General features: G+C 63.1%; 61 protein-coding genes, 2 pseudogenes and 1 riboswitch (2 of these 64 running past the window's edge). Of the genes and pseudogenes, 42 read left to right on the forward strand and 21 right to left on the reverse strand.

Annotated elements, in window-relative coordinates; all coding sequences use genetic code 11:
* Both glyS and FJ543_RS25840 read left to right on the forward strand, forming a co-directional pair.
* A protein-coding gene (gene glyS / locus FJ543_RS25835) for a glycine--tRNA ligase subunit beta (RefSeq protein ID WP_140878104.1) crosses the window boundary here: on the forward strand, window positions 1–708 show its final stretch. Its footprint begins 1608 nt before the window's first position; 708 of the gene's 2316 nt are visible here — the last part of the coding sequence; its start codon lies beyond the left edge, outside the window; the stop codon is at window positions 706–708.
* Window positions 709–906: 198 nt separating this feature from the next.
* Entirely contained in the window at window positions 907–1194 is a 288-nt protein-coding gene (locus FJ543_RS25840; protein WP_140878105.1) for an ATPase, read from the forward strand.
* A 71-nt stretch (window positions 1195–1265) separates the two neighbouring features.
* Here the strand turns inward: FJ543_RS25840 and FJ543_RS25845 are convergent, their stop codons facing one another.
* Entirely contained in the window at window positions 1266–1652 is a 387-nt protein-coding gene (locus FJ543_RS25845; protein ID WP_140617317.1) for a hypothetical protein, read from the reverse strand.
* A gap of 175 nt (window positions 1653–1827) precedes the next feature.
* Window positions 1828–2298 (reverse strand): hypothetical protein, encoded by a 471-nt coding sequence (locus FJ543_RS25850; RefSeq protein WP_140661433.1) that lies wholly within the window; start codon window positions 2296–2298, stop codon window positions 1828–1830.
* Window positions 2299–2457: 159 nt separating this feature from the next.
* Between FJ543_RS25850 and FJ543_RS25855 the strand changes: the two genes are divergently transcribed.
* The 3 genes from FJ543_RS25855 to FJ543_RS25865 all read left to right on the forward strand — a co-directional run bounded on the left by FJ543_RS25855 (window position 2458) and on the right by FJ543_RS25865 (window position 5629).
* Window positions 2458–3432 carry an L-threonylcarbamoyladenylate synthase gene (locus FJ543_RS25855; RefSeq protein ID WP_181171250.1) on the forward strand — a complete coding sequence of 325 codons (975 nt, stop codon included), beginning with the start codon at window positions 2458–2460 and terminating at the stop codon, window positions 3430–3432.
* 9 nt (window positions 3433–3441) lie between these two features.
* Entirely contained in the window at window positions 3442–4872 is a 1431-nt protein-coding gene (locus FJ543_RS25860) for an FAD-binding oxidoreductase (protein WP_015318831.1), read from the forward strand.
* Window positions 4873–5062: 190 nt separating this feature from the next.
* Entirely contained in the window at window positions 5063–5629 is a 567-nt protein-coding gene (locus FJ543_RS25865) for a DUF6101 family protein (protein WP_041163896.1), read from the forward strand.
* A gap of 41 nt (window positions 5630–5670) precedes the next feature.
* Here the strand turns inward: FJ543_RS25865 and ubiA are convergent, their stop codons facing one another.
* On the reverse strand, window positions 5671–6654 hold the full coding sequence (ubiA, locus tag FJ543_RS25870; RefSeq protein ID WP_181171521.1) for a 4-hydroxybenzoate octaprenyltransferase: 984 nt from the start codon (window positions 6652–6654) through the stop codon (window positions 5671–5673).
* Between the two features lie 75 nt (window positions 6655–6729).
* Window positions 6730–7641, reverse strand: a complete 912-nt coding sequence (locus FJ543_RS25875) for a LysR family transcriptional regulator (protein ID WP_140878106.1) — start codon at window positions 7639–7641, stop codon at window positions 6730–6732.
* A gap of 90 nt (window positions 7642–7731) precedes the next feature.
* Here FJ543_RS25875 and FJ543_RS25880 point away from each other — a divergent pair, with 90 nt between their 5' ends.
* Entirely contained in the window at window positions 7732–8553 is an 822-nt protein-coding gene (locus FJ543_RS25880; protein ID WP_140878107.1) for a phytanoyl-CoA dioxygenase family protein, read from the forward strand.
* 151 nt (window positions 8554–8704) lie between these two features.
* Window positions 8705–9982 carry a phosphoribosylamine--glycine ligase gene (gene purD, locus FJ543_RS25885; RefSeq protein WP_140878109.1) on the forward strand — a complete coding sequence of 426 codons (1278 nt, stop codon included), beginning with the start codon at window positions 8705–8707 and terminating at the stop codon, window positions 9980–9982.
* Window positions 9983–10001: 19 nt separating this feature from the next.
* On the opposite strand, the gene FJ543_RS25890 is transcribed toward purD, so the two are convergent.
* Both FJ543_RS25890 and FJ543_RS25895 read right to left on the reverse strand, forming a co-directional pair.
* The gene (locus tag FJ543_RS25890; protein WP_140878193.1) at window positions 10002–11111 is read right to left on the reverse strand and encodes a glycoside hydrolase family 25 protein; all 1110 of its coding nucleotides are present in this window, start codon (window positions 11109–11111) and stop codon (window positions 10002–10004) included.
* A gap of 140 nt (window positions 11112–11251) precedes the next feature.
* Window positions 11252–11488, reverse strand: a complete 237-nt coding sequence (locus FJ543_RS25895; protein WP_140878111.1) for a hypothetical protein — start codon at window positions 11486–11488, stop codon at window positions 11252–11254.
* A gap of 211 nt (window positions 11489–11699) precedes the next feature.
* Here FJ543_RS25895 and FJ543_RS25900 point away from each other — a divergent pair, with 211 nt between their 5' ends.
* Complete coding sequence (locus FJ543_RS25900) at window positions 11700–13469, forward strand: acyl-CoA dehydrogenase (RefSeq protein WP_140878113.1); 1770 nt, start codon at window positions 11700–11702, stop codon at window positions 13467–13469.
* 19 nt (window positions 13470–13488) lie between these two features.
* The gene (locus FJ543_RS25905; protein ID WP_140878115.1) at window positions 13489–14241 is read left to right on the forward strand and encodes a crotonase/enoyl-CoA hydratase family protein; all 753 of its coding nucleotides are present in this window, start codon (window positions 13489–13491) and stop codon (window positions 14239–14241) included.
* Between the two features lie 7 nt (window positions 14242–14248).
* Here FJ543_RS25905 and pdxH read toward each other — a convergent pair whose 3' ends face one another.
* On the reverse strand, window positions 14249–14878 hold the full coding sequence (gene pdxH, locus FJ543_RS25910; RefSeq protein WP_083883094.1) for a pyridoxamine 5'-phosphate oxidase: 630 nt from the start codon (window positions 14876–14878) through the stop codon (window positions 14249–14251).
* 28 nt (window positions 14879–14906) lie between these two features.
* Between pdxH and FJ543_RS25915 the strand changes: the two genes are divergently transcribed.
* The 4 genes from FJ543_RS25915 to FJ543_RS25930 all read left to right on the forward strand — a co-directional run bounded on the left by FJ543_RS25915 (window position 14907) and on the right by FJ543_RS25930 (window position 17965).
* A complete protein-coding gene (locus FJ543_RS25915; protein WP_015318820.1) occupies window positions 14907–15368 on the forward strand; it encodes an RT0821/Lpp0805 family surface protein in 462 nt (153 codons plus the stop codon).
* 100 nt (window positions 15369–15468) lie between these two features.
* Window positions 15469–16401, forward strand: a complete 933-nt coding sequence (locus FJ543_RS25920; protein ID WP_015318819.1) for a J domain-containing protein — start codon at window positions 15469–15471, stop codon at window positions 16399–16401.
* A 105-nt stretch (window positions 16402–16506) separates the two neighbouring features.
* Window positions 16507–17325 carry an enoyl-ACP reductase FabI gene (gene fabI, locus FJ543_RS25925; protein WP_015318818.1) on the forward strand — a complete coding sequence of 273 codons (819 nt, stop codon included), beginning with the start codon at window positions 16507–16509 and terminating at the stop codon, window positions 17323–17325.
* A gap of 52 nt (window positions 17326–17377) precedes the next feature.
* The gene (locus tag FJ543_RS25930) at window positions 17378–17965 is read left to right on the forward strand and encodes a histidine phosphatase family protein (protein ID WP_015318817.1); all 588 of its coding nucleotides are present in this window, start codon (window positions 17378–17380) and stop codon (window positions 17963–17965) included.
* A 20-nt stretch (window positions 17966–17985) separates the two neighbouring features.
* Here the strand turns inward: FJ543_RS25930 and FJ543_RS25935 are convergent, their stop codons facing one another.
* Complete coding sequence (locus tag FJ543_RS25935) at window positions 17986–18249, reverse strand: DUF1344 domain-containing protein (protein ID WP_015318816.1); 264 nt, start codon at window positions 18247–18249, stop codon at window positions 17986–17988.
* 183 nt (window positions 18250–18432) lie between these two features.
* Here FJ543_RS25935 and aroC point away from each other — a divergent pair, with 183 nt between their 5' ends.
* Complete coding sequence (gene aroC, locus FJ543_RS25940) at window positions 18433–19548, forward strand: chorismate synthase (protein WP_140878117.1); 1116 nt, start codon at window positions 18433–18435, stop codon at window positions 19546–19548.
* An 89-nt stretch (window positions 19549–19637) separates the two neighbouring features.
* On the forward strand, window positions 19638–20738 hold the full coding sequence (ribB, locus tag FJ543_RS25945; protein WP_140878119.1) for a 3,4-dihydroxy-2-butanone-4-phosphate synthase: 1101 nt from the start codon (window positions 19638–19640) through the stop codon (window positions 20736–20738).
* A gap of 19 nt (window positions 20739–20757) precedes the next feature.
* Here the strand turns inward: ribB and FJ543_RS25950 are convergent, their stop codons facing one another.
* Window positions 20758–21978 (reverse strand): MFS transporter, encoded by a 1221-nt coding sequence (locus FJ543_RS25950; protein WP_140878121.1) that lies wholly within the window; start codon window positions 21976–21978, stop codon window positions 20758–20760.
* 120 nt (window positions 21979–22098) lie between these two features.
* On the opposite strand from FJ543_RS25950, the gene FJ543_RS25955 reads away from it, so the two are divergent.
* Both FJ543_RS25955 and FJ543_RS25960 read left to right on the forward strand, forming a co-directional pair.
* Window positions 22099–22707, forward strand: a complete 609-nt coding sequence (locus FJ543_RS25955) for a TetR/AcrR family transcriptional regulator (RefSeq protein ID WP_140823329.1) — start codon at window positions 22099–22101, stop codon at window positions 22705–22707.
* A 90-nt stretch (window positions 22708–22797) separates the two neighbouring features.
* Window positions 22798–23781, forward strand: a complete 984-nt coding sequence (locus tag FJ543_RS25960) for a hypothetical protein (protein ID WP_246678883.1) — start codon at window positions 22798–22800, stop codon at window positions 23779–23781.
* 116 nt (window positions 23782–23897) lie between these two features.
* Here the strand turns inward: FJ543_RS25960 and bluB are convergent.
* Window positions 23898–24572 (reverse strand): annotated as a pseudogene (gene bluB / locus FJ543_RS32005) (5,6-dimethylbenzimidazole synthase); the annotation flags it as partial.
* A 2-nt stretch (window positions 24573–24574) separates the two neighbouring features.
* A riboswitch (cobalamin riboswitch) is annotated at window positions 24575–24757 on the reverse strand.
* Between the two features lie 178 nt (window positions 24758–24935).
* Between bluB and FJ543_RS25970 the strand changes: the two are divergent.
* From FJ543_RS25970 to FJ543_RS25995, 6 genes are all read left to right on the forward strand, one after another.
* A complete protein-coding gene (locus FJ543_RS25970; protein ID WP_140878125.1) occupies window positions 24936–25862 on the forward strand; it encodes a histone deacetylase family protein in 927 nt (308 codons plus the stop codon).
* 3 nt (window positions 25863–25865) lie between these two features.
* Window positions 25866–26117, forward strand: a complete 252-nt coding sequence (locus FJ543_RS25975) for an exodeoxyribonuclease VII small subunit (RefSeq protein WP_015318808.1) — start codon at window positions 25866–25868, stop codon at window positions 26115–26117.
* 92 nt (window positions 26118–26209) lie between these two features.
* Window positions 26210–26476, forward strand: coding sequence for a DUF2277 domain-containing protein (locus FJ543_RS25980; RefSeq protein WP_015318807.1), 267 nt, complete (start codon window positions 26210–26212; stop codon window positions 26474–26476).
* Between the two features lie 38 nt (window positions 26477–26514).
* A complete protein-coding gene (locus FJ543_RS25985) occupies window positions 26515–27435 on the forward strand; it encodes a pirin family protein (protein WP_140878127.1) in 921 nt (306 codons plus the stop codon).
* A 75-nt stretch (window positions 27436–27510) separates the two neighbouring features.
* On the forward strand, window positions 27511–29448 hold the full coding sequence (gene dxs / locus FJ543_RS25990; RefSeq protein WP_181174087.1) for a 1-deoxy-D-xylulose-5-phosphate synthase: 1938 nt from the start codon (window positions 27511–27513) through the stop codon (window positions 29446–29448).
* Window positions 29449–29596: 148 nt separating this feature from the next.
* Entirely contained in the window at window positions 29597–29890 is a 294-nt protein-coding gene (locus FJ543_RS25995; protein ID WP_140878129.1) for a hypothetical protein, read from the forward strand.
* On the opposite strand, the gene FJ543_RS26000 is transcribed toward FJ543_RS25995, so the two are convergent.
* Window positions 29887–30288, reverse strand: a complete 402-nt coding sequence (locus FJ543_RS26000; RefSeq protein ID WP_140878131.1) for a GFA family protein — start codon at window positions 30286–30288, stop codon at window positions 29887–29889. The two genes, FJ543_RS25995 and FJ543_RS26000, sit on opposite strands and share 4 nt — an antisense overlap.
* A gap of 174 nt (window positions 30289–30462) precedes the next feature.
* Between FJ543_RS26000 and FJ543_RS26005 the strand changes: the two genes are divergently transcribed.
* Together FJ543_RS26005 and FJ543_RS26010 are read left to right on the forward strand one after the other, a co-directional pair.
* Complete coding sequence (locus tag FJ543_RS26005) at window positions 30463–31227, forward strand: TlyA family RNA methyltransferase (RefSeq protein WP_140617294.1); 765 nt, start codon at window positions 30463–30465, stop codon at window positions 31225–31227.
* On the forward strand, window positions 31224–32468 hold the full coding sequence (locus FJ543_RS26010) for a class I SAM-dependent RNA methyltransferase (protein ID WP_140878133.1): 1245 nt from the start codon (window positions 31224–31226) through the stop codon (window positions 32466–32468). Before FJ543_RS26005 ends, FJ543_RS26010 begins: the two co-directional genes overlap by 4 nt.
* A gap of 222 nt (window positions 32469–32690) precedes the next feature.
* On the opposite strand, the gene FJ543_RS26015 is transcribed toward FJ543_RS26010, so the two are convergent.
* From FJ543_RS26015 to FJ543_RS26025, 3 genes are all read right to left on the reverse strand, one after another.
* Window positions 32691–33374 carry a transglutaminase-like cysteine peptidase gene (locus tag FJ543_RS26015; RefSeq protein WP_181171246.1) on the reverse strand — a complete coding sequence of 228 codons (684 nt, stop codon included), beginning with the start codon at window positions 33372–33374 and terminating at the stop codon, window positions 32691–32693.
* Window positions 33375–33609: 235 nt separating this feature from the next.
* Window positions 33610–35022, reverse strand: a complete 1413-nt coding sequence (gene tldD, locus FJ543_RS26020; RefSeq protein WP_140791883.1) for a metalloprotease TldD — start codon at window positions 35020–35022, stop codon at window positions 33610–33612.
* A 172-nt stretch (window positions 35023–35194) separates the two neighbouring features.
* Window positions 35195–35755 (reverse strand): invasion associated locus B family protein, encoded by a 561-nt coding sequence (locus FJ543_RS26025; RefSeq protein WP_015318798.1) that lies wholly within the window; start codon window positions 35753–35755, stop codon window positions 35195–35197.
* 378 nt (window positions 35756–36133) lie between these two features.
* Here FJ543_RS26025 and coxB point away from each other — a divergent pair, with 378 nt between their 5' ends.
* The 15 genes and pseudogenes from coxB (at window position 36134) to FJ543_RS26095 (ending at window position 46800) form a co-directional block, all read left to right on the forward strand.
* Window positions 36134–37000: a cytochrome c oxidase subunit II gene (gene coxB / locus FJ543_RS26030; RefSeq protein WP_015318797.1), complete on the forward strand. Its 867-nt coding sequence runs from the start codon at window positions 36134–36136 to the stop codon at window positions 36998–37000.
* 38 nt (window positions 37001–37038) lie between these two features.
* Window positions 37039–38691, forward strand: coding sequence for a cytochrome c oxidase subunit I (ctaD, locus tag FJ543_RS26035; protein WP_015318796.1), 1653 nt, complete (start codon window positions 37039–37041; stop codon window positions 38689–38691).
* 75 nt (window positions 38692–38766) lie between these two features.
* Window positions 38767–39711 carry a heme o synthase gene (locus FJ543_RS26040; protein ID WP_140714998.1) on the forward strand — a complete coding sequence of 315 codons (945 nt, stop codon included), beginning with the start codon at window positions 38767–38769 and terminating at the stop codon, window positions 39709–39711.
* Between the two features lie 2 nt (window positions 39712–39713).
* Complete coding sequence (locus FJ543_RS26045; RefSeq protein WP_015318794.1) at window positions 39714–39875, forward strand: hypothetical protein; 162 nt, start codon at window positions 39714–39716, stop codon at window positions 39873–39875.
* Window positions 39875–40507 carry a cytochrome c oxidase assembly protein gene (locus FJ543_RS26050; RefSeq protein WP_023772916.1) on the forward strand — a complete coding sequence of 211 codons (633 nt, stop codon included), beginning with the start codon at window positions 39875–39877 and terminating at the stop codon, window positions 40505–40507. The genes FJ543_RS26045 and FJ543_RS26050 overlap by 1 nt, the downstream gene beginning before the upstream one ends.
* 1 nt (window position 40508) lies before the next feature.
* Window positions 40509–41390, forward strand: coding sequence for a cytochrome c oxidase subunit 3 (locus tag FJ543_RS26055; protein WP_015318792.1), 882 nt, complete (start codon window positions 40509–40511; stop codon window positions 41388–41390).
* Between the two features lie 183 nt (window positions 41391–41573).
* Window positions 41574–41702 (forward strand): annotated as a pseudogene (locus FJ543_RS32315) (L,D-transpeptidase family protein); the annotation flags it as partial.
* A 21-nt stretch (window positions 41703–41723) separates the two neighbouring features.
* Complete coding sequence (locus tag FJ543_RS26060) at window positions 41724–42110, forward strand: DUF983 domain-containing protein (RefSeq protein ID WP_015318791.1); 387 nt, start codon at window positions 41724–41726, stop codon at window positions 42108–42110.
* Entirely contained in the window at window positions 42107–42862 is a 756-nt protein-coding gene (locus FJ543_RS26065; RefSeq protein ID WP_181174088.1) for an SURF1 family protein, read from the forward strand. The genes FJ543_RS26060 and FJ543_RS26065 overlap by 4 nt, the downstream gene beginning before the upstream one ends.
* Before the next feature lie 88 nt (window positions 42863–42950).
* Window positions 42951–43961 carry a 4-hydroxy-3-methylbut-2-enyl diphosphate reductase gene (gene ispH / locus FJ543_RS26070; RefSeq protein WP_015318789.1) on the forward strand — a complete coding sequence of 337 codons (1011 nt, stop codon included), beginning with the start codon at window positions 42951–42953 and terminating at the stop codon, window positions 43959–43961.
* A 6-nt stretch (window positions 43962–43967) separates the two neighbouring features.
* Window positions 43968–44945 carry a homoserine kinase gene (locus tag FJ543_RS26075; RefSeq protein ID WP_140878135.1) on the forward strand — a complete coding sequence of 326 codons (978 nt, stop codon included), beginning with the start codon at window positions 43968–43970 and terminating at the stop codon, window positions 44943–44945.
* The gene (gene rnhA / locus FJ543_RS26080) at window positions 44942–45475 is read left to right on the forward strand and encodes a ribonuclease HI (protein WP_015318787.1); all 534 of its coding nucleotides are present in this window, start codon (window positions 44942–44944) and stop codon (window positions 45473–45475) included. Before FJ543_RS26075 ends, rnhA begins: the two co-directional genes overlap by 4 nt.
* A 44-nt stretch (window positions 45476–45519) precedes the next feature.
* Window positions 45520–46095: a histidine phosphatase family protein gene (locus FJ543_RS26085; protein ID WP_015318786.1), complete on the forward strand. Its 576-nt coding sequence runs from the start codon at window positions 45520–45522 to the stop codon at window positions 46093–46095.
* A 122-nt stretch (window positions 46096–46217) separates the two neighbouring features.
* Window positions 46218–46499, forward strand: a complete 282-nt coding sequence (locus tag FJ543_RS26090) for a type II toxin-antitoxin system ParD family antitoxin (RefSeq protein WP_140878137.1) — start codon at window positions 46218–46220, stop codon at window positions 46497–46499.
* Window positions 46489–46800: a type II toxin-antitoxin system RelE/ParE family toxin gene (locus FJ543_RS26095; protein WP_015318784.1), complete on the forward strand. Its 312-nt coding sequence runs from the start codon at window positions 46489–46491 to the stop codon at window positions 46798–46800. Before FJ543_RS26090 ends, FJ543_RS26095 begins: the two co-directional genes overlap by 11 nt.
* A gap of 4 nt (window positions 46801–46804) precedes the next feature.
* On the opposite strand, the gene FJ543_RS26100 is transcribed toward FJ543_RS26095, so the two are convergent.
* From FJ543_RS26100 to FJ543_RS26110, 3 genes are all read right to left on the reverse strand, one after another.
* Window positions 46805–47281: a DUF2938 domain-containing protein gene (locus FJ543_RS26100; RefSeq protein WP_140878139.1), complete on the reverse strand. Its 477-nt coding sequence runs from the start codon at window positions 47279–47281 to the stop codon at window positions 46805–46807.
* A 93-nt stretch (window positions 47282–47374) separates the two neighbouring features.
* Window positions 47375–47857, reverse strand: coding sequence for a peroxiredoxin (locus tag FJ543_RS26105; RefSeq protein ID WP_015318782.1), 483 nt, complete (start codon window positions 47855–47857; stop codon window positions 47375–47377).
* 77 nt (window positions 47858–47934) lie between these two features.
* Window positions 47935–48741 (reverse strand): protein-disulfide reductase DsbD domain-containing protein, encoded by an 807-nt coding sequence (locus tag FJ543_RS26110; protein WP_140878141.1) that lies wholly within the window; start codon window positions 48739–48741, stop codon window positions 47935–47937.
* A gap of 172 nt (window positions 48742–48913) precedes the next feature.
* Between FJ543_RS26110 and FJ543_RS26115 the strand changes: the two genes are divergently transcribed.
* On the forward strand, window positions 48914–49522 hold the full coding sequence (locus tag FJ543_RS26115) for a YqgE/AlgH family protein (protein WP_015318780.1): 609 nt from the start codon (window positions 48914–48916) through the stop codon (window positions 49520–49522).
* A 153-nt stretch (window positions 49523–49675) separates the two neighbouring features.
* Here the strand turns inward: FJ543_RS26115 and FJ543_RS26120 are convergent, their stop codons facing one another.
* Window positions 49676–50467, reverse strand: coding sequence for an MBL fold metallo-hydrolase (locus tag FJ543_RS26120; RefSeq protein ID WP_181174089.1), 792 nt, complete (start codon window positions 50465–50467; stop codon window positions 49676–49678).
* Window positions 50468–50565: 98 nt separating this feature from the next.
* Between FJ543_RS26120 and FJ543_RS26125 the strand changes: the two genes are divergently transcribed.
* Entirely contained in the window at window positions 50566–51456 is an 891-nt protein-coding gene (locus FJ543_RS26125; RefSeq protein WP_140724839.1) for a LysR family transcriptional regulator, read from the forward strand.
* A gap of 49 nt (window positions 51457–51505) precedes the next feature.
* Here FJ543_RS26125 and FJ543_RS26130 read toward each other — a convergent pair whose 3' ends face one another.
* The 3 genes in view from FJ543_RS26130 to FJ543_RS26140 are tightly spaced (at most 12 nt apart) and all read right to left on the reverse strand, a layout consistent with a single transcriptional unit that may run on beyond the window.
* Window positions 51506–54394 (reverse strand): EAL domain-containing protein, encoded by a 2889-nt coding sequence (locus FJ543_RS26130; protein ID WP_140617282.1) that lies wholly within the window; start codon window positions 54392–54394, stop codon window positions 51506–51508.
* A 3-nt stretch (window positions 54395–54397) separates the two neighbouring features.
* The gene (locus FJ543_RS26135; protein ID WP_140878145.1) at window positions 54398–54994 is read right to left on the reverse strand and encodes a GNAT family protein; all 597 of its coding nucleotides are present in this window, start codon (window positions 54992–54994) and stop codon (window positions 54398–54400) included.
* 12 nt (window positions 54995–55006) lie between these two features.
* Window positions 55007–55072: the 3' portion of a pitrilysin family protein gene (locus FJ543_RS26140; protein ID WP_140617280.1), read on the reverse strand. Its footprint extends 1227 nt past the window's final position; only the last 66 of its 1293 coding nucleotides appear in the window; its start codon lies beyond the right edge, outside the window; it ends in the stop codon at window positions 55007–55009.

A 55072-nucleotide genomic window follows, 5' to 3' on the forward strand; every position in this document is an offset into this window, starting at 1 on the left:
CACTTAATGGCGCAATTGCTTCACAAGGAGGCTGGCAAGGCCGAGGCTCAGCTTGCACCTATGCGAGCAATGGAGGAACTGTCCGGAAACGGCTTGTTGAGCCAGCTGACTGGCCTATCCGAACGCGCTTCTCAACTGATGTTTAACGACGCCGACATACCACCCCAGACCTGGGAGATTGATCGCGCCCGCGACCTTCTCGCCTTCTTCCACGACCGCCTGAAAGTCTACCTCCGCGACCAGGGCGCGCGCCATGACCTGATCGACGCGGTGATCACGCCTCAGTCCGATGACCTCCTGCAGATCGTCCGCCGTGTCGAGGCGCTCGGCTCTTTCCTTGACACCGAGGACGGCAAGAATTTGCTCGCCGGCACCAAGCGTGCCGCCAACATTCTGGCCGCCGAGGAGAAGAAGAAAACGGCCGTCGCCGAAACCGTTGAGCCGGCGTTGTTCCGGCAAGATGCGGAGAAGTCGCTGTTCGCCGCGGTGAATCAGGCCGAGAAGCAAGTCGGCGAAGCGATTCAAAACCAAGACTTTTCGGCTGCCATGCTGGCGCTTAGCGTGTTGCGTGAACCCGTTGATTCATTCTTTGAGCATGTTCTCGTAAATGATGAGGACCTGTCCGTGCGTGCCAACCGACTGGCGCTGCTCGCGCGCATTCGCACGGCTACAGGTCAGGTCGCGGATTTCTCGAAAATCGCGGGTTGAGAAGCACTTTTCCGAAAAGTCGGCACCGATTTTCTCGGAAAAACGGTTTCCGTTTGTCCTTAGATCACGCAGGGATAGAGGGGCCGCAGGCCCCGGGAAAAATATGTTCCGGCCGGCCCTTCGAGCCGGCTTACAGTCATATGACGATGATCTCTCCGTGGCAAAAGGGGTGTGTTCCCCACCCCAACGGAGGCTTCCATGAATTCCGATCACGAAATCGAAGTGACAGAAGAAACCTCGGCTCCTGCCGAGCCGCTTGAATCCGCTTCCGAAACCGCCCTCGATCACGCGGCTGCGACCACGGTCGAAGCCACTGATCTGTCTGACGAAGACGGAGATGGTGATGACGAGGAAGGCGACGATGAAGACGGCGAAGAGTCTGACGAAGACGACGCCGATGACACCGTGAAGGCCGAAGGCGATGACGCCGAAGAATCCGAAGACGGCGAGTCCGAAGACGACGACGACAAGGAAGAAGCAGCCTGATTTTCAGTTAACAGGTTCTCGAGGGCGGCGCTTTCGCGCCGCCCTTCCGCCGTCTTCCCAAATTGATTTGATCAGTTCTCCAGGATGCTGACGCGCACGCTGTTTTCAAAGACGTCGACCTGGATCAGCGGCTCGCCATTGACGATGGCGCGCTTGGTCGAGGAACTCATCGCGCCGGGGCGCTCCAGCATGCGCTGCAGGTCGGCGCGCTGGTCGTTGGTCCTGAACCAGGCGTCGCCCTCGTCGTCGCCGTCGCGGCGATGGAATTTGTGCCAGTTGGCGCGGTCTTGCCGCACCATCTGCGCGGCGCCATCCAGCGCATAGCCGTCGCTCGCCTGGTGGTCGCGATCGGAAATGCGCGCGACATAGGATCCCAGCATGTCGTCCGCTTGGGCCACGCCACCAAGCAATGACGCCAACAGAAGCCCTGCCACGGTAACGGTCTTCGAATTTTTCATGAGCAACCCCCTCTGCCTTGAACGATGCAATTGCGTCCGCTGGAGCCACTTGGCGAAAATCAGCCGCAGGGCCGCCGGCAAGATACTCTAGACGAAATTCGCCGGACAGTGGTGCGCAGGACGCCAGACCGCCGTCAAGCGGCTGCGCATTTTGCCCGTCCGGTTTGCGTGGTCGCTACTTGACCTTGCCGGCTCCTGAAGCAGGCTGGTGGGCTGGCGGTGGCGGCGCGGCTGCCGCCGGTGCCGCTGCTTTCCCGTGCGCTGCCGGCGCGGGGGCTGCCGAGGCTGTCGCCGTGGCGGGGGCGGTTGGGGTGGCTGGGGCCGTTGCCGCGGCCGGCGCCTTGGCCTGCATGGGTGTCGAGAAAGCGCCGCCGACGACGCCGCCCCTAATGATCATCGGGCTCTGCGCGAAGGAGTGCCTCGCCTCGGCCTTGCCGGGGATTGCCGCGACCTTTTCGTAGGTGACGTCAGGCTCGCCAAGCACAACGACGGACACAACATCGCTCGCCTTGCCGTCGGCCGCCTTCAGCGCAAGGATGGAGGGTGTCGAGGCCGGCGCACCGGGAAAGACCAGCGACGAGGCCTGAGCCCCGCCACCCATTGAGGCCAAAGTGATGGCAAGCGCTCCCCAGATACGAACAGACACCGACATAGCTCCCATTGCCCAGAAGCCGCACGATAGTACTCGGCGATTGATGCCGGCTTTCGTGGAAAGATAGCATTTTAGGAATTGATGAATTGCCAATGCCCGCTTGCCCCGGCGGCCCCGTCGTATTACGCAGCCGGCATCCGCGAGGTGACGAGAGTGGCTGAAATACTTGCCGTCGGCGAAGCGATGGAACCGGCGTTGGCGCTGCTCCTGGGCGGCGATGTCGTCGCCATCCCGACGGAAACCGTCTACGGGCTTGCCGGCGATGCCACCAACGGCATTGGCGTGGCGCGCATTTTCGAAGCCAAGGGGCGGCCGCGTTTCAATCCGCTGATCGCCCATGTCGCCGACATGGCGATGGCCGAGCGCATCGCCTCGTTCGATCCGCTGTCCAGGAAGCTCGCGCTTGCCTTCTGGCCGGGTCCGCTGACGCTGATACTGCCACAGCGCCCCGGCAACGGCATTCATCCGCTGGTCACGGCCGGGCTCGACACGATCGCCGTGCGCATGCCGAGGGGTTTTGGCGGCGACCTGATCGCCAGGCTTGGCCGACCGCTTGCCGCGCCCAGCGCCAACTCATCTGGCAAGATCAGCGCGACGACGGCGCAGGCGGTGGCTGCGGATTTAGGCGGGCGCATCAAACTGGTGGTCGATGGTGGCGCTACGCCGGTCGGGCTGGAATCGACCATCGTCAAGGCCGAAGGCGAAAGGTTGCGCCTGCTTCGGCCCGGCGGCATTGCCGCCGACGAGATCGAGGCGGCCATCCGCATGGAGCTGCTGCGCGGCGGCATTGCCGGCGTCGAGGCGCCGGGCATGCTTGCCTCGCACTACGCACCGGGCGCGGCTGTTCGGCTCAATGCCGGCACGGTTGGTGAAGGAGAAGCGTTGCTTGCCTTCGGCGACCAGCGCGCGGAAGGCTGGCGCGGCGCGACCGCTTTCCTCAACCTCTCGCTGTCAGGTGACCTGCGTGAAGCGGCAAGCAATCTCTTTGCCTACATGCAGGATTTGGACCGTAGCGGCGCGCGGATTATCGCCGTCGAGCCAATTCCCTTTGACGGGCTCGGCGAGGCCATCAACGACCGGCTCTCCCGTGCCGCCGCTCCTCGTGACAACGCACAGCCCACAACGTAGTTTTCCCAGATGACCGCAACCGCAAAGACACTCGATCCCGCCCTCATCGATCGTTTCGCGGCGATCGTCGGCGACAAATATGCGCTGCGCGACCAGCAGGACATCGCGCCTTATCTGATCGAGCGACGCGGCCTCTGGCACGGCGCGACGTCCCTGGTGCTGCGGCCGGGCAGCGTCGACGAGGTCAGCCGGATCATGCGGCTGGCGACAGAGACCGGAACGCCGATCGTGCCGCAAAGCGGCAACACCGGGCTGGTCGGCGCGCAGGTGCCGGACAGATCCGGTCGCGAGATCGTCCTGTCGCTATCGCGGCTGAACCGCGTCCGCGAGATCGATGTGCTGTCCAATACGGTCACGGTCGAGGCCGGTGTCATCCTGCAGACCTTGCAGGAAGCGGCCGATGCCGCCGACCGGCTGTTTCCGCTGTCGCTCGCCGCGCAAGGCTCCTGCCAGATCGGCGGCAACCTGTCGTCCAATGCCGGCGGCACCGGCGTGCTGGCCTATGGCAATGCGCGCGAACTGTGCCTCGGCGTCGAGGTGGTGCTGCCGACCGGCGAGGTGTTCGACGATTTGCGCAAACTGAAGAAGGACAACACCGGCTACGACCTGAAGAACCTGTTCGTCGGCGCCGAAGGCACGCTCGGTGTCATCACCGCCGCCGTGCTCAAACTGTTCCCGAAGCCGAAGGGGACGGACGTCGCCTTCGTCGGCCTGTCGTCGCCCGAAGCCGCCCTTTCCCTGTTCAGCCTGGCCATGGACCGCGCCGGGGCCGCACTCACGGCCTTCGAACTGATCGGCAAGCGCCCGTATGACTTTACCCTTGCGCACGCCCAGGGCGTCGTGCGGCCGCTGGCCGAAGACTGGCCCTGGTACGTGCTGATGCAGATATCGTCCGGCCGCTCAGCGGAGGATTCTCGGGCGCTGATCGAGGATGTGCTTTCGGCGGGTCTAGAGCAGGAATTCGTCGGCGATGCCGTCATCGCCGCCAGCCTCGGGCAGGGCGATGCCTTCTGGGATTTTCGCGAGCTGTTGCCCGAGGCACAAAAGCCGGAAGGCGCTTCGATCAAGCACGACATTTCGGTGCCGATCGCATCGATACCGCGCTTCATAAGGGAGGCCGCCGGCGCCGTGGCGTCAGTGAGCGCCGGCGCCCGCGTGGTCTGTTTCGGCCATATGGGAGACGGCAATCTCCATTATAACATTTCACGGCCCGTCGATGGCGACGACGAGGCGTTCCTGGCGCTCTATCATGCGATGAACAAGGCCGTGCATGACGTGGTGCGCAGCCTGCACGGTTCGATCTCGGCCGAGCACGGCATCGGTCAGTTGAAGCGCGACGAACTGATCGCCACCGCGCCGCCGATGGCCATCGATCTGATGCGCCGGGTAAAGGCTGCCTTCGATCCGGCCGGCATCATGAATCCCGGTAAGGTTATCTGATCCTTTCAACATCCTGTGGCTGGTGGCATTCCGATAACCATCCCTGAGATCAGCAAAATTTAACCGACTTTCTTAAGCGCGGCGGTAAGGAGCCGGCGCTACTGTTTCCCCATAACGAGGCCGGGAAAACTGGCCCGGAGAGAACCGGACACCGGCTCTCAGGAGACAGACAGGAAGGCGCTCTATGAACGTGAACACTGGACTGAAGCCAGTCTGGGCGGGACGCAACATGCGTCTCGACCCATTCCGCCTGCCGCAGGTGGTGAGCTATGCCACGCGCGACGATTATGGCGACGTAACCTTCACCATCGACCAGCGCGGCGCAGTGATCCGCCGCCTGCTCGAGATGAGCGGCCTGCCGGCGATCATCGTGCTGCCCGCCAATGCATTTCGCGGCGTCGCCGCCCGTGCGATGGAGGATCCGGAAGGCAATGTCACGGTGACCCTGGAACTCCTGCACAACGATCCGATGCTGTCGGTGCCGCTGCTGGTGGCCGACGATCTCGAAGACGTCGCCGCCGACTGGCGCGCCTGGGCCGACGCCTACCGTCTGCCGATGCTGCTGATCGAATCCGATGGCGTCGCCCGCACCCTGGAAGAATCGCTCGGCGCCGCCATCAAGACATTGCCGCCGCGGGAGCGCCGCAAGGGCCGCGTTTCCAATATGCGCCGCCCCCGCTTCCTTGCCCGCCGCAGAGCCGGTGACCTCGGCCTCAGGCTGGTGATCGGCGGCGAGGAGATCATTTCAAGAGACTAGCGTTCTTCTCCCCGTATAGAGACGGGGAGAAGGAAAAGCCGCTACACCAGCGGCTTCAGCGCCACCCACAATGCGCCGCCGATCAGGCCGAGGAAGATCAGCCAGCCGACCTGGTTGTTCGACCGAAACAGCCGCAGGCACTGGTCTGGATCGTCGATATCCAGAACCGCGATCTGCCGGGCCATGTGGGCGCCGGCGGCGATCAATCCCGCCAGTGCCACCACCGGGGCCTGCGCCGAGGCGAAGGCGATGGCGAAGCAGATCAGCGTACCACCATAGAGCCCCGCGAGCCATGCCTTGGTGTTGTCGCCGAACAGCCGCGCGGTCGAACGCACGCCGACAATGGCGTCGTCTTCCTTGTCCTGGTGGGCATAGATCGTGTCATAGCCGATCACCCACAGGATCGAACCGATATAGAGCATGACGGCGGGGCCATCGAGATCACCGAACTCGACCGCCCACCCCATCAGCGCGCCCCAGGAAAAGGCGAGGCCGAGAAACATTTGCGGCCAGTTGGTTATCCGCTTCATGAATGGGTAGACGGCGACGATCACCAGCGAGCAGACGCCGAGCAGAATGGCAAAGCTGTTGAACTGCAGGAGAACCGCCAGGCCGACCAGGGCCTGCAGGAAAAGAAACAGCCAGGCCCGCCGGCGCGTGGTCTGGCCGGACGGTAGCGGGCGTGAGCGGGTGCGTTCGACCTGGTTATCGATGTCATGGTCGACAATGTCGTTATAGGTGCACCCGGCGCCACGCATGGCGATGGCGCCAATCAGGAAGAGCACAAGGTACAAGGGCGCCGGCAGCAGCGAGAGCAGCGGGTCGCCTGGGCGCGGATAGGCGCTCGCCGCAAGTGCGGCCGACCACCAGCATGGCCACAAAAGCAACTGCCAGCCGATCGGCCTGTCCCACCGCGCCAGTTGCGCATAGGGCCAGATGGCGCGCGGCAGCACGCGATAGACCCAATGGCGGCTCGGCGCATCGGCGACGCGACCCTGGGCCGCTTTTGACTGGACAGGTTCCATTGGCATGGAGTGGCAGCAGCGGCGGAAACCGTCAAGCGGCAAGCGGCAAGCGGAGGAGCGGCGGCCGCCAACCCCTCACGACGCGAAGATGTCGCGTGTGGAAAACCAGACTTGCGCCACCGCGATGAAAGCCAGCGCCGCATTCGACACGCGCTGATGCGTATCGTGGGTGAGAATGATGCGCTGCATGGGCAGCGGATCCGACAGCGGTTTGCAGACGAGGCGCAAGCCGTCATAGCTGCGGTCGCCATGCGGGCGGGTATAGCTGACCGCGACGCCGAAGCCGTTGGCCACCATGCTGCGCTGGAGTTCGAACGAACTTGTTCGCATGTCGGCCACCGGCGACAGGCCACGGCCGCGGAACAGGTCGAGCATATGCTGCCAGCTATGCGGCTGGTCGGTCGTGATCAGCGGGTAGGCGGCCAGATCCGCCAGGCTGACCTCGGGGCGGCCCGCCAGTGCATGGCCCGCCGGCAGCAGCGCATGCGGCCGAAGCTCGTGCAACAGGATGCGGGCGAAATGCGACGGCAGGCCGAGATCGTAGCTGAGGCCGAGGTCGACGGTGGCGTCCGCGAGGCGTCGCCCGAGCGTCTCGAACGTCTCGTCACGGACGACAACCGCGACCCCTCGATGGCGTTCGGAGAAGGCACGGATAAGGCCCGGCGCGAAATAGGGCGCCAGATCCTCGAAGCAGCCGAGCACCAGCTCGCCACCGATGGCTGAATTGCCCGACCCCAGGCTCATGAGTTCGTCGGTCTCGGCAAGAACCTGCTTTGCCTTGGCTACCACGACACGGCCGAAGGAGGTCAGCGAAACGCCGCTTCCCCGCTGGCGTACGAATAGTTTTTGGCCGAAATCCCTTTCGATGGCGTCGATGGCCACTGAAATCGACGGCTGCGAAATGTTGATCGCCCGCGCCGCGCCGGTGACGCTGCCATGGCGGGCGACGGCGATGAGATAGCGGAGTTGCGTGAGCGTAAGGCTCATAGCCAGAACCTATGTGTCAGATGAGAAGTGATTATTTTACGGAATGAGAGGACATTGCGATAGTGGCCTCGATCCTGAGAGGAGGACACCATGGCTTCCCAAACCGCAGCGCAGCCAATCGACACCGAAATCATCGATGCGCGGACAATTGCCGACTACCAGCGTGACGGCGCGGTCTGCATCCGCGGCGCCTTCAAGGGCTGGGTCGACACGATTGCCAGCGGCATCGAGCGCAACATGCGGAGCCGCAGCGCCACCGCGTCCGACATCGCTGGCGGCAAGGGCAGCTTCTTCGACGATTACTGCAACTGGGAGCGTATCCCTGAATTCGTCGATGTTGTGCGCAATTCGCCGGCGGCGCGACTGGCGGCCGCGGTGATGCAGTCGCGCACCGCGCAGTTCTTCCACGACCATGTGCTGGTCAAGGAGCCCGGTACGCAGAAGCCGACGCCGTGGCACCAGGACATCCCCTATTATTTCGTCGACGGCCAGCAGACGGTGAGCTTCTGGATCCCCATCGATCCTGTGAAGGAGGCGACGCTGCGCCTGATCGCCGGCTCGCACAAATGGGACAAGATGATCCTGCCGGTACGCTGGCTGGACGATGGCAATTTTTACGCCGCCGAGGGCGATTACCGTCCGGTGCCCGATCCCGACACCGATCCATCGATGAAAGTTATCGAATGGGAGATGGAGCCGGGCGACGCCATCCTGTTCGACTTCAGGACGGCACACGGCGCGCGCGGCAATATGACCGCGGCCCGGCGCCGGGCGTTGTCGCTGCGCTGGGTCGGCGACGATGCCCATTATGTCGAGCGACCGGGCCGCACCTCGCCGCCCTATCACGGCCATGGCATGCAGCCGGGACAGAAGCTGCGCGAGGATTGGTTTCCGGTGGTCTTTCAGGGCTGAACGAGAGCCGGAATAGGGGCGGCGGTGGCCGGCGCCCTATTCGACAGGGATAACGTTCCCGTGCGCAATCCACCCTGATGCCTTGACCCGTCACCCAGAGAGCAATAGCGGGTTGTTCTCTCTATGGGATCGGCGGCATCAAGAGGTGGCCATGAACGTTCTTCTTCTCGGCTCCGGCGGCCGCGAACATGCGCTGGCCTGGAAGATTGCCGCTTCGCCGCTGCTGACCAAGCTCTACGCGGCCCCCGGCAATCCGGGCATCGGCAGCGAGGCCGAACTGATTAAGCTTGATATCACCGATCATGCCGCGGTCGCCGCCTTCTGCCGGGAGAAAAAAATCGATCTCGTCGTGGTCGGCCCGGAAGGGCCGCTCGTCGCCGGCATCGCCGATGATCTGCGCGCCGAAAACATCCGCGTCTTCGGGCCTTCGAAGGCCGCCGCGCGGCTGGAAGGCTCGAAGGGTTTCACCAAGGACCTCTGCGCCCGGTACAACATTCCGACCGCCGCCTATGGCCGGTTCGGCGACCTGGCCTCGGCCAAGGCCTATGTCGAGAAGACAGGCGCGCCGATCGTCATCAAGGCCGACGGGCTCGCAGCCGGCAAGGGTGTCACCGTTGCCATGACGATGGACGAGGCACAGGCGGCACTCGCTTCCTGCTTCGACGGGTCCTTCGGCGCTGCCGGCGCGGAGGTGGTGATCGAGGAATTCATGACCGGCGAGGAGGCGAGTTTCTTCTGCCTCTGCGACGGCACCACGGCGCTTCCCTTCGGCACCGCGCAGGACCACAAGCGCGTCGGTGATGGCGACGTCGGTCCCAACACCGGCGGCATGGGCGCCTATTCGCCGGCCCCGGTGATGACGCCTGACATGATCGAGCGCACCATGCGTGAGATCATCGAGCCGACCATGCGCGGCATGGCCGAGCTTGGCGCGCCTTTCGCCGGGATTCTGTTCGCCGGATTGATGATCACGGAAAGCGGGCCGAAGCTGATCGAATACAACACCCGCTTCGGCGATCCCGAGTGCCAGGTGCTGATGATGCGGCTCAGGGATGACCTGCTGGTGCTGCTCAATGCCGCGACCGATGGCCAGCTCGCGCATATGTCGGTGCGCTGGCGTGACGAGGCGGCGCTGACCGTCGTGATGGCGGCCAGGGGCTATCCCGGCACACCGGAGAAAGGCTCCGTCATCCGCGGCGTCGAGGACGCCGCCGGTGAAGGCGTCCAGATTTTCCATGCCGGCACCGCAATCAATGGCGGTGCGCTGGTCGCCAACGGCGGCCGTGTGCTCAATGTCACGGCGAGCGGCGCCACGGTCGGAGAGGCGCAGGCGCGGGCCTATGCCGCCCTCGACCGCATCGACTGGCCGGACGGGTTTTGCCGCCGCGACATAGGCTGGCAGGCCGTGGCGCGCGAGCAGGCCGGCTGAAGCTCCGACCGGGTGGCGGCTATTGCTGACCTCGGTCGAGGGTTGTCGAAGCGGTGCTGACCGGGTCGGCCGCGGCAAAGGCGGCGTCAAGCTGTTCGGGGGAACGCTGCCCGCCCCGCTTCCAGGCCACATATTGGACAATGCCGAACCCCGGCCGTCGCGGCACCGTCTTCACGACTGGCATGCGGAACCCGTCGCGAAATTTTGACCAGCGCGAACCAAGCACGGCGACTATTTCCTCGAAGGTCGGCGGCGTCGCCACATCGGCATAAATGATGGTGGCCTTGCCGGCGAGCGCGGCTTCCCGCGAGAGCGGCACTGGTACGCTGGCAAGATAATCGGCAGGCACGTCGATCAGGCCACCGAAAGGCCATTGCTGGCGCAGAGTGACGGCATCCGTGGGCGCCACGTTGACGTCGATGTTGTCGGGTGTGCCGGCAACCCTGTAGGGGCAACGGAAGCGGCCGCAATTGGCCTGCGCCGAGAACTGCCAGAGCGCGTAGCCCTGCCAGTTGCCCATCGGAAAATGCACGTCGATGTCAGGCTTATAGCGCGCGTACCAAAGCGGCAGCCGCGACAAGAGCCGGTATTTGTAGCGGTTGTCGGCGATATATTGGGCGGTCTTGCCGTTGGTGTAGAGCACCGGGAAGCGGCCGATGCGCCGATGCACCTGGCGGGCGAACTCCTCGGCATCGTCGAGCGACATCCATTGCGAGGGATCGATGCCCTCGATGTCGAGAGCCATGAGGTCGTCCGGTGCGGGGTCGGCGAAATCGAGGAAATTGTTGGCCTGTTCGACCGGATTGCCGGGACGGGCGAGATGATAGGCGCCCCATTTCATGCCGAGCGCCTTGGCCACGACCCTGCGTGTCTGGAACAATTCGCGCGTCACCGCGTGGCGTTTCCACAGTGCCTTGCACAGTTTCACGTCAGTCTCGCCGCCGAAACAGAAATAGGGCGGCGGCATGCCATCGGAAGCCTTGTTGATGAAGGCGACGATGCGCTTGTCGGTGGCAAGCTGGGCCCAGTCGATGGAATTGTATTCGTAGGCGTCGATGACGAGCGCGCGGTCAGCGCTCTTCCACGGCTCGGAGAAGTCCGAAGCCTTTGCCGCCGTGCCCAGCACAATCGCTGCCGCGAAAGCGAGAAGCGCCGTGCGACGAAGGAGGCGCGCCGTCCTTTTCAAAACAGGGAATCCCCGTTGATCAAAGGCAAATCCTGGACCGCTATGGTTAAGAAAATGCTTCTCGGACGCTGTTGCGGGATAAGCTAGCGCCGGTTGAACGGTTGAACTTCGAACGGGTCGGGCGCGGGCTCCTGTTGCAGCGTACCTTCGGCGGCGCGTTTGCGGTGGTGGGCAAGCGAGCATCGCGGCGAGCACAATATGCCGCGATCCGACCAGTAGGCGGCACCATTTCCCAGGTGGCCGTGATAATAGGAAAACCCGGTTGCCCGATAGGGCAAACCGCATTCGATGCAGCGATAGGCGTCAGGTCTGGCAAGCATGAGAATCTTCCGGTCGCTGGTTTTCCGTCGCCGGTCGATTTGGTCCGGCATCTGTCGAATTTAATACAGCCCCGCCTGATTGCAAAATCAGCGTGACAAAATTTGACGTTTACGTAAAAAGGCGATCGGAGACCGCCCAAAGGCGGATGGTTTTGCGGCGGCACTGGCCCTAGGATCGGCGAGGCCGATGCATAAGGGAGGATCGAGCGGCATGTATCGGGCACCGGTCGAGGATATCGCGTTCACCCTGAAGCATGTGGCCGGCATGAAATCCGCCATCGACACGGGAGCGTTCGGAGACCTCAGCGAGGATCTGGTCGACGCCGTCCTTGGCGAGGCGGGCCGTTTCGCCTCCGAGGAGGTGGCCCCCCTTTATAAAATCGGCGACGAGCATGGCGCCGTGCTCAGCGATGGCGCCGTCACCACCCCGCCGGGCTGGAAGGAACTCTATCGCCGCTGGATCGAAGGCGGCTGGAATGCGCTCTCCGGGCCGGAAGAGTATGGCGGCCAGGCCTTGCCGACCATGCTCGGCGTCGCCGCACTCGAAATGTGGAACTCCGCCGCCATGGCCTTCGGCATCGGCCCGACGCTGACCATGGGCGCGGTCGAGGCGCTCGACAAGCACGCTTCCGAGGAACTCAAGGCGACATATCTGGCAAAGCTCGTCTCCGGCGAATGGATGGGCACCATGAACCTGACCGAGCCGCAGGCCGGATCGGACCTCGCCGCCTTGCGCGCCCGCGCCGAGCCCGCCGGCGACGGCACCTACCGCCTCTTCGGCCAGAAGATATTCATCACTTACGGCGAGCACGATTTCACCGACAACATCATCCATCTGGTGCTGGCGCGGCTTCCCGATGCGCCGGCCGGAACGCGTGGCATCTCGCTGTTCCTGGTGCCGAAATTCCTGGTCGGCGACGATGGCTCGCTCGGCGCGCGCAACGACGTCTTCTGTTCCGGCCTCGAACACAAGCTCGGCATCCATGCCTCGCCGACCTGCACCATGATCTATGGCGACGGTTTTCAGGGCGCCAGGCCTGGCGCCATCGGCTGGCTGATCGGCGAGGAGAACAAGGGCCTCGCCTGCATGTTCACCATGATGAACAATGCGCGTCTTGCTGTCGGGATGCAGGGCGTCGCGGTCGCGGAAGCAGCGACCCAGAAGGCGATTGCCTATGCCAATGAGCGCCGCCAGGGCAAGGCGGCGGATTACGCCGGCGCCGGCATGGCGCCGATCGTCCACCACCCCGACGTGCAGCGCAATCTCCTGACCATGAAGGCGCTAACCCAGATCGCGCGGTCGATCAGTTATTCCTGTGCCCACGCCATCGACATGGCGCGCGTGTCGTCAGGCGGCGAGGCGGCGCATTGGCGCGACCGTGCAAATTTGCTGACTCCGCTCGCCAAGGCGTTTTCGACCGATGTCGGCGTGGAAGTTGCCTCGCTTGGCGTCCAGGTGCATGGCGGCATGGGCTTCATCGAGGAAACGGGTGCGGCCGCGTACTATCGCGACGCGCGCATCGCGCCGATCTATGAAGGCACCAACGGCATCCAGGCGATCGATCTGGTGACCCGAAAACTGCCGCTCGGTGGCGGCGAGCATGTGCATGGCTACATCGACGAACTGGCCGGTATCGCCAATGCCGTGCGAACGTCGAACCTCGAGGGTTTTGGCCGCACCGCCGACACTCTCGATCAGGCGCTCTCCGATTTGACGCAAGCGACGCGTTTCCTGCAGAAATTGTCGGCCGAGGGCCGGACGGAGGAGGCGCTGGCTGGCGCCACGCCGTATCTCCGGCTGATCTCGCTTGCCGCCGGCGGCGCTTATCTGGCGCGGGCCGCTCTTGCCGACCAGGGCCGCATCGCGCTTTGCCGCTTCTTCGCCGAGAACCTGCTTGGCGAAGCCAGCGCTTTGAAGGAGCGCGTCATCGATGGCGCCGGCAGCCTGGCTGCTGCCGCCGAGGCACTGATTTCCGCCTGACCTTCACAAGGAAAACACTGTGACAGACCACATCCTCGTCGAGCGCCAGGGCGCCATCCAGATCATCCGCATGAACCGGCCGGACAAGAAGAACGCGCTGACGCGTGCCATGTATGCGAAAATGTCGGCGGCCCTTGCCGAAGGCGACGCCGATCCGGCGGTCCGCGTCCATGTCTTTCTCGGCGTGCCCGGCGCCTTTTCCTCCGGCAACGACCTTGCCGATTTCATGGTCGTGGCCACCGGCGGCGATGGCGGCACCGAAGTCTGGGATTTCCTGATCGCCCTGGCCGGGGTCGAAAAGCCCATCGTGTCCGGCGTCGACGGTATCGCGGTCGGCATCGGCACCACGATCAACCTGCACTGCGACCTGACTTTCGCGACGCCGCGCACCGTGTTTCGGACCCCCTTCGTCGATCTCGGCCTCGTGCCCGAGGCAGGATCGAGCCTTTTGGCGCCCCGCATCCTGGGCCAGCAGGGTGCTTTCGCCCTGCTCGGTCTCGGTGAGGGCTTTTCGGCCGAGCGCGCGAAGGCCGCCGGGCTGATCTACGAGGTGGTCGAGGAAGGTGGGCTGGAGGCTTCGGTGCTTGCAGCGGCCGGCCAGATCGCGGCCAAGCCACCGCAAGCGCTCAAGATCGCGCGCGACCTGATGCGTGGCTCACGCGACGATCTGGTTGCCCGCATCGGGATAGAGAGCGAGCATTTCCGCGAGCGGCTGAAATCCGACGAGGCGCGCGCCGCCCTCACGGCATTCATGACCAGGAAAAAGGGCTGATGGTTCGTCAGGGATAGAGCCTGGCCTTGTCCCAGCCGCCTGCCGCGTTGCGTGAAAAGACCACGCGGTCATGCAGCCGGAACGGCCGGTCGTGCCAGAATTCGATCGTCTTCGGCACGATCCGGAAGCCCGACCAATGTTTCGGTCGCGGGATTTCGCCGATGGCATAACGCGCCGTGTATTCTGCGACCGCCTTTTCCAGCGCGAAGCGGCTTTCCAGCGGGCGCGATTGCTTCGACGCCCAGGCGCCGATGCGGCTGCCGCGTGGCCGCGTGGCGTAATAGCTGTCGGCTTCCGCATCGCTGACGAGCTCCACCGGACCGCGAATGCGCACCTGGCGGCGCAGCGATTTCCAATGGAAACACATCGCCGCCTTCATGCTGCCAAGAATCTCCTGGCCCTTGGCGCTCTCGAAATTCGTGTAGAACACAAAGCCGCTTTCATCGAACCCCTTGAGCAGCACCATTCTTACGTCCGGCATGCCCTCGGCATCGACGGTCGCCAATGCCACGCCATTGGCATCGTTGATTTCGCTCTTGGTAGCGTCGTCCAGCCATGCGGCAAAGAGGCGAAACGGCTCGCCCGCCTCGGTAAAGTCACTGCTTGTTAACTCTGTGTCACTCATAGTTTTTCTCAAATTGTCACGAGACCAGGGAGGTTGCCGATTGTCGCGTATCGCGCAAGCTTTTGACAGCAGGCAATGGGGCGTTATCGCTTCAGCCAGCACGAAAGCGGCGATCGTGGCAGTCGCCCTGCCGCTCGCGGCTTGCGGTGCAGGTGGCTTCAGCCTGGAGAAGGCCGAAGTCGACCGCTCGATCCTGACCAGCAGCACATCGGCTTCGCCCAAGCCGGCCGATTCGGATCGGGACTCCGACCAGACGACGATCGGCAATGCGGTATCGTCCGCCGATATCGAGCAACTCGGCGGCCAGGCGGTGCCGTGGGCGAACACCGGCACCGGGTCGCGCGGCTCCATCACCGAACTGGCGGAATTGAAGGACAGCGGCCAGACCTGCCGCCGCTTCAAGGTTTCGCGCGAAAGCTTTGACGGCGTTGCCATGTTCCAGGGCGAACTCTGTCTTGCCGGTGCCGGCGGCTGGCGCATGCAGGGCTTCAAGGCACTCTGATTTTCCGCCGTTGATATGAAGGTCCGCTACTGGAATTTCTTCCTATGCGAGCGCATATAGGGGGCAAGTATGGACTCAACTCATTTCCAGGGCAGGAAGCATGCGCGACCCCTATGAGGTGCTGGGCGTTGCAAAGAACGCATCGGCCAAGGACATAAAATCGGCGTACCGGAAACTCGCCAAGAAGCATCATCCGGACCAGAATCCGAATGATCCCAAGGCGAAGGACCGTTTTGCCGCGGCCAATCAGGCCTATGAGGTCATCGGCGACGAGAAGAACCGTGCGGCTTTCGATCGTGGCGAGATCGACGCCGACGGCAAGCCGCGTTTCCAGGGTTTTGAAGGCGCGGCGGGCGGTGGCGACCCCTTTGCCGGGTTCCGCCGCCAGCAACAGGGCGCCGGAGGCTCGCGATTCGAGTTCCGCTCGGGCCGTCCGGGCGGCGATCCGTTCGACGGCAATAGCGATATCTTCAGCCAGATCTTCGGCGATGCCTTTTCAGGCGCGCGCGGGCCAGGCGCGGGCGACCGCCGCCAGACGGCGACAGCAGCCGACCTGAACGTCACGCTCGACGTCACCATCGAGGAAGCGGCCAATGCCGAGAAGGTGACGGCGATGTTCCCGGATGGCCGCAAGGTTGCGGTCAAGCTGCCGGCCTATGTCGAGGATGGCCAGACCATCCGGCTGAAGGGCCAGGGCGAGCAGGGACCGGGCCAACCCGGCGACGCACTGGTCAAGATCCATATCCGCCGGCATCCACGTTACCGCATCGAAGGCCGTGACCTGCACGCCGACCTGCCGGTTTCGCTGGCCGATGCGGTGCTGGGCGCCAAGGTGCCGGTCGAGACGCCGACAGGCAGGCTTGCGGTCAACGTTCCCGCCTGGTCGAGCTCGGACAAGGTCCTGCGGCTCAAGGGCAGGGGCTTGCCGGAGAAGGCCGGGGGCCATGGCGATCTCTATGCCCATGTGCGCATCATGCTGCCGGAAGGCGGCGACAGCGCGCTGGAATCGCTGTTGCGCGGCCAAAAAGGCTGATCGAGAGCTTTTGTCCCCCGAACTGTCCGCTTTGAACGCTTGAAGGGGCTGTATGCCTGTGCGATAGGCACTCCACAAAGCAGATATCTTGCGGAGAACACGCATATGGCGGGTGGACAGGGCCTGATGGCCGGCAAGCGCGGCCTGATTCTTGGCGTCGCCAACAACAGGTCGATCGCTTATGGCATTGCCAAAGCCTGCGTCGATCACGGCGCCGAGATCGCGCTGACCTATCAGGGCGAAGCCTTCAAGAAGCGCGTCGAGCCGCTGGCGGCGGAACTGGGCGCCTTTGTCGCCGGCCATTGCGACGTAACCGATCCGGCGAGCCTGGACGAGGTCTTCGCCAATGTCGCCAAGCATTGGGGCAAGCTCGACTTCCTCGTGCACGCCATTGCCTTTTCCGATAAGGACGAGCTGACCGGCCGCTATGTCGAGACGACGCGCGACAATTTCCTGCGCACCATGGACATTTCAGTCTATTCCTTCACCACCATCGCCAAGCGCGCCGAAGCGCTGATGACCGAGGGTGGTTCGCTGCTGACGCTGACCTATTACGGCGCCGAGAAGGTCATGCCGCACTATAACGTCATGGGCGTCGCCAAGGCGGCACTGGAGGCCAGCGTGCGTTATCTCGCTGTCGACCTTGGCGCCAAGAAAATTCGTGTCAATGCCATCTCGGCCGGCCCGATCAAGACGCTTGCCGCCTCCGGCATCGGCGACTTCCGCTACATCCTGAAGTGGAACGAATACAATTCGCCGCTGAAGCAGACGGTCACGCAGGAAGAGGTCGGCGATTCCGGCGTCTATTTCCTGTCCGACCTGTCGCGTGGCGTCACCGGCGAAGTGCACCATGTCGATTCCGGCTACCACGTCGTCGGCATGAAAGCGGTCGACGCTCCAGATATTTCGACGGTCAAGGATTAGGTCTCCCCGCCTTTCCTCCTTCCAGGCCCTGGCCCGATCTCCGGAAGAGCTGATGTACCCGCTGGTTTATATCGTGCGCCACGGCCAGACCGCGTGGAATGCCGAGTTCCGGCTTCAGGGCCAGGCCGATACCGATCTCAATGCTCTCGGCCGCGAACAGGCGAGCGCAAACGGGCATCGGCTGGCCGAACTCGTCGGCGCTCCCCAGGAATTCGACTTCGTCGCCAGTCCGATGAGACGCACGCGCGAAACGATGGAACGCATCCGCGCCGCCATGAGGCTCGATCCGCTCGCCTATCGAACCGATATCAGACTGATTGAAGTCAATTTCGGCGATTGGCAGAGTTTTACCTTCGCCGAGCTTGAGAGGCAGTCGCCCGGCGCGAGCCGATCCCGCGCGCTGGACAAGTGGAATTTTCAGCCGCCAGGTGAAGGCGCGGAGAGTTACCAGATGCTGCTCGAACGGGTGAAGCCATGCTTCGGTGAACTTCGGGGGCAGACGATTTGCGTGACGCACGGGGGCGTCATGCGCACCCTGTTTCGCTTCGTGCTTGATATGCCCGAGGACGAAGCCGCGAACCTGGAGATACCGCAGGATCGCGTGCTCAAACTTGAAGGCAGGAGCCTGGAGTGGCTTTAGGACGCCGGTGACGCCAACTCCTAGTTCGTGTCGCTGTCACCCGGCAGCTGCATGTCGGTGACGACGTTTTCGCCATCAGTCACATCGTAAGCAATGACGATGTCCATCCCCGGCTTCAGCGCATCGAGATCGGTTTCGGCGTTCAGCTTGTAGGATTTGCCGTCGTCCAGCGTCAGCGTCAGCGCATCCTTGTCGATCTTCTTGATCAGGCCTTCGGTCTGCCCGGCAAAGGCGGCGGTGGAGAGCAGCAGCGTGGCGGCAACAGCGCCAATCAGGGTACGCATCATCGTCCTCTTTGGTCATTGCGCCGGCCTGGGTGGCGGCGGATCCTCAACGGCGAATGGAGGAGAGCAGAAACCAACCGAATGTGTCAAAACTAAATCCGTCGGATCACAGTTTGACCACTGTGGAAAACGCCAATAGAAGGCTGGCTTCAGCCGGTTTCGATGCCGGGCAGGGCACTTTCCATGTCTCACAACACGTTCGGCCATCTTTTCCGCGTCACCACCTGGGGCGAGAGCCATGGCGCGGCGCTCGGCTGCGTGGTCGATGGTTGTCCGCCGGGTATCCGTTTCACGCGCGATGAAATCCAGGCCGAACTCGACAAGCGCCGCCCGGGCCAGTCGCGCTTCGTCACGCAGCGCCGCGAGCCGGACGAGGTGAAGATCCTCTCAGGCTTCGTCTTGGACGAGGACGGAGAGACGATGATCACCACCGGCACGCCGGTGTCGATGCTGATCGAGAATGTCGACCAGCGCTCCAAGGACTATGGCGAGATCGCCCGCCAGTACCGGCCCGGGCATGCCGACTACACCTATGACGTCAAATACGGCGTGCGCGACTATCGCGGTGGCGGCCGCTCCTCGGCGCGCGAGACCGCTGCCAGGGTCGCTGCCGGCGCGCTCGCCCGCAAGGTGGTGCCGGGCATGGTGGTGCGCGGCGCGCTCGTGTCGATGGGCGAAAAGTCCATCGACCGCGCCAACTGGAACTGGAATTTCATCGGCGATGCCGAGAACCCGTTCTTCACGCCGGATCCGGCTTCGATTCCTGTTTTCACGCGGTACCTCGACGGCATCCGCAAGGCCGGTTCCTCGGTCGGCGCGGTGATCGAGATCGTCGCCGACGGTGTGCCTGCCGGCCTCGGCGCGCCGATCTACGCCAAGCTCGACCAGGACATCGCGTCCGGCCTGATGTCGATCAACGCCGTCAAGGGCGTCGAGATCGGCAATGGTTTCGAGGCCGCCCGCATCACCGGCGAACAGAATGCCGACGAGATGCGCATGGGCAATGACGGCAAGCCGGTGTTCCTGTCCAACAACGCCGGCGGCATCCTGGGCGGCATCTCGACGGGCCAGGCGATCGTCGCCCGTTTTGCGGTGAAGCCGACGTCGTCGATCCTGACGCCCCGGAAGTCGATCGACAAGGACGGCAACGACGTGGAGGTGATGACCAAGGGTCGCCACGATCCCTGCGTCGGCATCCGAGCCGTGCCGATCGGCGAGGCCATGGTTGCCTGCGCCATTGCCGACCACTATCTGCGGCATCGAGGACAGACGGGGAAGGGAATAGGCGGTAGGGAATAGGCAGTAGTCAGTGGTCAGCTGCCAGCCCGACCCTTTTATTCCCTAACCCTAGCCCAGTCCCTATTCCCTGCGAGCGAAGCGAGCATTCCATGTCTTACGACCAGAAGAAGATTGTCGAAGCCATCCGCGCCTTCGAACGCGGCGAGATCGTCGTCGTCATGGACGATGACGGGCGCGAGAACGAGGGCGACCTGATCGTCGCCGCCGTCCATTGCACGCCGGAGAAGATGGCCTTCATCGTTCGCAACACGTCGGGTATCGTCTGCACGCCGATGCCGCGCGAGGAGGCTAAGCGGCTGAACCTCGCGCCGATGGTGGCCGACAATGATTCGGCCCACACCACCGCCTTTACCGTCAGCGTCGACTTCAAGCATGGCACGACGACAGGCATTTCGGCCGACGACCGCACGCTGACCGTGCGCAACCTCGCCAACGGCAATGTCGGCGCCTCCGATTTCGTCCGCCCTGGCCACATCTTCCCGCTCATCGCGCGCGAGGGCGGCGTCTTGATGCGCTCGGGTCATACCGAGGCGGCGGTCGATTTGTGCAAGCTCGCCGGCCTGCCGCCGATCGGCGTGATCTCGGAACTGGTCAACGACGACGGCACCGTCAAGCGCGGCCCGCAGGTCGCGGCTTTCGCCGAGGAGCATGGCCTCAAGCAGGTATCGGTCGCCGACCTCATCGCTTACCGGCAGCGCAAGGAGACCCTGGTCGAGCGCGTCGCCTGCTCCGACATCGAGACGCTGGGTGGCAAGGCCCAGGTCTTCACCTACACGCTGCCCTGGGACACGATGCATCACGTCGCCATCGTCTTCGGCGACATCCGCGATGGCGAGGAGGTGCCGGTGCGGCTGCATTCGGAGGATGTGGTGACCGACGTGTTCGGAACCAGCCACCGGCTCGACGGCATCATGAAGGCGATGGGCGAACGCAAGCGCGGCGTCATCGTCTATCTCAGGGAAGGCTCGGTCGGCGTTGCCCACCAGGAGCGCAACCGGCCGGCGCCAGGCGACCGCGAGGACCATGAAGAGGCGCGCCGGCGCGAGAGCGAATGGCGCGAGATCGGCCTTGGCGCCCAGATCCTGAAGGACCTCGGCATTTCCTCGATCAACCTGATTGCCTCGCGCGAGCGCCACTATGTCGGCCTCGAAGGCTTTGGCATCCACATCGCTAAGACCGAGATCATCTGAGCTCGACAAACCCCGCCTGTCACTCGGCCGGGATTGCCGCCTCGCATCGTTCCAACTCGCATTCGTGGGTGGCGAGGCTGCGCTGGCCGAGCAGCACCGTGATCAGCGCGATAGCGCCTGACGTCACCGAGACCCAGAATCCGTTCTGGGCGCCGAATGCATCCACCACGGCGCCGGCGGCGAAGGAGCCCAGCGCCATGCCGATGCCGATCCCGGTGGTTACCCAGGTGATGCCTTCGGTCAGCATCGCTTCCGGGACATGCCGCTCGATCAGGCCGAAGGCGGTGATGAAGGTCGGCGAGATCGCCACGCCACTGATGAAGACAGTCAGCGCGAGCGCTGGCACGGTGCTGGCGGTAAGCGGCAGCAGTGTGCCGAGCGCGACCAAGGCAACCGCGATGGCGAGCTGGCGCTGCAGCGGTGCTTTCAGGTTGAGCGCGCCGATGATGATGCCGAGCACGAAGGAGCCCAGCGCATAGACGCCGATGACGAGACTGGCAGTGCCCGGCTGGCCGAGTTCCTTGGTGATCGCCACTGTGCTCACCTCCGTCGTCGCGAAGGTCGCGCCGATGAAGATCATGGCGAAGGTGATGATTTGAACCGGCCCCAGGCGGATTGCCGAGCCGCTGGAGCCATGGTCCACCGGCCGCACTTGCGGCTCGGTCGAACGCTGCAGAATGAAGGCTGTCGAGCCCAAGGCGAGGAACAGCGTGCTGACGAGCACGCCCGCTTCCGGGAACAGCGCGGCGCTGAGGCCCACAGATAGCGATGCGCCGGCGATATAGACCAGTTCGTCCGCCGCCGACTCGAAGGCGAAGGCGGTGTTCATCTCGGACCGGCCCCGGAAAATCTCGGTCCAGCGCGCCCGCACCATGGCCGGCATGCTTGGCATTGCCGCGGCCAGCAGCGCCGACGCGAACAGCGTCCATACCGGCCAGTCTTGATTGGCCGATGCGATCAGGGCCGCGAATGCGAGCACGGAGATGATGGTGGTGGGTACGACAACCCGCGTCTGGCCGAGGCGGTCGACCAACCTCGATATTTGCGGCGCCAGGAAGGCATTGGCCAAGGCGAATGTCGCCGAAACCGCACCCGCCAGCCAGTATTCGCCACGCGTCTGCGACAGCATCGCCACGATGCCGATCGGCGCCATGGCGATCGGCAGGCGCGCCATGAAGCCGGCGGCGGCAAAGCCCGTGGCTCCGGGAGCGCGAAAGATTTCCGAATAGGGGTTTTGCATGATCCTGTTCCTCGACAAGGGGCGATTCGACAATTACATACGAGACGTATAAGTGTTAAATAGAGCATACGTCGCGTATGTCAATTGGCATACGGAGCGTATGTAAGTAAGGCCAGAAGCATGCATCGACCGCGCAAGGAGATGATCGCCGAGACACGCGCCAAGCTGATCGCCGCGGCGCGCCAGGCTTTCGGCACCATCGGCTATGCCGAAGCGTCGATGGATGATTTCACCGCGTCGGCCGGGCTGACGCGCGGCGCCCTTTACCATCACTTCGGCGACAAGAAGGGACTGCTTGAGGCGGTTATCGCCGAAATCGACGCGGAAATGGCGGCCCGGGTGAATGAGGTCGCGTCGCGGGCGCCGACCCGCTGGCAGCATTTCGTCGACGAATGCACCACCTATATCGAAATGGCGCTGGAGCCGGAAATCCAGCGCATCATGTTCCGGGATGGTCCGGCTGTGCTGGGCGATCCGGCACTGTGGTCGAATGCCAATGCCTGCGTCGGTTCAATGACCGATCATCTGACAGCGCTGCAGCGGGAAGGGGTGGTCGTCCCCGGCGTCGACCCGGAGTCGGCAGCGCGGCTGATCAATGGGGCGAGCAGCCAGGCCGCGCAGCGCATCGCCAATTCGCAAGATCCCGAAACGACATCGAAGATGGTGGTGGCCGCGTTCAAGCAATTGCTCGAAGGCCTGCTGAAAAAGCCGGAAGCGCTTTCAAGATGAACCACCATGGCAGTCCCGCCACTGCCTGCAATTGACAATAGCCGGTTTGAGCGCATCCTCCGCAGCCATCTCTGAGGGGAGATTCGGGGCATGTGGGATTTCGATATCGGCAGGTCGGTGTCCATCATGATGCGGACCTGGCCTTTCATTGTCTTTCGCATGATCGTCTATTTCGGCATCACGCTGGCCTACATCGTGGCCACCGGCACCGGCGCCTCCGTCGGCTATGGCGTCGGCCATATTTCTACCGATCCCGACGGACCATTGTCTTTTGCGATGTGGGGCGGCGTGGTCGGTTTCGGCATCGTCTCGATCGCCGTCTACTGGATCCGCGAATACATCCTCTACGTCGTTAAGGCGGGCCATATCGCCGTCATGGTGCATCTGATCGACGGCCATGATATTCCCAACGGCCAGAACCAGATCGCCTACGCGAAAGAGGTCGTGACCGAGCGTTTTGCCGAGGCCAACATCCTTTTCGTCGTCGACCAATTGGTCAAGGGCGCCATACGCGCCATCACCGGCCTGCTCGGCGGCATCGCGGCCTTCCTGCCCATTCCTGGCCTGAGCGGCCTGGTTTCGTTCCTCAACACGGTGATTCGCCTGTCGCTGACCTATGTCGACGAGATCATTCTCGGCTACAACATCCGCATCAGTTCGTCCTCGCCGTTCGAAACCGCGCGCCAAGGCGTTGTGCTCTACGCCCAGAACGGCAAGACCATGGTCAAGAATGCCGTCTGGCTAGGGGTCATCATGTGGGGCATGTCGTTTGTGATTTTCCTGCTGATGCTGGCTCCGGCAGCCGCTATTCTTTACGTCATGCCCGGGCAGCTCGCCGGCTGGGCTTTCGTGCTGGCAATCGTCTTTGCCTGGGCTTTCAAGGCGGCCTTCATCGAGCCGTTCGCCATTGCCTGCCTGATGCAGGTCTATTTCAAGACCATCGAGGGTCAGGTGCCCGATGCCGCCTGGGACGCCAGGCTGGCCGAAGCCTCGTCGAAGTTCAGGGAACTCAAGGACAAGGCACTGGCTTCTTTCGGTGGCTCACGGTGGGGCACTGCCGGCGCGACGAGCTGATCAACCGGGCTGGCGGGCGCACCGGCGACGGTGCCGAGGCGCGCCACTGCTGATTTGAGCGGCGCTTCGCCTTGCCCGCGAAAAGTCTCGCTCATGATAAGCTCGGGCAACGGCAGCCGCCGGCCCCAGCCGTGTGTTTCGAGATCCGGCTTCGGTGCGAACTCGGAAACACGGCCGACGCAGAGATAGGCGATCGGTGTCACCTGATCGGGAATGGCCAGCAAGCTTTTCAGCGCTTGCGCCTCGATGATGCTGACCCAGCCGACGCCAACGCCTTCGGCGCGTGCCGCCAGCCAGAAATTCTGCACCGCGCAGACCGTGCTGTAGAGATCCATCTCCGGATTGTGCCAGCGCCCCAGCGGCGAGCCTTTCGAGCGTTCGCGGTCGCAGGTGATGCAGATGTTGAGCGCGCTTTCGCAAATGCCTTCGAGCTTGAGCTTGCGGTAGAGCGCCTGCCGTTCTGCCTCGATTTCAGGCAGTTCCCGTTCTCGCGCGGCCAGGAACAGGTCGCGCACTTCCGCCCGCCGCGCGGCATCGCGAATGACGATGAAATTCCAAGGTTGCATGAAGCCGACCGATGGCGCGTGGTGGGCGGCAAGCAGCAGCCGCGCCAGCACCTCGTCGTCGATGGCCTCCGATGTAAAATGGCTGCGGACGTCGCGCCGCGTGAAGATGGCGCGGTAAACAGCGTCGCGCGCAATCTGGTCAAATCCATCGCCCATTGGAGCGGTCATAGCTTCCGGCATCGCTTGTCCCCTTGCGATTGCAATCGATGTCATCCGCCTGACCATGCGGATGACGATGCCTGCCCGGCCGGTCTTCTGGCTCGGGATCAACCCGCGTCCGGTGCCTTCCCGTCATCGACAGTGGCATTTACCGGCGCGGTCCCCCTCACAGCGTTGGGCACGCCACGGAGTTCAACCGTGTTCCCGATTCTCCCGCCAGGGCATTTGCAGCCAAGTGGAATCACTTGGCGTCGCAAAATGCGGCTAAAACAAACAGACCGGCAGGCACCAGGCAGTAGCGGCAGTCTTACTCCGAAGGGCCGGCGACGCCAATGCCCGCAGCGACATGAATGGACGCAGGTTCGATTTTCCCCAGCGATCAAGCTGCAACGCATGGCCATCACGGCGCCGGGGCACTAGATAGGGGGCATGGCCACCCGTCTCTACACGCACCCGATCTTTCTCGAACACATCACCCCGCCCGGTCACCCCGAGCGGCCCGACCGCCTGCGCGCCATAGAGCGCGTGCTCGACGACGAAGCTTTTGCCGCGCTTGACCGCGTCGAGGCACCGCAAGGCGACGAGGCGACCATCCTCTACGCGCATCCCGCCGATTTCGTCGCGCGTGTCCGCGCCGCCATCCCCGACGAAGGCATTGCCCGCATCGACGCAGACACCACCGCCAGCCCGAAAAGCTGGCAGGCGGTGATTACGGCGATCGGTGCCGCCAATGCCGCCGTCGACGACGTCTTTGCGGGCCGCGCCGACAACGTCTTCGTCGCCGCCCGTCCGCCCGGCCACCATGCCGAAAAGACCACGGCCATGGGCTTCTGCTTCTTCAACACGGCGGCAATCGCAGCGCGCCATGCGCAGAAGAAGCACGGCGCCGAGCGTGTCGCCGTCGTCGACTGGGACGTGCACCACGGCAACGGCACGCAGGATATTTTTTGGGACGATCCCTCGGTGCTCTATTGCTCGACGCACCAGATGCCGCTTTATCCCGGCACGGGCGCGAAGAGTGAGACCGGCGCCGGCAACATCGTCAATGCGCCGCTGGCGCCTCGGACCGGCAGCGAGGTGTTTCGCGATGCGTTCCTGTCGCGCGTGCTGCCGGCACTCGACAATTTCGCGCCGGATCTGATTATCATTTCGGCCGGCTTCGACGCGCACCATCGCGACCCGCTGGCGGAAATCAATCTGACCGAGAACGATTTCGACTGGGCGACCGGCCAGCTGATGCAGCGCGCCGCAATCCACGGCGGCAACCGGCTCGTCAGCCTGCTCGAGGGCGGCTACGATCTGCAGGGATTGGCATTTTCGGTCGCCGCCCATGTCGGGCGACTGATGAAAGGATGAATGATGACCGGTGAGATCAACGAAGACGTCAAGGCGATGAGCTTTGAACAGGCACTCGACGCACTGGAGAAGATCGTCGATGATCTGGAGCGTGGCGACGTACCGCTCGACCAGTCGATCCGGATTTACGAGCGCGGCGAGGCGCTGAAGGTTCATTGCGACCGGCTGCTGAAGGCCGCCGAGGACAAGGTCGAGAAGATCAGGCTGTCGCGCGACGGCAAGCCGGTTGGAACCGAGCCGCTCGACGCGGACTGAGGTCCGGAGCAGCCTTATCGGTTTTTGGACACGATCATCATTGAGGATACAGTTCGTCCCGATTGAAACGGACAAGAGGAGATACGGAAGCGATGTGCAGAAACATCAAGACCCTGTTCAATTTTGATCCGCCGGCAACCAACGACGAAGTCCGCGACGCGGCACTGCAGTTTGTCCGCAAGCTGAGCGGCACGACGCGGCCTTCTGCCAAGAACCAGCATGCGTTCGATCATGCGGTCGAAGCCATCGCGGCATCCGCACGCGAATTGCTCGATTCCCTCGAAACCCACCAGCATCCTCGCAATCGCGAAGAGGTGGCGGCCAAATTAAAAGCGAAAGCGGCGATCCGGTTCGCCTGATATGCCCAAGCGCCACTGACCGCTGACGAGGAGAGTTCATGAGCTTCTTCCCCGGCAAGGACCCTGAGGCCGGCGATGCCTTCGCCAGCGACCAGATCGAGCTGATGGTTATCCCTAACGCCAAGGACATTGGCGGTTTCGAGGTGCGTCGCGCCTTGCCGACCGCCAAGCGGCGCTTGGTCGGGCCGTTCATCTTCTTCGATCGAATGGGTCCCGCGATCATGCGCGCCGGCCAGGCGCTCGATGTCCGCCCGCACCCGCATATCGGCCTGTCGACCGTGACCTATCTGTTCGACGGCACGATCAGGCATCGCGATTCGCTCGGCACCGAGATGGTCATCCAACCCGGCGACGTGAACCTGATGACGGCTGGTCGCGGCATCGTCCACTCCGAGCGCACGCCGCAGGAATTGCGCGGCGCGCCGATGTCGATCTCCGGCCTGCAGACCTGGTTGGCTCTGCCGGACGGCAAGGAAGAGGTGGCGCCGGTGTTCGAGAACACAGCGGCGCTGCGGCTTCCCGAAATCGACGCCGAAGGCGTCAGCGGCCGCGTCGTCATCGGCGATTTCCAGGGTTTGCGGTCTCCGGTGCGGGCCGATTCCGAGACACTCTATGCAGATTTGCGGCTGGCGCCCGGCGCCAGCGTCAAAATCCCGGCCGATGCCGAGGAGCGCGCCATCTACACGCTGGAGGGCGAGGTCTCGATTTCGGGTGATGTCTTTCCAGCGGAACGGCTGCTGGTGTTCCGGCCCGGTGACGAGATCGTCATATCGTCATCGACGGGTGCGCATTTCATGCTATTCGGCGGCGCGTCTCTCGGTTCGAAGCGCTACATCTGGTGGAATTTCGTTTCCTCGTCCAAGGAGCGCATCGAGCAGGCCAAGCAGGAATGGAAGACCGGCCGCTTCGATATCGTTCCTGGCGATGAGAAAGAATTCATCCCGTTGCCGGAAGGCTGAGAAGATCGGTGAGGGGCTGACCGTCCGCGTCAGCGACACGCATTTACTTTCGCCGGCCGGCGGCCTATCCCGCCGATGAACAGAAAGTCTGGGCCCAACGTGAACGCAACGCCGCATACGCCGCTTCTCGATAGGGTTCGCGTCCCGGCCGACCTGCGCACGCTGGCCGAGAGCGACTTGCCGCAACTGGCATCAGAGCTTCGCCTCGAACTGATCGACGCGGTGTCGCGCACCGGCGGCCATCTCGGTGCCGGCCTTGGCGTGGTCGAACTAACGGTGGCACTGCATTATGTCTTCAACACACCCGATGACCGGCTGATCTGGGATGTCGGCCATCAGGCCTATCCGCACAAGATACTGACGGGCCGTCGCGACCGCATCCGCACCTTGCGCCAGGAAGGCGGGTTGTCCGGCTTCACCCGCCGAGCCGAGAGCGAATATGACCCGTTCGGCGCCGCCCATTCCTCGACATCGATATCGGCCGGCCTCGGCATGGCCGCCGCCCGCGACCTCTCAGGTGGCCGCAACAATGTCATCTCCGTCATCGGCGACGGCGCCATGTCGGCCGGCATGGCTTATGAGGCGATGAACAATGCCGGCGCGCTCGATGCGCGCCTCATCGTCATCCTCAACGACAATGACATGTCGATCGCCCTGCCAACCGGCGCCATGAGCGCCTATCTGGCGCGTCTGGCTTCCGGCAAGGCCTATGTCGGCCTGCGCGACTTCGGCAAGAAGCTGACCTCCTATCTCGGCAAGCGAGCCGATCGAGCCATCACCCGCGCGGTCGAGCATGCGCGCGGTTACGTCACCGGCGGCACCTTGTTCGAGGAACTCGGCTTCTATCACATCGGCCCGATTGACGGTCACAATCTGGAGCATCTCATCCCGGTCCTGAAAAATGTCCGTGACAACGGCAAGGGTCCGGTGCTGATCCATGTCGTCACCCAGAAGGGCAAGGGCTACGCGCCGGCGGAAGCGGCCGCCGACAAGTATCATGGCGTCAACAAATTCGACGTCATCACCGGCGCACAGGCCAAGGCGCCGGCCAATGCACCGGCCTACACCAAGGTGTTTGCCGAAAGCCTGATCCAGGAGGGCCGCGAGGACGACCGCATCGTCGCCGTCACCGCCGCCATGCCGGGCGGCACCGGCCTCGACCTGTTCGGCGAGGTGTTTCCGTCAAGGACTTTCGACGTCGGCATTGCCGAGCAGCATGCGGTGACCTTCGCCGCCGGCCTGGCGACGGAAGGCTACAAGCCCTTCGCCGCGATCTATTCGACCTTCCTGCAGCGCGCCTACGATCAGGTCGTCCATGACGTCGCGATCCAGAAACTGCCGGTGCGTTTCCCCATCGATCGCGCCGGCTTTGTGGGCGCCGACGGTGCCACCCATTGCGGCGCGTTCGACACCACCTTCCTGGCAAGCCTGCCGGGCTTTGTCGTAATGGCCGCGGCCGACGAGGCGGAATTGCGTCACATGGTGCGCACCGCCGCCAGCTACGACGACGGGCCGATCGCCTTCCGCTATCCGCGCGGCAACGGCGTCGGCGTCGACATGCCCGAGCGAGGCTCTGTTCTGGAGATCGGCAAAGGCCGCATCGTCCGGGAAGGCAGCAAGGTTGCCCTCCTGTCCTTCGGCACAAGGCTGCAGGATTGCCTCATCGCAGCCGAGGAACTCGGCGCGGCCGGGCTTTCCACCACGGTCGCCGATGCCCGTTTCGCCAAGCCGCTCGACCAGGATCTGATCCGGCGGCTGGCCCGCTCGCATGAGGTTCTGGTGACGGTGGAGGAGGGCGCCATTGGCGGCTTCGCCAGCCATGTGCTGCAATTCCTCGCCCATGAAGGACTGCTCGAAAGCGGCCTGAAGGTACGCCCGCTGGTGCTGCCGGATGCCTTCACCGACCACGCCAAGCCAGAGAAGATGTATGCCGATGCTGGTCTCGACGTCGCCGGAATCGTGCGCACCGTATTCACCGCGCTCGGCCATACGGTCCGCGCCCAGCGCGCCTGAATCAAAACCTCAACGGTTTGAATCAGTTTGCCGGCTCGATTTCGTAACATATTGTTAACGTTGCTGTTTGGCGTTTTGCTTACCCTGTCCCTTGGCCGTTTTTCAACGCCGCCCTGCTAGATCACGGCCAGGCAGGGAGACAACGAGAATGAAGACGCTTCTATGCGGCGTGGCCTTGTTGGCGGTTATGGTCGTACCGGCTGCCGCCGAAACGCCCTACGACCGCAATCTCGAAAAGGCGGCGATAGGCATTGTCGCCGGCAAGATGGGCGATATCCGCGGCGGCTTTTCCTACAAGCAAATTCCGCAGCTTGTGGTGCCGCCGGATCCTTCGCCTGTATCACCTGTTGCGACCGGGCATGCGCGTGAGCAGGCTTCAGGGGCTCGAGACGACGGTCTGTCTCCAGCCATCGAGCGCCAGGCTCCGCGAACCATCTTCTAAAACCACATGTGGCGTACGCAGCGGCCGTCGCGCGGCAGATCGTCGTACGTGTCGAGGCCATCGAAATGGTCGATCGGCAGATCGGCGACGGCCTCGGGGGGCGCCAACCGGACATTGACGGCCATGCGTCTTCGACCCGAGGCGCTGGCGCGCAGTCCGCGCCAGCCGAGCACGCAGGCGCAGCGCGGGCAAAACAGGATCTCAAGCGACGGCTCTTCCTTTCCAGCGCGCGTATAGCTGCCCATCGGCCCCGAAACGCGAATGCGTTCGTCGACATAATCATAGGCCCAGAGCGCGCCATAGCGGCGGCAAAGCGTGCAGTTGCAGGCCGTCACCGGGCCGGGGTCGCCCTCCAGCGTCCAGTGGGCGGCGCCACAGTGGCAGGTTCCCGTCAGCATTCGTTCTCCTTCGAGTTGCGACAAACAGAGGGCTCTTCGTGGCCAATATTCTGCCGGACCCGGCATGATGGGCGCAAGCCGCGGCCTGGTTCGATGCACCAGCCGCTCTCGTAGGATCACTTTGGTCCATCTAATGTCCTTGCCTTCACCGCGGGCTTTCGTCAGAGAAGGCCGATGAACTCGCCTCTGCCAGCCAGCACACGCCAGCGGCTCGACGACCTGCTCGTCCAGCGCGGGCTGTTTGCCAGCCGCTCGCGCGCCCGCGACGCGGTGGAGCGCGGCACGGTGACGGTCGACGGCGCCATAGCCCGCAAGCCCGGCCAGAACGTTTCGCCGCAATGCGTTGTCGCCATCGACGATCCGGCGCAAGCCTATGTCTCGCGCGCCGCGCTCAAGCTGATCGCCGGGCTCGACCATTTTAGCCTCGACCCGGCCGGTCGCGAGGCCCTCGACATCGGCGCCTCGACCGGCGGTTTCACCCAGGTGCTGCTCGAACGCGGCGCGTCCCATGTCACGGCAATCGATGTCGGGCATGGCCAGATGCATCCTGATGTCGGTGGTGATCCGCGCGTGACCGTGATCGAGGGCCTGAACGCGCGCGATCTCACCGTTGCCGATCTTGCCGGCCGCAATCCGGATTTCATCGTTTCCGACGTCAGTTTCATCTCGCTGAAACTGGCGCTGCCGCCGGCACTCGCCATTGCCAAGCCCGGCGCCGGTGCGATCTTTCTGGTCAAGCCGCAATTCGAGGCCGGTCGCGAGGCGATCGGCAAGGGCGGTTTGTTGAAGGATCCCTTCGATGCCGCCCGTGTCGCGGGCCTGCTGCAGGATTGGCTGGATGCCGTTCCCGGCTGGCGCTCGCTTGGCCTGCATCTGTCGCCGATCGAAGGTGGCGACGGCAATCGCGAATTCCTGCTCGGTGGGATCAAGGACCGATGAGCGTACGCTTCACAATACGAAAGCTCGGATCGCAGGGCGACGGCATCGCCGAGACCGAGAGCGGCGATCTGTTCATTCCCTTCACGCTGCCGGGCGAGATCGTCACCGCCGCGCGCGAGCGGGATCGCGCCACGCTGATGGCGGTGCTGGAAGCCTCTCCGCTGCGCGTCGAACCAGCCTGCCGCCATTTCACCGAATGCGGCGGCTGTGCCCTCCAGCATTTCGAGACCGAAGCCTATCGCCGATGGAAACGCGAAAAGGTGGTGCACGCATTGAAGGGCAAGGGCATCGAGTGCGAGATTGGCGAACTGGTCGCCTGCGCGCCGCAGTCGCGCCGCCGCGTCGTGCTTGCCGCCCGGCGCACGGACGCAGGCATGCTGCTCGGCTTCAATCGCCATCTGTCGCCCGAGATCATCTCCATATCCGAATGCCCGATCTCACTGCCCGAGATCGTCGCGGCACTCGGCCAGCTGAGGGCGCTGGCCGAATTGATATGCGCCACCACCAAATCGTTCCGGATGGCGGTCACCGTTACGGGTTCCGGCCTCGACATCGCGGTGCACGAGTCAGGCAAGCTCGGCGAACACCAGCGCCGTATCGCCTCCAACTTTGTCATTGCGCAAGGCTTTGTCAGGCTGTCCATCGATGACGAGATCGTCATCGAACCAAGGAAGCCCGTGGTCATGTTCGGCAGTGTTGCGGTCGCCGTGCCGCCCGGCGCCTTTCTGCAGGCGACGGAGGCCGCCGAACGGACCATGGCCGAGATCGTCGGCGGACATCTGAAGCGTGCAAAAAAAATTGCCGATCTCTTTGCCGGTTGCGGCAGCTTTGCCTTGCGGCTGGCGACGAAATCGGAAGTCCATGCGGTCGAAGGCGACGCGGCCGCGCTTTCGGCGCTCGACCGGGGATCACGTTTCGCGACCGGCCTCAAGCGGGTGACGGGCGAACGACGCGACCTGTTTCGCCGGCCACTGACCTTCAAGGAGTTGAACGCCTTCGACGGCCTTGTCTTCGATCCGCCGCGGGCCGGCGCCGAAGACCAGTCGACGCAGATCGCCCGCTCGGACGTTCCATACGTTGCCGCGGTGTCCTGCAACCCGGTGACGCTGGCCCGCGACCTGCGCATTCTCATCGACGGCGGCTATACCTTGACCAGCGTGACGCCAATCGATCAGTTCCTGTGGTCGCCACATGTCGAGGCGGTCGCCTTGCTGGAAAAACCCAAGAAGAGGCGCGGCTGAGCACGTTTCGTTCAGACTACTGAGCCACAGAAAACCGCGCTTCCCAAACGCTGCTGCGGGATCCTCCGGTTAAAGCGACTCCAGGAAGAATGGGTAGCGGTTTTCCGTCCGGAATTGCGTCGAAATGAAGAGAGAGCGGTTCAGCGATTCTATCAAACACCGAACCGCTCTAAAAAAGCCGCCGAACGCCTGTAATGCCTGAACCGTACGGTCCAGGCAGGCTCAATCTACGAGCTTTGCAGCATTCGCGAAGGTTTTCGGCGTGCCGCCTCGCTGGTTGACCGACTGCCAGACATTCGGATTCTGCTGCGATTGACGTTTCAGGAAGTAGTAGCCGGTTGCGTTCCAAGGCCTGATTTGGTCGACCATATTGTCGAGGACAAGATCGCCTTTATCGGTTTTCACCGTCAGGATGGTGTGGCCCTCATTGTTGAGATCGCGCACGACCGTCATCAACAGCGCTTGTCGGGGAAATCCAGCCTCTTGAAGGAGCTTGCGTTTGTAGAGTGCGTAGATCTTGCAATCGCCTTTGCCGTCAACCGGATAATCCCAATGGTCCGCCATCGTGCCCCAGTGATCGAAATTGCTGACGGGTTTGATGGCGCTGTTCGCCTTCTGATTTATCCGCTTGAGGATGCGGAAGGTCCGCGCTGTCAGCTTGACATTCGCGGCCGGCAGAGCCGGCACCTTGCACTCTTTTGGGCGGCGATGACAGAAATCGATCCAACCGTAGGGGACGCTGGTGCTTCCACCCACGGAGGCAGAGCGCGACCCATCCATGGAAGATTGGGTCGATCGCGACTTGAACAAAGTCGACTGGGCCGACGCCGGACTGGCCAGCAGCGATGCCGCACCAATCAACGAAACAAAGCCAAGCAGGAGAGCCAGGACGGGGGAGTGCCGCATTGCCAAAACCACCACCGCAACGAGGAACTGGTGCTGCGTTCGTGCGCGAGAGGCAGCCCAGGCAGTCAAAGACCTAATAATTTGTTAATGTGGATTGTGTCCACTTCAAGGTCCCAGCCGCCGAAAAGCCGGTCCCTGTCAGGCCGGCCCCTGTCAGGATGACAATGGGCATGGTGGAGGGCGCCTGCATCCGGAAACGTCACGGCGGGTGATGACACCGGAACGGCACCGAGTTTCAAACCCGCGTGCCGCCGACCGTCATCTGGTTCATCCTGAGATGCGGCTGGCCAACGCCGACGGGTACGCCCTGGCCGGCCTTGCCGCACATGCCGATGCCGTTGTCGAGCTTCATGTCGTTGCCGACCATCGAGACGCGGTGCATGGCATCAGGCCCGTTGCCGATCAGCATCGCGCCTTTGATTGGCTGCGTCACCTTGCCGTTCTCGATCATGTAGGCCTCGGTGCAGCCGAACACGAATTTGCCCGACGTGATGTCGACCTGGCCACCGCCGAAGGACACGGCGTAGATGCCGTTCTTGACGGAGGCGATGATTTCGTCCGGTTCCATGTCGCCTGAGGTCATGTAAGTGTTGGTCATGCGCGGCATCGGCTGGTGCGCATAGCCTTCTCGCCGGCCATTGCCGGTGGCTTTCATGCCCATCAGCCGGGCATTCTGCCGGTCCTGCATGTAGCCGACCAGTTTGCCGTCCTCGATCAAGACGTTGCGGGCCGAAGGCGTGCCTTCGTCGTCGACGGTGAGTGAGCCGCGCCGCTCTGGGATGGTGCCGTCGTCGACGACCGTCACCCCCTTGGCGGCCACCTGCTGCCCCATCAGGCCGGCGAACGCCGACGTCTTCTTGCGGTTGAAATCGCCTTCAAGACCATGACCGACGGCTTCGTGCAGCATCACGCCCGGCCAGCCATTGGATAGCACGATATCGAAAGTGCCTGCCGGGGCCGGGATTGCCTCCAGGTTGACCACCGCTTGCCGGAGCGCCTCCCTGGCGGCGTGCTTCCAACTATCCTCGATCAGGAATTCGCCGAATGCCTTGCGCCCGCCCATGCCATAGGAGCCGCTTTCCTGGCGGTCGCCGTCGCCGACGACGACCGAGACGTTGACGCGGACCATCGGCCTGATATCGCGCACTATCTGGCCGTCGGCACGAACGATCTCGACATGCTGCCAGGACGCGGCGATCGAGGCCGTTACCTGGCGCACGCGTGGATCCTCGGCGCGCAGCCAGGCGTCGATTTCTTGCAGCAGCTTCGCCTTGGCCTCGAAGGAAGGCGAGGGGATCGGGTTCTCGTCGCCGTAGAGATGGCGGTTGGTACGGGCGGGGGCTGCCGCAAGCGTGCCGGAATAGCCACCCTTGACGGTCGAGACGGCTTCGGCCGCGCGCAGCAGCGACGCCTCGGACAGGTCGCTGGAATGAGCGTAGCCGCTGGCCTCGCCGGCGACGGCCCGCAGGCCAAAGCCCTGGTCGGTGTTGAAATTGGCGGTCTTCAGTTTGCCATTGTCGAACATCAGCGCTTCGCTCTCGCTGTATTCGAGGAAAAGCTCGCCGTCGTCCGCGCCCTTGATGGTGTCAGCGACGATCTGCTTGATGCGGTCGTCTGAAATGTCGAATTGGCCGATCAGGCTGTTCATGGCGCGTCCGTCCGTGGGATGTTTGCTTTCCCCCGATGTAGGCGTGAAGCCGCGCCCACACAATCGGCAATGACGAATCGGCGCCGACGAATGATTTCGTTCGCTAAACGCAAGGCATGCGTCTGGGGTCGGCAAAAGCCGCGTCCAGGCCTGGTACAGCGTGAAGCCGCGATCAGGGCAGAGCGGCGAAGCCTTCGGCGAAACCCTTGAGGTCGACGGGAATGCCGATACCCTCTTCCGGGGTCTGGAAAACGATGAATGTTGCCGACGTCCCGGTCTTCAGCGTGTCGAGCAGCGGCTTTTCGAGAATGACCTCGGCATAACAGCCGTCCTGGAAGCAGCGCACGAAATAGGCGCGGCCAATGTCCTTGCCGTCGACGTTGAGCCCGAGGCCGTTCGGCAACAGCACGCCGAGCGGCGCCAGCACGCGCAGGATCTCGGCCTTGTTGTCGGCGGTGCGCAGCACGACGACCGAAAGCCCCATCTCCGGACGATCCTCGGCGACGACGTTCTGCATCATCACGCATTGTTCCGAGGTGGCGCCGGCCGGCGTGTCGCAGATGATCGACCATGCGCCATGGGTCGAGCGCACCGTGCCGCTTGGCTGGGCAGCATTGGCGTTGCCGGCGATGGACAGACCGGCCGCGCACAGGACCGCGAGAAACAGGGCGTTTGCCAAGGTTCTCGAAAGGCCCAGTCGCGTATGCCTCAGTCTCGAAAGCCAAGAGTTCATGACGGCTCCATTGCGAATCACGGCACTTTAAGCCGCGCCAATGCCAAGTAAAGGACGAGACCGTGGCCGAACTGTCCCTAAAAAGGCAATGCGGCGCTTTTCCTTGCCAAATTCGCCTGAATTACGACGCTTTGCGGGTGTCGCCGGCACAAGGCGTGCGGCCCGCCGAACATACGCGATTCGCCACTACGGCCATTGCCCCGGAAGAGCCACGTCAGCTTGCGCGCAAAAATGCCGCACGGTTTCGACCGCTCCTTTCTTGCGGAGGGAAAAAGAGTATGGTTTGAACCAGCTTGAGACTGTCCGGGATTCCCGTCCCGGCATTGTTCGTTATTCTCGCGGGCACAGCCGGCGAGAGACTGGGAGACGAAGAGGGCGATGAGAAAATTCCTAGCGAGCACCGGTGCTGCTGCCACGTTCCTCGCCTGCGGATCCGCTTATGCGGACCAGCCCAGGCCGTGGGAGACCGGCTTCCAGGCGCCTGCGACCGACATGATGCGGCAGATCGAATGGTTCGGAAACTACACGATGTGGTTTATCATCCCGGTCACGGTCCTTGTGCTGTTTCTGCTGATCTACTGCATAGTCAAATTCCGCGCGAGCGCCAATCCGACCCCGTCCAAGACCAGCCACAACACGCTGATCGAGGTGATCTGGACCATCGGCCCTGTCGTCATCCTGCTTTGCCTCGCCATCCCCTCGTTCCAACTCCTGACCGCCCAATATACGCCGCCGGAAGAGGCCAAGCTGACCGTCAAGGCAACCGGCAACCAGTGGAACTGGGATTACGAATACCAGACCGACAACACGCTCGCCTTCAATTCGGCCATTCTTCAGGATGGCGATCGCGCCAAGGCCGGCAAGGAGGATCGCGCGGTCTATCCGCGCCTGCTCGCCGTCGACAACGAGCTGGTCGTGCCGGTCAACACGATGACCCGCGTGCTTGTCACCGCGACCGACGTGATCCATTCCTTTGCCGTGCCGTCCTTCGGCATCAAGATCGACGCCGTTCCCGGCCGCACCAACGAGACCTGGTTCAAGGCGGAGAAAGAAGGCCTCTACTACGGTCAGTGCTCGCAGCTCTGCGGCAAGGACCATGCCTTCATGCCGATCGCCGTTCGTGTGGTGTCGGACACGCAGTTCAAGACCTGGCTGGCCGCGGCCAAGACCGACCTGCCAGGTGCCAACAAGACGCTCATGGCCGAGGTCGATGGCCAGAACAAGGTAGCGGCCGCCGGCAACTGATGCCGCGGGTTAGCAAGATTTAGGGAACGGAGCGGAACATGGCAGACGCTGCAGCTCACGACGGGCACGACCACAAGCCGTATCATGGCTGGGTGCGCTGGGTTTATTCGACCAACCACAAGGATATTGGTACGCTCTACCTGATCTTCGCGATCATGGCCGGCATAATCGGCGGCGCGCTTTCGGTCGCCATCCGCATGGAGCTGCAGGAGCCTGGCATCCAGATCTTCAGCGGTCTTGCGCAGATGGTCTATGGCATGAACGGCGACGCCGCGATCGACGGCGGCAAGAGCATGTACAATGCGTTTGCCACCGCGCACGCGCTGATCATGATTTTCTTCATGGTCATGCCGGCCCTGATCGGCGGTTTCGCCAACTGGATGGTGCCGATCATGATCGGTGCTCCCGACATGGCGTTCCCGCGCATGAACAACATCTCTTTCTGGCTGCTGCCGCCGGCCTTCATCCTGTTGCTCACCTCGATGTTCGTGCCGAGTGCGCCCGGCGCCTTTGGCGTGGGCGGCGGCTGGACGCTCTATCCGCCGCTGTCAACTTCGGGCCAGCCCGGACCGGCGATGGATCTGGCGATCCTGTCGATCCACATCGCCGGCGCCTCCTCGATCCTCGGCGCCATCAACTTCATCACCACCATCTTCAACATGCGTGCCCCCGGCATGACGCTGCACAAGATGCCGCTGTTTGCCTGGTCGGTGCTGGTCACCGCCTTCCTGCTCTTGCTGTCGCTGCCGGTCCTGGCCGGCGGCATCACCATGCTGCTCACCGACCGCAACTTCGGCACGACCTTCTTCGCGCCTGACGGTGGTGGTGACCCGATCCTGTTCCAGCACCTGTTCTGGTTCTTTGGCCACCCGGAAGTATACATCCTGATCTTGCCGGGTTTCGGCATCATCAGCCATATCGTCTCGACCTTCTCGAGGAAGCCGGTATTCGGTTATCTCGGCATGGCTTATGCCATGGTCGCGATCGGCGCGGTCGGCTTCATCGTCTGGGCGCACCATATGTATACGACGGGCCTGTCGCTCGATACGCAGCGCTACTTCGTCTTCGCCACCATGGTCATCGCGGTGCCGACAGGCGTGAAGATCTTTTCCTGGATCGCAACCATGTGGGGCGGATCGATCTCGTTCAAGCCGCCGATGCTGTGGGCGCTGGGCTTCATCTTCCTGTTCACGATCGGTGGCGTCACCGGTGTCCAGCTGGCCAATGCCGGCCTCGACCGGTCGCTGCATGACACGTATTTCGTCATTGCCCACTTCCACTACGTACTGTCGCTGGGCGCGGTGTTCGCCATCTTCGCCGGCTGGTACTACTGGTTCCCGAAGATGACCGGCTACATGTACTCGCCCGTCATCGCCAACACCCATTTTTGGGTCATGTTCGTCGGCGTGAACCTGATCTTTTTCCCGCAGCACTTCCTCGGCCTCGCCGGTATGCCGCGCCGCACCATCGACTATCCTGACGCGTTTGCGGGCTGGAACATGGTTTCGTCCTACGGTTCGTATATTTCGGCCGTCGGTGTGGTGATCTTCCTCTATGGCGTGTTCGAAGCCTTCCAGAAGAAGCGGATCGCCGGCGCCAACCCGTGGGGTGAGGGTGCTACCACGCTCGAATGGCAGCTGCCTTCGCCGCCGCCGTTCCACCAGTGGGAGCAGCTGCCGAAGATCAAGTAAGGCGGCTCCCGCTCGAATACAAAACCGCCGGCCCGCCGGCGGTTTTGGCCAACGGAATGATGGACTTGAGTACGCATGGCCCTAGTCGACAAAACCAGCATTGACGAAGCGGGCTTCCGTATGTCGGAAGCTACGGCGGGCGATTTCTTCGCCCTGCTGAAGCCGCGCGTCATGTCGCTGGTGGTGTTCACCGCCTTTGTCGGACTGGTCGCGGCACCGATGACCATCAATCCGCTGCTGGCGGTGATCGCCATCCTTGCCATTGCGATTGGGGCCGGCGCCTCTGGCGCGCTCAACATGTGGTACGACGCCGACATCGACGCGGTGATGACCAGGACCGCTAGCCGCCCGGTGCCTTCCGGCCGGATCCAGCCGCACGAGGCGCTGAGCTTCGGCCTGGTGTTGTCGGTGCTGTCGGTGATGACGCTGGGCGTGTTGGTCAACTGGTTGTCGGCGACGCTGCTGGCCTTCACCATCTTCTTCTATGCCGTGGTCTACACGATGTGGCTGAAACGCTCGACACCGCAGAACATTGTCATTGGCGGTGCAGCGGGCGCCATCCCGCCGGTTATCGGCTGGGCCGCGGTGACCGGGTCGGTCAGCCTCGAAAGCATCATCCTGTTCCTGATCATTTTCCTGTGGACGCCGCCGCATTTCTGGGCGCTCGCGCTGTTCAAGTCCGAGGACTATGGCCGCGCCGGCATCCCGATGATGCCCAACGTCGCCGGCCATGCATCGACCCGCCGTCAGATTTTCGCCTACGCGCTGGTGCTGGCCCCGGTCGGCGTGCTGCCCTGGCTGCTCGGCTATACGACGCCGTTCTACGGCGTGGCCGCCTTGCTGTTGGGGGCTGGTTTCGTCTGGTATGCGTGGAAAGTGCTTGGCATGGCCGACGATGACCGCGTCATGAAGCCGGCCAAGGCCCTGTTCGCCTATTCGCTGCTCTATCTCTTCGCAATCTTCGCCGCCTATCTGGCTGACAGTGTCGTCGAACGCGCGCTTGCCATGGGTGGGGCATGACCATGGCCGAGAAAGAACTCGAAACGGTCACCTTGACCGACCGCCAGAAGAAGGCCCAGCGCAGCCGTTCCATCGCCATCGGCGTGGCGCTGGCGGTGCTGGTCGTGATCTTCTACATCGCGACAATCGTGAAGTTCGGCCACAATTTGTCGGGCTCGATGTGATGAGCGCCGAGACGTCCAAGAAGACGGTAGGCAAGACCGGCAACCGCGTTGTCGCGGCTGTCTGCCTTGCCTTCTTCACCGGCATGATCGGCATGGCCTATGCAGCCGTGCCGCTCTACAAGATGTTTTGCCAGGCGACCGGCTATGGCGGCACGACGCAACGTGTCGAGAAGCAATATGCCGGCCGCGTGCTCGACCGCGAAATCACCGTCCGCTTCGATGCCAACATCGCCGGCGTGCCATGGGAGTTCCAGCCGGTCCAGCGCTCGATGACCATGAAGATCGGGCAGACCGTGCAGGCGCATTATCAGGCGACCAACAAGTTCGATCGCCCCGTCACCGGCCGCGCAACCTTCAACGTGCAGCCGGAACTGGCGGGTCCGTACTTCAACAAGGTCGAATGCTTCTGCTTCACCGACACGACGCTGAAGCCGGGCGAGACGCTGGACATGCCGGTCCTGTTCTATGTGGACCCCGACATCGTGAATGTGCCGGAACTGAAGGACGTGAAGACGATCACCCTTTCCTATACGATGTTCCCGGTCGAGAAGACCAAGCCGGTGGCGTCGTCCGGGCCGGCCCAGGGCAATAGCAAGACAGTTTCAGATACCGAAGGAAATCTCGGGGGTTGATATGGCAGACGCGCACGCAAAACCACACCATGACTACCATCTCGTCGACCCGAGCCCGTGGCCTTTTCTGGGATCGGTAGGGGCGCTTGTCACCGCTTTTGGCGGTGTCTGCCTCATGGAATACCTGAAAGGCGGCTCCTTCCCGATCTTCGGCGTCAACATCGCCAATCCGTGGCTGTTCTTCATCGGCATTGTGATCGTGCTGTACACCATGTTCGCCTGGTGGTCGGACACCATCAAGGAAGCGCATGAAGGCCACCATACGCGCGTCGTGTCGCTGCACCTGCGCTACGGCATGATCATGTTCATCGCCTCGGAGGTGATGTTCTTCGTTGCCTGGTTCTGGGCCTATTTCGATGCCAGCCTTTTTGCCGGTGAGGTGCAGAACTATGCGCGCCACACGTTTACCGGTGGTGTCTGGCCGCCGAAGGGCATGGAGGTTCTCGATCCTTTCCATTTGCCGCTCTACAACACCATCATCCTGCTGCTGTCGGGCACCACGGTCACCTGGGCGCACCACTCGCTCATCCATGGCGACCGCAAGGGCCTGATCAACGGCTTGGTGCTGACCGTCGGGCTTGGCATGCTGTTCACCATGGTGCAGGCTTACGAGTACATGCACGCGCCGTTCGGCTTCAAGGATTCCATCTACGGCGCCACCTTCTTCATGGCGACCGGCTTCCATGGCTTCCATGTCATCATCGGCACCATCTTCCTGCTGGTCTGCCTGATCCGGGCGATGAAGGGCGACTTCACCCCCAAGCAGCATTTCGGCTTCGAGGCGGCCGCCTGGTATTGGCACTTCGTTGACGTGGTCTGGCTGTTCCTGTTCGCCTCGATCTACGTCTGGGGATCGGTCGGCGCGGTGATCGAAGGCCACTGATTCAGCCTTCTGGATTTCGAGTTCGTTAGGGCGGCCGCGGCGACGGGGCCGCCTTTCTTCTTTTCGGCGCAAGGATCGCCAATCGATGAAAGATGCGGCTGACTTCAATTTGCGCATTTTATCGTCTTGGCATTCCGGCTCTTGCCGCTGAGAAGGTCTGGTGCGCGTCCACGAAGCGAGCGGTTCGGCTGGTGGGGCTGGCTGCTTCAATTGGTCGACTGGACCGATGGCTGCATTGGGGTTACGGAGTCCGACATGGACCAAATCTGGGCGATGGTGGCCGATGGGGCGCCGATCGAGATCGAGCAATAGCCATGAATGACGGCACTACGCATGAGTGAAGACAAGGCGATCTGGCCTCCGATCGATCCGATTTCGGCCGGCCTGCACGGCCGCTGCCCGCGTTGCGGCGAGGGGCGGCTGTTTTCCGGCTTTCTCACCGTCGGCAAGCGCTGCGTCAATTGCGGCCTCGACTATTCCTACGCCGATGCCGGCGATGGACCGGCCGTGTTCGTCATCCTGATCATCGGCTTCATCATCGTCGGTCTGGCGCTCTGGGTGGAAGTGACGCTGAGCCCGCCGCTCTGGCTGCATCTGCTGATATGGATCCCACTGGCCCTGGTGCTGTGTCTCACGGCGCTTCGGCTGATCAAGGGCGTGCTGCTCACCCTGCAATACAGCAACAAAGCAGCCGAGGGTCGGCTGGATCGCGGCGAATGAGCGAAGCGTCTCTGAAAGACCGCGGCCATTCGCGGCCACGATCGGCACTGTTGTTCGTCCTTGGCCTTGTGCTGTTCTTGATTCTGCTGGCGCTGGGCACCTGGCAGGTCCAGCGCCTGCACTGGAAGGAAGGCCTGCTGCAGACCATCGACCAGCGCACCCATTCGGCGCCACGACCGCTTTCCGAGGTCGAGAAGGAATTCGCCTCGACCGGCGACGTCGACTACACGCCGGTCACGGTCACCGGCACTTTCCTGCATTCCGGCGAGCGGCATTTCTACGCGACCTGGGAAGGGGATGCCGGGTTCAATGTCTATACGCCGCTGGCCCTAGACGACGGCCGTTTCGTCCTGATCAACCGCGGCTTTGTTCCCTACGACCTCAAGGATGCGGCGAAGCGCGCCAAGGGACAGGTAACGGGCAGGGTCACTGTCACCGGCCTTGCCCGCAACCCGCTGCCGGCAAAGCCCTCCATGATGCTTCCCGACAATGATGCGGGGAAGAACATCTTCTACTGGAAGGACCGCGACGTCATGGCTGCGAGCGCCGGCCTGCCGGCTGGGTTCACCTTGGTGCCGATCTTCATCGATGCCGACAAGACGCCAAATCCCGGCGGCCTTCCGGTCGGGGGTGTCACCATCATCGACCTGCCGAACAGCCATCTGCAATATGCCGTCACCTGGTACGGGCTTGCCGCGGCACTCGCCGCGGTGCTTGTCCTCCGGCTTCGCCGGCCCGCGAAAGAGGAATGAACGCAAGCGACGCCTCTCTTTCCACCGATACCCTTGACAGGGCAGGGGTAGGCACCTCATTTCGGCGCTGACCAACCGGCAGGATTTGATGCTTCACACAATCGCCAAGCCTCCTCTGACGATCCGGCTCTGCCAGCCGCGCGGTTTTTGCGCGGGCGTCGACCGTGCCATCCAGATCGTCGTGCTGGCGCTGAAAAAATATGGCGCCCCGGTCTATGTCCGCCACGAAATCGTCCACAACCGCTATGTCGTCGAGGGGCTGCAGAGCCTTGGGGCCGTCTTCATAGAGGAACTTTCCGAAATCCCGGCCGAACATCGGCAGTCGCCGGTCGTCTTCTCCGCGCACGGTGTGCCCAAGTCCGTGCCGGCGGATGCGCAGGCGCGCAACCTGTTCTATCTCGACGCAACCTGTCCGCTGGTCTCCAAGGTCCACAAGCAGGCGATGCGTCACCAGCGGCTTGGCCGCCATGTGCTGTTGATCGGTCATGCTGGGCACCCCGAGGTGATCGGCACAATGGGGCAGTTGCCGGAAGGCGCGGTAACGCTGATCGAGACCGAAGCCGACGCAGCCCGGCTTGTACCGGCCGATCCAAAAGCACTTGGTTTCGTCACCCAGACCACGCTCTCGGTCGAGGATACCGCCGGCATCATTCGCGCGTTGCAGGAGCGCTTTCCGGACCTGCAGGCGCCGGCGGCGGAATCGATCTGCTACGCCACCACCAACCGCCAGGAAGCGGTCAAGGACACCGCCCCGGGTGCTGATCTCTATCTGATCGTCGGCGCCCCCAATTCCTCGAATTCGCGCCGCCTTGTCGAAGTTGCGGAACGGGCAGGTGCCTCGATGTCGCTTCTCGTGCAGCGCGCCGCTGAAATTCCGTGGAATGATATCGGCACCATTTCGACGCTCGGCCTGTCGGCGGGAGCATCGGCGCCGGAGATCATCGTCGACGAGATCATCGACGCGTTCCGCCAGCGTTTCGACGTCACCATCGACCTGGCTGTCACGGCCACCGAAACAGAGGATTTTCCGGTCATGCGGGTACTGCGCGATGTCGAACTGACGCCGGCCGACATGGCCTTCGTCAATGGGACCGCGTGAACGGCCATGGCGGTCTATACCGACGTTGCGGAGGGCGAACTCGGCGCTTTCCTGAAGCACTACCCGGTCGGCGATCTCCTATCCTACAAGGGCATCGCCGAAGGCACCGAGAACTCGAACTTCCTGCTGCACACCTCGAGCGGCTCCTACATCCTGACGCTCTATGAAAAGCGGGTCGAAAAGGCGGATTTACCGTTTTTCCTCGGGCTAATGGGCCATCTCGCCAGCAAGGGGGTGTCCTGCCCGCTGCCGGTGACCGCGCATGACGGCAGCGTCATCGGCACGCTGGCCGGCCGGCCGGCCGTGATCATCACCTTTCTCGAAGGACTTTCGCTGCGGCGACCGGCCGCAACGCATTGCGCCGAGGTCGGCAAGGCGCTGGCGGCGCTGCACCTGGCCGGCGCCGACTTTCCGATGACGCGTCCGAACGCGCTCGCCCTCGACGGCTGGCGCAACCTTTGGGATGCGTCTCGCGGCCGCGCCGACGAGGTCGAGCCGGGCCTTGCGGCCGAGGTCGATGCCGACTTTGCCGATTTCGAGCGGAACTGGCCCAAGGGCCTCCCCGAGGGAATCATTCATGCCGATCTGTTCCCGGACAATGTCTTTTTCCTGGGCGAGAAGCTTTCGGGGCTGATCGATTTCTATTTCGCCTGTGACGATCTCTATGCCTATGATGTCGCCACCTGTCTCAACGCCTGGTGTTTCGAGAAGGATTTTTCCTTCAACCTTACCAAGGGCAAGGCACTGCTTGCCGGTTATCAAAGCGTGCGCCCCCTGAGCGATGACGAGAAAGCGGCGCTACCGATGCTGGCGCGCGGTTCGGCGCTACGCTTCATGCTGACCCGGCTTTACGACTGGCTGACCGTCCCCGATGGCGGACTGGTGATGAAACGCGACCCGTCCGAATATATCCGAAGGATGCGGTTCCACCGGGCGATCAGATTTCCTTCGGAATATGGATTGGCCGAAAACGGGGTGTCATGAGCAAGCAGGTTGAAATCTTTACCGATGGCGCCTGTTCGGGCAATCCCGGCCCCGGCGGCTGGGGCGCCATCCTGCGCTTCAACGGCACCACCAAGGAACTCTTCGGCGGCGAGGCCGAAACCACCAACAACCGCATGGAATTGCTGGCGGCCATTTCGGCGCTGAATGCGTTGAAGGAGCCTTGCACGGTCGAGCTTCATACCGACAGCAAATACGTCATGGACGGAATTTCCAAATGGATCCATGGCTGGAAGAAGAATGGCTGGAAGACCGCCGACAAGAAGCCGGTCAAGAACGGCGAACTCTGGCAGGCGCTGGACGAGGCCAACCGGCGCCACAAGGTCACCTGGAACTGGGTGAAGGGCCATGCCGGCCACATCGAGAACGAGCGCGCCGACGAACTGGCAAGGGAAGGCATGGCGCCGTTCAAGAAAGGGCCTTTCAGGCCGGTAGTGTCGGCGCCAAAGCCGGATGTCCAGGCAAAGCAGCCGCTGGCCCCGAAGGCGCGTCGTTCGACCCAGAGCTATTGAGCTTCTGGCACTCGCTGCGCCCGGCCGACAGGAGAATTTCTGTTATGCCGATCGCCTATTACATCACCCATCCTCAGGTTCAGATCGACGCCAGCGTGCCCGTGCCGGATTGGGGTCTATCCGACATCGGTCGTGCCAGGGCGCATGCAATGCTGAACCAGCCGTGGATCGCATCGATCGGGCGTGTGGTGTCGTCGGGCGAACGCAAGGCCGTTGAAACCGCCGAGGTGCTCGGGCGGCACCTCGACCTTGCGGTGCAGGTGAGGGAACGGATGCATGAGAACGACCGGTCGGCGACGGGTTTCCTGCCGCCTCCGGAGTTCGAGGCGGTCGCCGACCGGTTCTTCGCCAATCCGCACGAAAGCATTCGTGGCTGGGAGCGGGCCATCGACGCACAGCAGCGCATCGTGAGCGAGGTCGAGGCCGTCCTCGGTGCCGGCGGCAGCAACATCGCCCTTGTCGGACATGGCGGTGTCGGTACGCTCCTGCTACTGTCGCTCAGCGGCAGGCAAATCAGCCGCGAAGCCGATCAGCTGGCGGGCGGCGGCAACTATTTCGCCTTCGATACCCACACGCGCCAAATTATTCATGGATGGCGACCGATCGACAGGCTGTCCTGATCGGCGTACCGCAGCCGTACTCGTAGCGCAAGGACAGGCTCTTCTCGCGACATCGCAGTTGCTCGAGGATGTGGATGGGAGTAATATTTCCCACTATCGAGCAATGCAAGAGAGGACGCAGCGTGGCGAACGTTGAAAAAATGAGCGTGGCTGTGACCCCACAACAGGCAGCCCTGATGCGCGAGGCCGTGGAGGCGGGCGAGTATGCCACTGCAAGCGAGATCGTGCGTGAAGCGATGCGGGATTGGCTGGCCAAGCGCGAACTGCGGCATGACGATGTTCGCCGGCTGAGACGGTTGTGGGATGAAGGCAAGGCAAGCGGGAGACCGGAGCCTGTGGATTTCGACGTGTTGCGAAAGGAAGCTCGGCGAGAGCTGACGGAAACCTCGCGGAATGGCCGTTAGGCTAGTCTGGTCACCCGCGGCCAAGGCTGACCTCATCGACATCTACGTGACGATAGGCAGCGAAAACATACGGGCGGCCGATCGTTACTACGATCAGTTAGAAGCGCGGGCCATGCAGCTGGCAGACCAGCCGCGCATGGGTGTCAGGCGACCGGATATCAGGCCTTCCGCACGAATGCTGGTGGAGGCGCCTTTTGTACTGCTCTACGAAACGATTCCAAACACGGACGATGGCCCAGTGGAGTGGGTTGAAATCGTCCGTGTGGTCGACGGGCGGCGGGATCTGAACAGTCTGTTCTAGCTGTCTACCGGATCAGCAGCGCCGTACCGTAGAGCCCGACCGCGAACACCGTGTGCGAGACCAGATTGAGGGCGCGGACCCGCATCGGATTCGGCCGCTTCGAGGCCGCCCAGCCGGCGCCCATGCCTGGCGCCAGCAGGAACCAGCCGGCGCCGACGGTAACGATGCCGAGGATGAAGGCCGGCAGGAAGGTCGGCGCGGCCAGCCAGCCCGCGCCCGCCAGCATCACCAGGATTATGCCGTAGGCGATGCCGACGAAGTAATGGAAGGCCCAGCCCAGCGCCTGTTCATACGCGTAGGGCGCCGCATCGCCGATATCGTCGTGAAACACCTTGTCGCGGAGGTGCCAGACCCAGCGCCCGACCGGCCCCCAGTTCGGGCGTGGCTGGCCGAACGCCTTGTGCAGGAAGAAGGCCCAGAGATCCATCAGGACGGTCGCGCCGACGCCGATCGCGACAGCGCGCCAGAAGATGTCAAACATCGTAGGATCCCCCCGAAAACCGGCAATTCTGGAGCGCGGCTGCTTGTCACGCGAGGCCGGCCATTGCGGCCTCGCGTGATTGGCCGTCGAAGTTCAGAGCTGGCCCAGAATATGAGCCGCGCCGGACTCGTCGACGCCGGGTTTGGTCTCGACATTGAGCGCGGTAACCTTGCCGTCGTCGATAATCATCGAAAACCGCTTCGAGCGCAGGCCCATGCCGCCACCGGAATAGTCGGCGTCGAGGCCGACCGCCTTGGCGAAATCGCCATTGCCGTCGGCGAGGAACAGGATCTTGCCTTCGCCGCCGGTGAAGCGCGCCCAGGCGCCCATGACGTGGACGTCATTGACCGAAACGACGGCGATGGTGTCGACGCCGCGCGCCAGGATCGCGTCATGGTTCTCGAGATAGCCGGGCAGGTGGTTGTTGCTGCAGGTCGGCGTGAAGGCGCCGGGAACGCCGAACAGCACCACTTTCTTGCCCGGAAAAATCTCGGCCGATGTGATCGGCTTGGCGCCGTCCGCGGTCATGGTCTTGAAGGTCGCCTCGGGCAGCTTGTCGCCAACGGAGATGGTCATGAATTCCTCGCTTGGGATGGGAAGGACGCGTGCTTGCGTAGCGAACTCGGCGGCTTCCTGCAACCATCGCGGCGTCTTCAAGGGAAAGGCAGCAACCCTTCGACCGCGCCCGCCGAACTCGTCAACGTGTAGTGAAGCCCGCCGTCGGTCGGCGTCGTCGAAGGGCGATCGAGGATCGGCACGGTGAAGATCAGCTTGCCGTCCTTTTCCGAGCGGGAAGGTGTGCCGAACATATAGTCGCGCTCGCCGGCAACGAAGAAATCCGCTGCCTGCGGATCGCCAGGAAAACTTGCCTCGACAACCAGCGTCTCGTGATCGCCGGGCAGCACCTTGATGCCGAAGTCAGGCTTTGCCGCCGCCGGCAGTGCGGTGAAACTCGCCTTCACCAACGCCGCGTCGTCGGCATTATCGGGATCGGAAGCGGGGTCGACGCTCAGCCGTGTCTGCACGGGGATGCAGATGGATTCGCAAATGCCGAGAAAGACGTCGGCATCGATGACCGCCGGCTGGTTCGGCGCCGCCAGCGTGAACGTCACGGGCAAGGAAACCGGATAATTGTAACCGGCCCATTTGCCATAGCCATCATCGTGGCGCTGCGGCGCGGGAAAAGACAGTGTCGCATCGGCTATATTGGTGCTGGCCGAAACGTCGAGCTGCGGCGGCACACCTGCATCGCCCGGGTCGCGCCAATAAGTCTTCCAGCCGGGTTTGAGCGCGATATCGAGAACACCGTATATGCGGCCTGCGTCGTCCGGCTTGCCTGATGTCACCAGCCGCACCTTGCCGCCTTCGCTGTTGTACCAGGCGGATGAGGAGGCGCTGGCGGGGAGGGCGGACGCCAATCCAATGGCGGCGCCGAGCAACAGGATTTTCGAGCTTTGCATGACGGTGATTTGATCGTCCCTTCGTGGCCGCGCAATGATTTCATGGCCGTGCTGATATCATATTTGCGTGACCTTCGCGGGCAAGCCAAGGCCGGACTCGCAATATGAGCTTTGGTCGAATCCGCTACGGCGCATCTTTTCGGCGCCGGGGAAACGCGTTACCTTCCCTGGCATGGATTTGTTGCGCCACAAAAAGACAGCCGCCGGCCGCGGCTTTCTCGACGATCAGTTCCTGATTGCCATGCCTGGTATGAAGGACGACCGTTTCACGCGCTCGGTCATCTACATCTGCGCCCATAGCGATGAAGGCGCGATGGGCCTGATCATCAACCAGACGCAGCAGATGCTGTTCCCGGACCTTCTGGTACAGCTTGGCATCATGAACGAGCAGGAGGCGATCCGCCTGCCGGCACAGGCGCGCGATTTCGTCGTGCGCAATGGCGGGCCTGTCGACCGCAGCCGGGGCTTCGTCCTGCATTCGGGCGACTACCGTGTGGATTCCTCGCTCACCGTTTCCGACGACATCTGCCTGACCGCGACCGTCGACATACTGCGGGCGATATCGTCAGGGCGCGGGCCGCGCCGCGCGCTCATGGCGCTCGGTTATTCCGGCTGGGGCGCCGGCCAGTTGGAAACCGAGATCGCTGAGAACGGCTGGTTGACCTGCCCGGCGACGCCGGAATTGCTGTTCGATGCCGACATCGAACGCAAATACGACCGGATTCTCGCCTCCATCGGCATCGATCTCGCCCATCTCAGCCTGGCCGCCGGGCACGCTTGAGCCTCGTCTTTGCCGGCCAGGGTCCCTTCGCCAGGTAAGGCGCAGCCGGAACGCTGCGCCGTTAGCGCAATCTCATCCCATGGCGATGCGCGAGAGCTGTTCAGGCTTGGAATTGCGTAAACAGGCGAAACCGCGTGTCCGGCTTGTTATCCGCTATGCCGGCTCATAGCCGTACGCTCCGTCCTCACGCATCACGCGGCCGATGCCCGGCCAGCCAAGGTGCGCTCCGGCGATCCATGTTCCAGCCTCGGCCGCGTCGCGGAAAACCTTCTGGCGCGTTGCGCGTGCGATCGCTTGGTCGTCGTCATAGCCCCAACTCAACGCGGGATTGCCAAACTGCAAGGCCGGCACATGAACGATGTCCCCGAAGAACAGGAAGCGGGCCTCGTTCGTGTCGAAAGCGTAGCCGATGTGACCGGGAGCATGACCCGGCAGGGCAACTGCTCGCAGTCGCTTGGCCACCTGGTCGCCATTCCGCACGGGCTTCAAAATGGATCTGAACCGCGCAAGGTCTGTTTCGGCGAGAAAGCTCTCCACAGCTTCCTCGGCGATTACGATCGCTTTCAAATTCGGAAAGAGCACCCGGTCGTCCCGGGTCAAAAGCCCGTACACATGATCCTGGTGGGCATGGGTGAGAGCCAAGACCGTGATCGAGGCAGGATCGATGCTGGCTTCGGCTAGCGTCCGCTCGAGGCGTCCTGTTGTTGAGGCCCAGCCGCCTCCTCCACTGTCGATCAGAATGCCGTCAACGCCTGGACCTGCGAGGGCAAAGCAATTGACGGAAAGGCGGAGCGCCCCTGCCTGCGCGACTTGCGGCACCGGTTTGTTGCGCGGGCCGTGCAGAAGGTCCGCCGGCATCTCGATATAGCCGTCCGAGAGCGACCAGACCCGCCAGGCGCCGGTGGTGCAGCCGAGGACGTTATCGCTGCGGAACGTTACGATCATAGAGTACCTCAATCTGCCGTTGCCGATCAAAGCTAGGACAGAGTCACCTATGAGGATAGGCCTGTTGCACAGCAAGGCCTCATGAGTGATACTCATGAATGATGAGAAGCGAACTGAACGAACTCGCCGCGTTCGCGATGGTCGCCCGGGAACGAAGCTTTACACGAGCCGCGGCAAAACTAGGCGTGTCTCAATCTGCGCTGAGTCACACTATCCGTGGGCTCGAGCAGCGGCTCGAGCTGCGGCTTTTGGCTCGAACGACGAAGAGCGTCGCGCCAACAGCCGCAGGGGCCGCTCTCTTGAAAGACCTGTCTCCGGCGCTTGAGCAAATCGCTGCTGCCCTTGACGGAGCGCGAAGCCTCAGGCGGCGCCCTGCGGGGCGCCTTCGAATTGTGATGTCACGCTCGGCCGCCGTAATGGTGCTGCTGCCACGGCTCGCGGCATTCGCCCAGGCCTACCCCGATATCGTTCTCGACGTTGTCACCACGACAGGCCCTGTAGACCTCGTTGCCGGCGAGTTCGATGCCGGTATCCAGCTCGGCGAGTATATTCAGAAAGACATGATCGCGGTACGCGTCACGCCGGAGTTGCGGCTGGCTGTGGTGGGATCGCCTGGTTATTTCTCATCACGAAGAATCCCGCAAAAGCCGAGGGATCTCAAGGATCATCAATGCATAGCCCTGCGTCTTCCAGGCGGTCCATCTCGGTGGGAGTTCGAGCGGGCGAGAAAGTCGGTCACGATCAACGCCAGCGGCTCGCTCATAATCGACGATACTCACCTGGTGATTCAGGCGGCGCTCGCCGGCGTTGGTCTCGGTCTCGCCTATGAAGAGCAAGTCGCGGAGTATATCGCGGAGCGACGGCTTGTCCGCGTCCTGGAGGAATGGACGCCGCCAATCGCAGGCTTTTTCCTGTATTATCCCAGTCGTCAGCTTCAGCCAGCGGCGCTGTCAGCATTGGTCAATGCGCTGCGACTCTCGCAACAATAGTGATGCATGTCGTTGTTCCGGAACCGAGGACACTTCCGGGTGACAGGCATTAGGCCTGCGTGAGCGGATACTGCTCCTTCAGCGTCTTCAGCACCTGGTCGCCCGGCATCGGCGCGCCGAACATGAAGCTCTGGACATATTCGCAGCCCATCTGGCGCAGCTCCAGCGCATCGCGCTCGTCCGATATGCCCTCAGCGACTACCGAAAGGCCGAGCTCATGCGCCATGTTGACCATGGATTTGAGCAACACCGCGCGTTTTGGCGTGCTGTCGTCGACGAAGCTCTTGTCGATCTTGATGGTGTCGAACGGGAACCGCGTCAGATAGGCGAGCGATGAATAGCCGGTGCCGAAATCGTCCAGCGACAGGCCGATGCCGAGCTGCTTGAGCTTGGTCAGCACATGGGCCGTCTGCTCGGGGTTGTCCATGACCAGCGACTCGGTCAGTTCGAGCCGGAAGCAGCGCGGCTTCAGATTGGCGCGCGCGATCACGGAACGCACGTCGCTGACCAGGTCGCGGCGGATGAGCTGGCGGCTTGACAAGTTGACCGACACCGACAGCGGCGCGTCGCCGATCTGCTTTTGCCATCCTGCCAGATCCTCGGCCGCCTGCTGCATGGCAAACAGCCCAAGCTGCACGATCAGCCCGCAGCTTTCCGCGACCGGGATGAAATCGGCCGGCGGGATCATGCCGCGGCGCGGATGGTCCCAGCGCAGCAGGGCCTCGAAGCCGGCGACGCTGCCATCCTCGAGCCGCACGATCGGCTGGTAGGCCAGCGTGAATTCGCGCCGCTCGATGGCGCGCCGCAGATCGGATTCGAACTGCAGGCGATCGGTGCCGACGGTGCGGAACGCCGGGCGGAACGGCTCGATCCTGTCGCCGCCGAAGCGCTTGGCCTGGTGCATGGCGAGCTCGGCGTCCTTGACCATGTCTTCGGCCGAGGTTTGTGCCGAGGTCCAGGTAATCAGGCCGATCGAGGCGGTCAGCACGATTTCGCGCTTGGCAAAGGTGATCGGATTGTTGATCGCATGCTTGATCGCATCGGCCACGCCGGCGATGCGGGCAGGGTCCTGCTCGGATAAAAGCATCAGGGCGAACTGGTCTCCGGCGAAGCGCGACAGCGAATCTTTCGGCTTCAACAGCCGGTGCAGACGGCGCGCTATGGTGAGCAGGATGGTGTCGCCGGCCGAGATGCCGAGCCCGTCATTGACCTGCTTGAAGCGGTCGATATCGATGACGAAGACGGTCGGCCGCACCTTCTCTTCGGTGCGGGCGATCGAAATGATCGCCTCCAGCCGGTTCATGAACAATTCGCGGTTCGGCAGGCCGGTCAGATTGTCGTGCACGGCGTCGTGCAGCAGCCGTTCCTCGGATTTCTTCTGTTCGGTGACGTCGACCATGGTACCGACGCAGCGGATGACCTCGCCGTCCGATCCGATGACGGGTCGCGCGCGCAGGGCAAACCAGTGATAGTGCCCATCGGCGCCACGCAGGCGGAAATTCTGCGACACCCGGCCGCGGCGATGTTCCAGCACCACGTCGAGCGTGGTGCGGAACGTGTCGCGGTCGTCGGCATGCAACACCGGCAGCCAGTTGCGGGCGGCACCACCCAGGCTGTTGGGCGCAAGGCCGAGCTGGATGCTGACGTCGGGCTTGGTCACCACGCGGTCGCGCAGCACGTCCCAATCCCACACCGTATCGCCCGATCCCGCGACCGCCAGAGCCTGCCGCTCGAGGTCGGAGAACAGCCCCTGATGCAGCGCACCGCCAGCAAAGGCGTGCTGCATGACGGTGAAGCCGATCAGCAGGATGATCAGGATCAAGCCGCCGCCAAGTGCCGGCTGGGCGATATCGTTGTCGAGCATGCCGGTGATCGCCATCCACGATCCGCATAACCACAACAGCACCATGACCCAGCTGGGCACCAGCATGATCGCTCGGTCATAACCACGAATTCCGAGGAAAATGATCAAGCCGAGCCCGGTCAGTGCGGTCGCGGCAAACGAGATGCGGGCGATGCCGGCGGCGACCGCCGGATCGACGATTGCGACGCCGGCGATCAGCAGCAGCCCCAGAATCCAGACCAGGGCGCCGTAGCTGAAATGGCCGTGCCATCGGTTGAGGTTGAGATAGGCAAACAGGAACACCACGAAGGTCGCTGCCAGCGCCACCTCGGTGCCGGCCCGCCACATCTGCTCGTTGCCGGGCGAGATCTCGATGACCTTGTTGAGGAAGCCGAAATCGACACAGATATAGGCAAGCACCGCCCAGGCGAGGGCCGCCGTCGCCGGGAACATCGACGTCCCCTTGACCACGAACAGGATGGTCAGGAACAGCGCCAGAAGGCCGGCGATACCGATGACGATGCCGCGAAACAGCGTGTAGGAATTAACCGAATCCTTGTAGGATTCCGGATCCCAGAGGTAGACCTGCGGCAGCTTCGGCGAGGCGAGTTCGGCGATGAAGGTGATCACCGTGCCGGGGTTCAGCGTCACCCGGAACACGTCGGCGTCGGGGCTGGTCTGGCGGTCGAGCGCGAAGCCTTCGCTGGGCGTGATGGCGGCGATGCGCGTAGAACCCAGATCCGGCCAGAAGATGCCGGAATTGACCAGCCGGAAGTGCGGCGCCACGATCAGCCGATCGAGTTGCTGGTCGGTGGTGTTGGCGAGCGCGAAGACAGCCCAGTCGCCGGTCGAGCGGGCATCGTTGGCTTCGACCTCGATCCGCCGCACGATGCCGTCCGGCCCGGGCGCGGTCGACACCTGGAAGTTCTCACCCTGGTTGCGGTAGATTTCGACGGCGCGCGAAAGATCGAGCGCGACATCGTCGCGGGCGATCTTGATCGGTTCTACGGCAAAGGCCGACGAAGCCGCGCACAGCGTCAGCATCGTCGCCAGAAGAAAGGCGAACAGCGGCCCGTTTCGCAGGGAATTCGTCAAAAATCAGTCCTTCGTTCCAGCGCCCGGCGGATCGTCGGCGATCCGGGCGTAGAGGTAGTGATCCTGCCAGATGCCGTTGATCCTGAGATAGGATCGCAGAAGTCCTTCGCGCCGGAATCCGGCTTTTTCAAGCACGCGGATCGACCTGATATTGTCGGGAATACAGGCGGCTTCGATCCGGTGCAACCTCAGCGTATCGAAGGCGAAGCGGGCCACCACCTTGACCGCGTCTGTCATCAGCCCGCGGCCGCCGAAGCGCTCGCCGATCCAGTAGCCGACATGGCCGCTTTGCGAGACGCCGTGGCGTATGTTGCCGAGCGTAATGCCGCCCGCGAGCTTGCCGCTCGCCTTCTCGAAGATGAAGAAGGCGATCGCGGTTCCCTGTGCGTAGTCCTCGCGATAGCGGCTGATGCGCAGGCGCCATGCCGTGCGGTCGAGTTCGTCCGGGGTCCAGCGCGGCTCCCATGGCTCCAGGAACGCCCGGCTTTCGCCGCGCACCGCCGACCACTCGCGGTAGTCGTTGGTGAACGGCACGCGCAGCGTGACGAGGTTGCCCTTCAGTGCCGGCAGGTCACGGCGAAAGAAAGGGAGCGCGAACACGGCGCTTGGAACTTAGACGGCGAGCCTGCGGGCCGTGGTCTGCGTGCCCGGAAGCGAATCGAGGATCGCTTCATATGG

It is taken from the genome of Mesorhizobium sp. B2-5-7 (genome assembly GCF_006440875.1).
In the GTDB taxonomy this organism is placed as follows: domain Bacteria; phylum Pseudomonadota; class Alphaproteobacteria; order Rhizobiales; family Rhizobiaceae; genus Mesorhizobium; species Mesorhizobium australicum.

Coding starts and splice junctions, on each gene's coding strand:
- FJ543_RS26110 (WP_140878141.1), bottom strand. CDS start 48,741: ATGCAAAGCTCGAAAATCCTGTTGCTCGGCGCCGCCATTGGATTGGCG.
- FJ543_RS25840 (WP_140878105.1), top strand. CDS start 907: ATGAATTCCGATCACGAAATCGAAGTGACAGAAGAAACCTCGGCTCCT.
- FJ543_RS26075 (WP_140878135.1), top strand. CDS start 43,968: ATGGCGGTCTATACCGACGTTGCGGAGGGCGAACTCGGCGCTTTCCTG.
- coxB (WP_015318797.1), top strand. CDS start 36,134: ATGAGAAAATTCCTAGCGAGCACCGGTGCTGCTGCCACGTTCCTCGCC.
- FJ543_RS26040 (WP_140714998.1), top strand. CDS start 38,767: ATGGCCCTAGTCGACAAAACCAGCATTGACGAAGCGGGCTTCCGTATG.
- FJ543_RS25995 (WP_140878129.1), top strand. CDS start 29,597: ATGAAGACGCTTCTATGCGGCGTGGCCTTGTTGGCGGTTATGGTCGTA.
- FJ543_RS25955 (WP_140823329.1), top strand. CDS start 22,099: ATGCATCGACCGCGCAAGGAGATGATCGCCGAGACACGCGCCAAGCTG.
- FJ543_RS25860 (WP_015318831.1), top strand. CDS start 3,442: ATGACCGCAACCGCAAAGACACTCGATCCCGCCCTCATCGATCGTTTC.
- FJ543_RS26005 (WP_140617294.1), top strand. CDS start 30,463: ATGAACTCGCCTCTGCCAGCCAGCACACGCCAGCGGCTCGACGACCTG.
- FJ543_RS26060 (WP_015318791.1), top strand. CDS start 41,724: ATGAGTGAAGACAAGGCGATCTGGCCTCCGATCGATCCGATTTCGGCC.
- FJ543_RS26105 (WP_015318782.1), bottom strand. CDS start 47,857: ATGACCATCTCCGTTGGCGACAAGCTGCCCGAGGCGACCTTCAAGACC.
- FJ543_RS25880 (WP_140878107.1), top strand. CDS start 7,732: ATGGCTTCCCAAACCGCAGCGCAGCCAATCGACACCGAAATCATCGAT.
- FJ543_RS26050 (WP_023772916.1), top strand. CDS start 39,875: ATGAGCGCCGAGACGTCCAAGAAGACGGTAGGCAAGACCGGCAACCGC.
- FJ543_RS26115 (WP_015318780.1), top strand. CDS start 48,914: ATGGATTTGTTGCGCCACAAAAAGACAGCCGCCGGCCGCGGCTTTCTC.
- FJ543_RS25900 (WP_140878113.1), top strand. CDS start 11,700: ATGTATCGGGCACCGGTCGAGGATATCGCGTTCACCCTGAAGCATGTG.
- FJ543_RS26120 (WP_181174089.1), bottom strand. CDS start 50,467: ATGATCGTAACGTTCCGCAGCGATAACGTCCTCGGCTGCACCACCGGC.
- FJ543_RS25975 (WP_015318808.1), top strand. CDS start 25,866: ATGACCGGTGAGATCAACGAAGACGTCAAGGCGATGAGCTTTGAACAG.
- FJ543_RS25930 (WP_015318817.1), top strand. CDS start 17,378: ATGTACCCGCTGGTTTATATCGTGCGCCACGGCCAGACCGCGTGGAAT.
- ctaD (WP_015318796.1), top strand. CDS start 37,039: ATGGCAGACGCTGCAGCTCACGACGGGCACGACCACAAGCCGTATCAT.
- FJ543_RS25950 (WP_140878121.1), bottom strand. CDS start 21,978: ATGCAAAACCCCTATTCGGAAATCTTTCGCGCTCCCGGAGCCACGGGC.
- ispH (WP_015318789.1), top strand. CDS start 42,951: ATGCTTCACACAATCGCCAAGCCTCCTCTGACGATCCGGCTCTGCCAG.
- FJ543_RS25920 (WP_015318819.1), top strand. CDS start 15,469: ATGCGCGACCCCTATGAGGTGCTGGGCGTTGCAAAGAACGCATCGGCC.
- FJ543_RS26095 (WP_015318784.1), top strand. CDS start 46,489: ATGGCCGTTAGGCTAGTCTGGTCACCCGCGGCCAAGGCTGACCTCATC.
- FJ543_RS25895 (WP_140878111.1), bottom strand. CDS start 11,488: ATGCTTGCCAGACCTGACGCCTATCGCTGCATCGAATGCGGTTTGCCC.
- ribB (WP_140878119.1), top strand. CDS start 19,638: ATGTCTTACGACCAGAAGAAGATTGTCGAAGCCATCCGCGCCTTCGAA.
- FJ543_RS26010 (WP_140878133.1), top strand. CDS start 31,224: ATGAGCGTACGCTTCACAATACGAAAGCTCGGATCGCAGGGCGACGGC.
- FJ543_RS26085 (WP_015318786.1), top strand. CDS start 45,520: ATGCCGATCGCCTATTACATCACCCATCCTCAGGTTCAGATCGACGCC.
- FJ543_RS25845 (WP_140617317.1), bottom strand. CDS start 1,652: ATGAAAAATTCGAAGACCGTTACCGTGGCAGGGCTTCTGTTGGCGTCA.
- FJ543_RS25980 (WP_015318807.1), top strand. CDS start 26,210: ATGTGCAGAAACATCAAGACCCTGTTCAATTTTGATCCGCCGGCAACC.
- FJ543_RS26045 (WP_015318794.1), top strand. CDS start 39,714: ATGGCCGAGAAAGAACTCGAAACGGTCACCTTGACCGACCGCCAGAAG.
- aroC (WP_140878117.1), top strand. CDS start 18,433: ATGTCTCACAACACGTTCGGCCATCTTTTCCGCGTCACCACCTGGGGC.
- FJ543_RS25935 (WP_015318816.1), bottom strand. CDS start 18,249: ATGCGTACCCTGATTGGCGCTGTTGCCGCCACGCTGCTGCTCTCCACC.
- FJ543_RS26015 (WP_181171246.1), bottom strand. CDS start 33,374: ATGCGGCACTCCCCCGTCCTGGCTCTCCTGCTTGGCTTTGTTTCGTTG.
- FJ543_RS26065 (WP_181174088.1), top strand. CDS start 42,107: ATGAGCGAAGCGTCTCTGAAAGACCGCGGCCATTCGCGGCCACGATCG.
- FJ543_RS26025 (WP_015318798.1), bottom strand. CDS start 35,755: ATGAACTCTTGGCTTTCGAGACTGAGGCATACGCGACTGGGCCTTTCG.
- ubiA (WP_181171521.1), bottom strand. CDS start 6,654: ATGGAACCTGTCCAGTCAAAAGCGGCCCAGGGTCGCGTCGCCGATGCG.
- fabI (WP_015318818.1), top strand. CDS start 16,507: ATGGCGGGTGGACAGGGCCTGATGGCCGGCAAGCGCGGCCTGATTCTT.
- FJ543_RS26100 (WP_140878139.1), bottom strand. CDS start 47,281: ATGTTTGACATCTTCTGGCGCGCTGTCGCGATCGGCGTCGGCGCGACC.
- dxs (WP_181174087.1), top strand. CDS start 27,511: ATGAACAGAAAGTCTGGGCCCAACGTGAACGCAACGCCGCATACGCCG.
- FJ543_RS25985 (WP_140878127.1), top strand. CDS start 26,515: ATGAGCTTCTTCCCCGGCAAGGACCCTGAGGCCGGCGATGCCTTCGCC.
- FJ543_RS26125 (WP_140724839.1), top strand. CDS start 50,566: ATGATGAGAAGCGAACTGAACGAACTCGCCGCGTTCGCGATGGTCGCC.
- FJ543_RS26055 (WP_015318792.1), top strand. CDS start 40,509: ATGGCAGACGCGCACGCAAAACCACACCATGACTACCATCTCGTCGAC.
- FJ543_RS26000 (WP_140878131.1), bottom strand. CDS start 30,288: ATGCTGACGGGAACCTGCCACTGTGGCGCCGCCCACTGGACGCTGGAG.
- rnhA (WP_015318787.1), top strand. CDS start 44,942: ATGAGCAAGCAGGTTGAAATCTTTACCGATGGCGCCTGTTCGGGCAAT.
- tldD (WP_140791883.1), bottom strand. CDS start 35,022: ATGAACAGCCTGATCGGCCAATTCGACATTTCAGACGACCGCATCAAG.
- FJ543_RS25875 (WP_140878106.1), bottom strand. CDS start 7,641: ATGAGCCTTACGCTCACGCAACTCCGCTATCTCATCGCCGTCGCCCGC.
- FJ543_RS25960 (WP_246678883.1), top strand. CDS start 22,798: ATGTGGGATTTCGATATCGGCAGGTCGGTGTCCATCATGATGCGGACC.
- purD (WP_140878109.1), top strand. CDS start 8,705: ATGAACGTTCTTCTTCTCGGCTCCGGCGGCCGCGAACATGCGCTGGCC.
- FJ543_RS25970 (WP_140878125.1), top strand. CDS start 24,936: ATGGCCACCCGTCTCTACACGCACCCGATCTTTCTCGAACACATCACC.